The 57,671-nt window shown below is 69.0% G+C and carries 51 protein-coding genes and 1 pseudogene (2 of these 52 cut by a window edge); 23 read left to right on the forward strand and 29 right to left on the reverse strand.

The genetic code is table 11. The features are described 5' to 3' along the window. The 3 genes in view from ACFWCK_RS03820 to ACFWCK_RS03830 are tightly spaced (at most 28 nt apart) and all read left to right on the forward strand, a layout consistent with a single transcriptional unit that may run on beyond the window. A protein-coding gene (locus ACFWCK_RS03820) for an acetylxylan esterase (protein WP_378804635.1) crosses the window boundary here: on the forward strand, positions 1-606 show its 3' portion. It extends 336 nt beyond the left edge of the window; only the last 606 of its 942 coding nucleotides appear in the window; the start codon falls outside the window, past its left edge; the stop codon is at positions 604-606. 28 nt (positions 607-634) lie between these two features. Next, positions 635-1,801, forward strand: coding sequence for an ROK family protein (locus ACFWCK_RS03825; protein WP_378804636.1), 1,167 nt, complete (start codon positions 635-637; stop codon positions 1,799-1,801). Positions 1,802-1,825: 24 nt separating this feature from the next. Continuing rightward, complete coding sequence (locus ACFWCK_RS03830; RefSeq protein ID WP_378804637.1) at positions 1,826-2,914, forward strand: mandelate racemase/muconate lactonizing enzyme family protein; 1,089 nt, start codon at positions 1,826-1,828, stop codon at positions 2,912-2,914. Between the two features lie 120 nt (positions 2,915-3,034). Here ACFWCK_RS03830 and ACFWCK_RS03835 read toward each other — a convergent pair whose 3' ends face one another. From ACFWCK_RS03835 to ACFWCK_RS03845, 3 genes are all read right to left on the reverse strand, one after another. Continuing rightward, positions 3,035-4,678, reverse strand: coding sequence for an ABC transporter substrate-binding protein (locus ACFWCK_RS03835; RefSeq protein WP_378804639.1), 1,644 nt, complete (start codon positions 4,676-4,678; stop codon positions 3,035-3,037). A gap of 63 nt (positions 4,679-4,741) precedes the next feature. Beyond that, positions 4,742-5,716: a carbohydrate ABC transporter permease gene (locus tag ACFWCK_RS03840; protein ID WP_378804640.1), complete on the reverse strand. Its 975-nt coding sequence runs from the start codon at positions 5,714-5,716 to the stop codon at positions 4,742-4,744. Then, on the reverse strand, positions 5,716-6,690 hold the full coding sequence (locus ACFWCK_RS03845; RefSeq protein ID WP_378804641.1) for an ABC transporter permease: 975 nt from the start codon (positions 6,688-6,690) through the stop codon (positions 5,716-5,718). The genes ACFWCK_RS03840 and ACFWCK_RS03845 overlap by 1 nt, the downstream gene beginning before the upstream one ends. Positions 6,691-6,807: 117 nt before the next feature. Here ACFWCK_RS03845 and ACFWCK_RS03850 point away from each other — a divergent pair, with 117 nt between their 5' ends. Next, positions 6,808-8,529 carry a hypothetical protein gene (locus tag ACFWCK_RS03850; RefSeq protein WP_378804643.1) on the forward strand — a complete coding sequence of 574 codons (1,722 nt, stop codon included), beginning with the start codon at positions 6,808-6,810 and terminating at the stop codon, positions 8,527-8,529. Between the two features lie 48 nt (positions 8,530-8,577). Here ACFWCK_RS03850 and ACFWCK_RS03855 read toward each other — a convergent pair whose 3' ends face one another. The 3 genes from ACFWCK_RS03855 to ACFWCK_RS03865 form a co-directional block, all read right to left on the reverse strand. Beyond that, positions 8,578-9,498, reverse strand: a complete 921-nt coding sequence (locus ACFWCK_RS03855) for a S1C family serine protease (RefSeq protein WP_378804644.1) — start codon at positions 9,496-9,498, stop codon at positions 8,578-8,580. 78 nt (positions 9,499-9,576) lie between these two features. Then, complete coding sequence (locus ACFWCK_RS03860; RefSeq protein ID WP_378804646.1) at positions 9,577-10,155, reverse strand: TetR/AcrR family transcriptional regulator; 579 nt, start codon at positions 10,153-10,155, stop codon at positions 9,577-9,579. 3 nt (positions 10,156-10,158) lie between these two features. Next, positions 10,159-10,590, reverse strand: a complete 432-nt coding sequence (locus tag ACFWCK_RS03865; protein ID WP_378804647.1) for a hypothetical protein — start codon at positions 10,588-10,590, stop codon at positions 10,159-10,161. A gap of 269 nt (positions 10,591-10,859) precedes the next feature. On the opposite strand from ACFWCK_RS03865, the gene ACFWCK_RS03870 reads away from it, so the two are divergent. Continuing rightward, positions 10,860-12,203: a DUF222 domain-containing protein gene (locus ACFWCK_RS03870; RefSeq protein WP_378804648.1), complete on the forward strand. Its 1,344-nt coding sequence runs from the start codon at positions 10,860-10,862 to the stop codon at positions 12,201-12,203. Between the two features lie 68 nt (positions 12,204-12,271). Here the strand turns inward: ACFWCK_RS03870 and ACFWCK_RS03875 are convergent, their stop codons facing one another. Further along, positions 12,272-12,748 (reverse strand): MarR family winged helix-turn-helix transcriptional regulator, encoded by a 477-nt coding sequence (locus tag ACFWCK_RS03875; RefSeq protein ID WP_378804649.1) that lies wholly within the window; start codon positions 12,746-12,748, stop codon positions 12,272-12,274. A 91-nt stretch (positions 12,749-12,839) separates the two neighbouring features. Between ACFWCK_RS03875 and ACFWCK_RS03880 the strand changes: the two genes are divergently transcribed. The 4 genes from ACFWCK_RS03880 to ACFWCK_RS03895 all read left to right on the forward strand — a co-directional run bounded on the left by ACFWCK_RS03880 (position 12,840) and on the right by ACFWCK_RS03895 (position 16,985). Beyond that, positions 12,840-13,952: an LLM class flavin-dependent oxidoreductase gene (locus ACFWCK_RS03880; RefSeq protein WP_378804650.1), complete on the forward strand. Its 1,113-nt coding sequence runs from the start codon at positions 12,840-12,842 to the stop codon at positions 13,950-13,952. Next, entirely contained in the window at positions 13,945-14,649 is a 705-nt protein-coding gene (locus tag ACFWCK_RS03885) for an NADPH-dependent F420 reductase (RefSeq protein ID WP_378804652.1), read from the forward strand. Before ACFWCK_RS03880 ends, ACFWCK_RS03885 begins: the two co-directional genes overlap by 8 nt. A gap of 41 nt (positions 14,650-14,690) precedes the next feature. After that, positions 14,691-15,272: an NADPH-dependent FMN reductase gene (locus ACFWCK_RS03890; RefSeq protein ID WP_378804653.1), complete on the forward strand. Its 582-nt coding sequence runs from the start codon at positions 14,691-14,693 to the stop codon at positions 15,270-15,272. A 90-nt stretch (positions 15,273-15,362) separates the two neighbouring features. Continuing rightward, on the forward strand, positions 15,363-16,985 hold the full coding sequence (locus ACFWCK_RS03895) for an MFS transporter (RefSeq protein WP_378804654.1): 1,623 nt from the start codon (positions 15,363-15,365) through the stop codon (positions 16,983-16,985). A gap of 113 nt (positions 16,986-17,098) precedes the next feature. On the opposite strand, the gene ACFWCK_RS03900 is transcribed toward ACFWCK_RS03895, so the two are convergent. Next, on the reverse strand, positions 17,099-18,025 hold the full coding sequence (locus ACFWCK_RS03900; protein WP_378804655.1) for a DUF5996 family protein: 927 nt from the start codon (positions 18,023-18,025) through the stop codon (positions 17,099-17,101). Positions 18,026-18,214: 189 nt separating this feature from the next. Between ACFWCK_RS03900 and ACFWCK_RS03905 the strand changes: the two genes are divergently transcribed. The 4 genes from ACFWCK_RS03905 (at position 18,215) to ACFWCK_RS03920 (ending at position 22,339) form a co-directional block, all read left to right on the forward strand. Further along, positions 18,215-18,784 carry a dihydrofolate reductase family protein gene (locus tag ACFWCK_RS03905; RefSeq protein WP_378804656.1) on the forward strand — a complete coding sequence of 190 codons (570 nt, stop codon included), beginning with the start codon at positions 18,215-18,217 and terminating at the stop codon, positions 18,782-18,784. 12 nt (positions 18,785-18,796) lie between these two features. After that, positions 18,797-19,153, forward strand: a complete 357-nt coding sequence (locus tag ACFWCK_RS03910) for a YciI family protein (protein WP_378804657.1) — start codon at positions 18,797-18,799, stop codon at positions 19,151-19,153. Further along, positions 19,153-20,427, forward strand: coding sequence for an RNA polymerase sigma factor (locus ACFWCK_RS03915; RefSeq protein ID WP_378804659.1), 1,275 nt, complete (start codon positions 19,153-19,155; stop codon positions 20,425-20,427). The genes ACFWCK_RS03910 and ACFWCK_RS03915 overlap by 1 nt, the downstream gene beginning before the upstream one ends. Before the next feature lie 340 nt (positions 20,428-20,767). Beyond that, positions 20,768-22,339 (forward strand): Na+/H+ antiporter, encoded by a 1,572-nt coding sequence (locus tag ACFWCK_RS03920; RefSeq protein ID WP_378804660.1) that lies wholly within the window; start codon positions 20,768-20,770, stop codon positions 22,337-22,339. A gap of 101 nt (positions 22,340-22,440) precedes the next feature. On the opposite strand, the gene ACFWCK_RS03925 is transcribed toward ACFWCK_RS03920, so the two are convergent. Then, positions 22,441-22,815: a YybH family protein gene (locus ACFWCK_RS03925; RefSeq protein ID WP_378804661.1), complete on the reverse strand. Its 375-nt coding sequence runs from the start codon at positions 22,813-22,815 to the stop codon at positions 22,441-22,443. 103 nt (positions 22,816-22,918) lie between these two features. Beyond that, positions 22,919-23,470 carry an RNA polymerase sigma factor gene (locus ACFWCK_RS03930; RefSeq protein WP_378804662.1) on the reverse strand — a complete coding sequence of 184 codons (552 nt, stop codon included), beginning with the start codon at positions 23,468-23,470 and terminating at the stop codon, positions 22,919-22,921. A gap of 129 nt (positions 23,471-23,599) precedes the next feature. Between ACFWCK_RS03930 and ACFWCK_RS03935 the strand changes: the two genes are divergently transcribed. Beyond that, positions 23,600-24,352: a class I SAM-dependent methyltransferase gene (locus ACFWCK_RS03935; protein WP_378804663.1), complete on the forward strand. Its 753-nt coding sequence runs from the start codon at positions 23,600-23,602 to the stop codon at positions 24,350-24,352. Positions 24,353-24,498: 146 nt separating this feature from the next. Here the strand turns inward: ACFWCK_RS03935 and ACFWCK_RS03940 are convergent, their stop codons facing one another. From ACFWCK_RS03940 to ACFWCK_RS04000, 13 genes are all read right to left on the reverse strand, one after another. Continuing rightward, positions 24,499-24,927: an agmatine deiminase family protein gene (locus ACFWCK_RS03940; protein ID WP_378804664.1), complete on the reverse strand. Its 429-nt coding sequence runs from the start codon at positions 24,925-24,927 to the stop codon at positions 24,499-24,501. Continuing rightward, on the reverse strand, positions 24,927-25,637 hold the full coding sequence (locus ACFWCK_RS03945) for a FadR/GntR family transcriptional regulator (protein ID WP_378804665.1): 711 nt from the start codon (positions 25,635-25,637) through the stop codon (positions 24,927-24,929). Before ACFWCK_RS03945 ends, ACFWCK_RS03940 begins: the two co-directional genes overlap by 1 nt. Before the next feature lie 70 nt (positions 25,638-25,707). Next, positions 25,708-27,828: an alpha-galactosidase gene (locus ACFWCK_RS03950; protein WP_378804666.1), complete on the reverse strand. Its 2,121-nt coding sequence runs from the start codon at positions 27,826-27,828 to the stop codon at positions 25,708-25,710. A gap of 73 nt (positions 27,829-27,901) precedes the next feature. Next, positions 27,902-28,537: a bifunctional 4-hydroxy-2-oxoglutarate aldolase/2-dehydro-3-deoxy-phosphogluconate aldolase gene (locus ACFWCK_RS03955; protein ID WP_378804668.1), complete on the reverse strand. Its 636-nt coding sequence runs from the start codon at positions 28,535-28,537 to the stop codon at positions 27,902-27,904. A gap of 58 nt (positions 28,538-28,595) precedes the next feature. Beyond that, entirely contained in the window at positions 28,596-30,377 is a 1,782-nt protein-coding gene (locus ACFWCK_RS03960; protein WP_378804669.1) for an exo-alpha-sialidase, read from the reverse strand. Beyond that, positions 30,371-31,516 (reverse strand): galactonate dehydratase, encoded by a 1,146-nt coding sequence (gene dgoD / locus ACFWCK_RS03965; protein WP_233312144.1) that lies wholly within the window; start codon positions 31,514-31,516, stop codon positions 30,371-30,373. The genes ACFWCK_RS03960 and dgoD overlap by 7 nt, the downstream gene beginning before the upstream one ends. Positions 31,517-31,538: 22 nt before the next feature. Further along, positions 31,539-34,217, reverse strand: a complete 2,679-nt coding sequence (locus tag ACFWCK_RS03970) for a right-handed parallel beta-helix repeat-containing protein (protein ID WP_378804670.1) — start codon at positions 34,215-34,217, stop codon at positions 31,539-31,541. Next, positions 34,207-35,124, reverse strand: coding sequence for an NAD-dependent epimerase/dehydratase family protein (locus ACFWCK_RS03975; protein WP_378804672.1), 918 nt, complete (start codon positions 35,122-35,124; stop codon positions 34,207-34,209). The genes ACFWCK_RS03970 and ACFWCK_RS03975 overlap by 11 nt, the downstream gene beginning before the upstream one ends. Further along, positions 35,094-37,100 carry a TIM-barrel domain-containing protein gene (locus ACFWCK_RS03980; protein ID WP_233312149.1) on the reverse strand — a complete coding sequence of 669 codons (2,007 nt, stop codon included), beginning with the start codon at positions 37,098-37,100 and terminating at the stop codon, positions 35,094-35,096. The genes ACFWCK_RS03975 and ACFWCK_RS03980 overlap by 31 nt, the downstream gene beginning before the upstream one ends. A gap of 2 nt (positions 37,101-37,102) precedes the next feature. Continuing rightward, the gene (locus ACFWCK_RS03985) at positions 37,103-37,912 is read right to left on the reverse strand and encodes a carbohydrate ABC transporter permease (RefSeq protein WP_233312151.1); all 810 of its coding nucleotides are present in this window, start codon (positions 37,910-37,912) and stop codon (positions 37,103-37,105) included. Positions 37,913-38,046: 134 nt separating this feature from the next. Next, on the reverse strand, positions 38,047-38,925 hold the full coding sequence (locus ACFWCK_RS03990) for a carbohydrate ABC transporter permease (RefSeq protein ID WP_378804673.1): 879 nt from the start codon (positions 38,923-38,925) through the stop codon (positions 38,047-38,049). Positions 38,926-39,011: 86 nt separating this feature from the next. Next, entirely contained in the window at positions 39,012-40,391 is a 1,380-nt protein-coding gene (locus ACFWCK_RS03995) for an ABC transporter substrate-binding protein (RefSeq protein ID WP_378804674.1), read from the reverse strand. Between the two features lie 44 nt (positions 40,392-40,435). Then, positions 40,436-41,602 (reverse strand): 2-hydroxyacid dehydrogenase, encoded by a 1,167-nt coding sequence (locus ACFWCK_RS04000; protein WP_378804675.1) that lies wholly within the window; start codon positions 41,600-41,602, stop codon positions 40,436-40,438. Here ACFWCK_RS04000 and ACFWCK_RS04005 point away from each other — a divergent pair. From ACFWCK_RS04005 to hrpB, 9 genes and pseudogenes are all read left to right on the forward strand, one after another. Further along, positions 41,528-41,686: pseudogene (locus tag ACFWCK_RS04005) on the forward strand (hypothetical protein); the annotation flags it as partial. The gene ACFWCK_RS04000 and the pseudogene ACFWCK_RS04005 sit on opposite strands and share 75 nt — an antisense overlap. 27 nt (positions 41,687-41,713) lie before the next feature. Then, positions 41,714-42,262: a FadR/GntR family transcriptional regulator gene (locus ACFWCK_RS04010; RefSeq protein ID WP_378805036.1), complete on the forward strand. Its 549-nt coding sequence runs from the start codon at positions 41,714-41,716 to the stop codon at positions 42,260-42,262. Between the two features lie 41 nt (positions 42,263-42,303). Beyond that, complete coding sequence (locus ACFWCK_RS04015; RefSeq protein WP_378804676.1) at positions 42,304-42,930, forward strand: SGNH/GDSL hydrolase family protein; 627 nt, start codon at positions 42,304-42,306, stop codon at positions 42,928-42,930. Positions 42,931-43,224: 294 nt separating this feature from the next. Further along, on the forward strand, positions 43,225-44,169 hold the full coding sequence (locus tag ACFWCK_RS04020) for a GlxA family transcriptional regulator (protein ID WP_378804677.1): 945 nt from the start codon (positions 43,225-43,227) through the stop codon (positions 44,167-44,169). Between the two features lie 59 nt (positions 44,170-44,228). Next, positions 44,229-45,617 carry a DJ-1/PfpI family protein gene (locus tag ACFWCK_RS04025; RefSeq protein ID WP_378804678.1) on the forward strand — a complete coding sequence of 463 codons (1,389 nt, stop codon included), beginning with the start codon at positions 44,229-44,231 and terminating at the stop codon, positions 45,615-45,617. A 184-nt stretch (positions 45,618-45,801) separates the two neighbouring features. After that, on the forward strand, positions 45,802-46,230 hold the full coding sequence (locus ACFWCK_RS04030) for a MarR family winged helix-turn-helix transcriptional regulator (RefSeq protein ID WP_233312169.1): 429 nt from the start codon (positions 45,802-45,804) through the stop codon (positions 46,228-46,230). Positions 46,231-46,356: 126 nt separating this feature from the next. Then, positions 46,357-47,703, forward strand: coding sequence for a DUF222 domain-containing protein (locus tag ACFWCK_RS04035; RefSeq protein ID WP_378804680.1), 1,347 nt, complete (start codon positions 46,357-46,359; stop codon positions 47,701-47,703). 126 nt (positions 47,704-47,829) lie between these two features. Then, positions 47,830-49,434 carry an SPFH domain-containing protein gene (locus tag ACFWCK_RS04040; RefSeq protein ID WP_378804681.1) on the forward strand — a complete coding sequence of 535 codons (1,605 nt, stop codon included), beginning with the start codon at positions 47,830-47,832 and terminating at the stop codon, positions 49,432-49,434. A gap of 72 nt (positions 49,435-49,506) precedes the next feature. Continuing rightward, a complete protein-coding gene (hrpB, locus tag ACFWCK_RS04045) occupies positions 49,507-52,098 on the forward strand; it encodes an ATP-dependent helicase HrpB (protein WP_378804682.1) in 2,592 nt (863 codons plus the stop codon). On the opposite strand, the gene ACFWCK_RS04050 is transcribed toward hrpB, so the two are convergent. From ACFWCK_RS04050 to ACFWCK_RS04075, 6 genes are all read right to left on the reverse strand, one after another. Next, a complete protein-coding gene (locus ACFWCK_RS04050) occupies positions 52,095-52,829 on the reverse strand; it encodes an ABC transporter permease (RefSeq protein WP_378804683.1) in 735 nt (244 codons plus the stop codon). The genes hrpB and ACFWCK_RS04050 overlap by 4 nt on opposite strands. After that, entirely contained in the window at positions 52,826-53,599 is a 774-nt protein-coding gene (locus ACFWCK_RS04055; RefSeq protein WP_378804684.1) for an ABC transporter ATP-binding protein, read from the reverse strand. The genes ACFWCK_RS04050 and ACFWCK_RS04055 overlap by 4 nt, the downstream gene beginning before the upstream one ends. A gap of 213 nt (positions 53,600-53,812) precedes the next feature. Further along, a complete protein-coding gene (locus tag ACFWCK_RS04060) occupies positions 53,813-54,400 on the reverse strand; it encodes a TetR family transcriptional regulator (RefSeq protein WP_378804686.1) in 588 nt (195 codons plus the stop codon). Positions 54,401-54,456: 56 nt separating this feature from the next. Then, the gene (locus tag ACFWCK_RS04065) at positions 54,457-55,959 is read right to left on the reverse strand and encodes an L-serine ammonia-lyase, iron-sulfur-dependent, subunit alpha (protein ID WP_378804687.1); all 1,503 of its coding nucleotides are present in this window, start codon (positions 55,957-55,959) and stop codon (positions 54,457-54,459) included. Positions 55,960-56,018: 59 nt separating this feature from the next. Continuing rightward, on the reverse strand, positions 56,019-57,542 hold the full coding sequence (locus tag ACFWCK_RS04070; protein ID WP_378804688.1) for a sensor histidine kinase: 1,524 nt from the start codon (positions 57,540-57,542) through the stop codon (positions 56,019-56,021). Beyond that, positions 57,539-57,671, reverse strand: partial view of a response regulator transcription factor gene (locus ACFWCK_RS04075; protein ID WP_378804689.1) — the final stretch only. The gene runs 707 nt beyond the window's last position; 133 of the gene's 840 nt are visible here — the last part of the coding sequence; its start codon lies off the right edge, out of view — the gene reads right to left on this strand; it ends in the stop codon at positions 57,539-57,541. The genes ACFWCK_RS04070 and ACFWCK_RS04075 overlap by 4 nt, the downstream gene beginning before the upstream one ends.

Below are 57,671 nucleotides of genomic sequence, written 5' to 3' on the forward strand. Positions count from 1 at the left end.
GCCCGCGGCCAAGGGCACGGGACCACCGAGGACGACCGCCCGGGCGGCGGACCCTCGGCCGGAGGGTTCCTCACCCGCGGCCTCCGCTCACCCCAGGAGTACTACTACCGCGGCGTCTACGCCGACGCGGTGCGCGCCGTCGAGGCACTGCGCGCCCTGGAAGTCGTGGACGCGGGTCGCGTCGGCGTCGTCGGCGCGAGCCAGGGCGGTGGGATCGCCCTCGCGATGGCCGGCCTCGTGCCCGACCTGCGCGCGGCGATCATCCAGGCCCCGTTCCTCTGCGAGCTCGACCGCGCTGCCCTGCTCAGCCGCGAGCATCCTTACGCGCTGCTCACGCAGCACTTCGCGGATCGACGCCTCGAGGTCGCCACCGCTCTGGATACCCTGCGCTACTTCGACGGGGTCAACCTCGCCCGTCGCGCGACCGCGCCGGCGCTGCTGAGCACCGGTCTGCTCGACGGCATCGCACCGCCCGAGACCGTGCTGCCCGCGTTCACCGCCTACAGCGGCCCGAAGCAGGTCGTGCTCTGGCCCTACAACGGACACGAGGCCGGAGGTGATCTCGACGAGGAGAACGCGATCGAGTTCGCCGCCGCGCACCTGTGACCCCGTGCCCGCAGATGGAGAAGATCAGATGAACGACGAGACCGCGACCCGCACCACCCTCATCCGCACCGCATCGGAGGCGGGTTCGCGTGTGTTCGCGACGATCCTCACGCACAGCCCGATCAGCCGCATCGACATCGCACGGCAGACGGGGCTCTCGCAGGCCGCCGTCACCAAGGCCGTGTCTCCGCTGGTGGCCGCGGGCCTCGTCGACGCACCGCCGGCGTCGCAGCGCGACGGCAACCCCGGCCGGCCGGCCGCGCCGGTCTCGATTGTGCCGGATGCCATGGTGATGCTCGGGATCAAGGTCAACGTCGACGAGATCATCGGCGTGGCCACCGACCTCGCCACGCGCGTGCTGCACGACGAGCACCGCACTCTGTCGGCGCACGACCCGCAGACCGTCGTCATGGCGATCGCCGACGTCGTGTCCACGCTGGAGGCGGCGCTCGGCGAGAAGGCCGCGTCGATCGCCGGCGTCGGCGTGTCCGTCTCCGGCGATGTCGATACGGCGACCGGCGTCGTCCGCGAATCGGCGATCATGGGCTGGAGCGACGAGGATCTGGGTGGTGCCCTGCGGCAGCGCCTGGGACGCGTGGTGACGCTCGAGAACGACGTGCACGCGCTGACCGTCGGCGAGCACTGGTTCGGCGTCGGGCTCGGCACCGAGTCCTTCGCGATCGTCACGATCGGCCGCGGCATCGGCAGCGGCCTGCACCTCAACGGCCAGGTCGTGACCGGGGCCTACGGCGTCTCCGGAGAGATCGGGCACCTGCCGCTCGCAGACCCGTCGCGGATCTGCCCGTGCGGACGCCACGGGTGCGTCGAGGCCGTCGCGTCCACCCCCGCACTCGAGGCGTCGCTCTCGGCAGCGCTCGGCAGGGAGATCGACATCGCCGAGGCGGTCCGGCTGGCGCGCGCCGGAGACCCGGTCGCCGACGCGGCGTTCCGCGAAGCCGCGGCGCTGGTCGGCACGGCCATCGCCACCCTGGTGAACCTCACCGGCCCGGAGCTCGTGATCCTCGGCGGCGAGGCCGCGGCCGACTTCGATCCTTACGACCAGGTGCTGCGCGAGGCCTTCCGGGAGCACGCTTTCGGTGCCGCCTCGCGTTGCCGCATCGTCACCCGACCGCACACCTTCCAGGACTGGGCTCGCGGCGCCGCCGCGGCGGCGATCCAGTCCCTCGTCCGCTGATCACCCGCGCATCCGGAGCTCGTCATGACCCGTATCACCGCCGCGCGCGCCGCGCTGGTCGACATCCCCGTCGAGACCGTCCGGACCGACGCCGTGCAATCCTTCCTGAAGCAGGAGACGATCATCGTCGACCTCGACACCGACGGCGGCGTGTCAGGGCGGGGGTACTCGTACACGATCGGCACAGGCGGCCGCGCGGTGCTGTCGATGCTGCGCGATCATCTGCTCCCGGCCGTGATCGGCCAGGATGTGCGCCGCCCTGAGGCAGTGTGGCATCACGCTTTCTCGCAGACGCGCGCGACGACCACAGGGGCGATCACCTCGCTCGCGCTCGCAGCGATCGACACCGCCGTGTGGGACGCCCGCTGCCGCTCGCACGGGGAACCGCTGTGGCGCGCGGCAGGCGGCACGAACCCGGAGGTTCCGCTGTACGACACCGAGGGCGGTTGGCTGCACATCGACACCGACACCCTCGTGGCGAACACGGTCGCCGCCCGCGACGGCGGCTGGCAGGGCTCGAAGCTCAAAGTCGGCTCCCCCGACCCGGCGCGGGACGTGGAACGCCTCACCGCCGTCCGCGATGCCGTGGGCCCCGGATATCGACTCATGGTGGACGCGAACCAGGGCCAGACCCTGGCCGACGCCCGCGCCCGCGCTCGCGCGCTCGAACCGGTCGGCATCTCGTGGTTCGAGGAGCCGTTGCCCGCCGACGACGTCTCGGCGCACGCCCGGCTCGTCGACTCGACGTCGATCCCCATCGCGGTCGGCGAGTCGCTGTACTCGGTCGCGCAGTTCAAGGAGTACCTGGCGCGGGATGCTGCGACGGTCGTGCAACCGGATGTCGCGCGGGTGGGCGGGATCACGCCCTGGCTGAAGATCGCGCATCTGGCGGAGGCGTTCAACGTACCGGTCTGCCCGCACTTCCTCATGGAGCTGCACCTCAGCCTCGTCGCGGCCGTGCCGAACGGTCGCATCGTGGAGTACATCCCGCAGCTGCGCGCCGTGACCACCGCCGACATCGTGGTCGTCGACGGCCGGGCCACCGCCCCCGAGACACCGGGCATCGGCATCGCCTGGGACGACGACGCGCTGGACGACCTGCGCGTGCTCTGATGCGGGCGGGATCGACACGATCCCGCCCGGCGAGGTCGCACGGATCCACGAGACCGCACCGACGGATGAGGGCCGGGTGGAGATCCTCCACCCGGCCCTCATCGTCGGTCGACCCCGCGATCACTTGATCGCGTCGTACGCCTTCTGCTCCATCTTCAGGTAGTCGGAGAGACCGAGTCCGTCGATGTCCTTCTTGTACGCCGCCCACGCCGCGTCGTCGTTGATGTCGCGCTGGCCCGAGATGAACTCCGCCTCAGCCTGCGTGATGTATGTCGCGATGTTGGTCTGCAGGTCCGCGAGCTGGGAGGCCGTGGCCAGGTCGGGCCACAGCTTCTCCGCCGGGAACAGCACGTCCTTCGACGGGAAGTACGGCGAGTACTCCGCTGTGGCGTTCCAGAGCCGGCGCTCGTAGCCCGCCGGGGTGTAGATGTCCTCCGGGACGACCTGCGAGTTGCGGAACTCGAGCGAGTCCCAGTACTGCCCGAGCGACCGCCAGGCCGAGTTCGAGGTCTCGTCGTACACCAGCGGTTTGAACGTCGGCTTCATGCTCGGGTCGAGCGCGACGTCACCGGCAGCGGCCGGCACCCAGGCCTTCCCCTCGATGCCCATCGCGGCGCGCTTGGTGCCGTCGTCGGTCACGATGTAGTCGAGCAGCTTGATCGCCTTGATCCGCTCGTCCTCCGTCGACTTGTTCGTCAGCGCGAACATGCCCAGCGGGTTCACGGGCGACTTGTAGGTGGCGAGCTGGGTGCCGTCGGGTCCCTTGAGCGGCGCGACCGCGTCGTAGTTCTTATCCCGGCCATCGGGAGAGTCGGCGGTCACGAACACGTAGGGGTGCAGCGTGACGGCGGATCCGAGGATCTCGGTGCCGGCATTGTCTCCGATCGCCTTGAGCGCGTCGCCGTTCTGCGTGAAGGCCGCCTTGTCCAGCAACCCCTCCTTCGCCAGCGAGGCCATGAAGGCGAGCCCCTCGCGCCACTTGTCGGTCGTCGCCGCCAGCTTCACCTTGCCGTGGTCCATCACCATCGGTGCCGGCGTCGTCGGGCTGCTGTACGGCGCGTAGGTGAACGCGTTCATGAAGTAGTTGATGATCGGCTCGGAGACGGATCCGCTGAGCGGGATCTCGTCCTGCTTGCCGTTGCCGTTCGGGTCGTCGTTCTTGAACGCCCGGAGCACTGTCACCAGCTCATCCGTGGTGGTGGGCTGCTTCAACCCCAGCTTCTTCAGCCACGCGGAGTTCATCCAGAGCTTGGACGGCGCGCTGCAGTGCGTGCATTCGCTCCACTGCGTGATCGCGTAGATGTGCCCGTCCGGCGCGACGACCGACTGCTTCCAGTCCGGCTTCTCCTCGAACCGCTTCTTCAGGTTCGGCGCGTACTTGTCGATGAGGTCCTCGAGCGGCAGCAGCACACCCTGCTGACCGTACTTGATGATCTCGCCGCGCGAGAACGCGTCCACCCACGGCACCAGGAAGTAGGCGTCCGGGTAGTCGCCGCTCGCCAGGGACACCTGGCGCTTCTCGCCGGCGACGCTGCCGTCATAGGTCGTGGTCTGCCAGTCGAACTTGATGTCGAACTTCTTCGCCATCTCCTTCGTGAAGGCGTTGTCGTTGAGCGACCCGTTGTCGCCCTGCGGGCCGAAGGCGACGAACTTGCCGTTGCCGACGCTGCCGCCGCTGTTCGACGGCGAGCACGCCGCCATCGACAGGCTCACCGCCGCGACGGCGACAAGGGCGGCGGCGCCGCGGATGATGCTGTGTTTCATGGCCGGATTCTCCTTTGACCGGATGGGGCTTTCGGGTGGTGGTGGGTTCTGGGGAGCATCTGGTCAGCCCTTCACGGCGCCGACCATGATGCCCTTGCTGAAGTACTTGGAGACGAACGGGTAGGCGATGAGCATTGGCACCGTCGCGATCACGACCGTCGAGTACTTCAGCAGGTCTGCGAGCTCGCGCCGTTGCAACTGCGCGGCGACGTCTCCGCCACTGCCGCTCTGCGGCACGATCAGCAGGCCGCGCAGCACGAGCTGCAGAGGCTGCAGGTCGGCGCTGCGCAGATACAGCAGGGCGTCGAAGTAGGAATTCCACTGCATGATCGCGTACATCAGGGCGATCACCGCGAGCAGCGGCTTGGCGAGCGGTAGGACGATCGTCCACAGGATCCGCAGCTCACTCGCGCCGTCCAGCTGCGCCGCCTCGTACAGCTCCTCGGGGATGGAGCTGCGGAAGAACACCATCGCGATGATGACCTGCCACACGCCGATCGCGTTCGGCAGCAGCATCGACCAGCGCGTGTCCAGCAGTCCGAGCGACTGCACGACCAGGTACATCGGGATGAGACCGCCGCTGAACAGCATGGTGAACACCACGAAGCCCGTGAGCACCTTGGTGCCGTAGAGGCGCCCCCGCGAGAGGGGGTAGGCGATCGCAACGGTGCCGGCGACGCTGATCACGGTGCCCGCGACCGTGTAGAAGATCGAGTTCGCGAAACCGCGCAGGATCGCCGGGTTGCCGAGGGCCACTTCGTAGCCACGGAGCGTGAAGTCGACGGGCCAGAACAGCACGCGTCCCGATGAGACGGCCTGCGGGCTGGAGAACGAGCTGGCGAGCACGTTCAGCAGGGGCAGCAGCACCACCAGCAGGAAGATCGTGAGCAGGACGTAGGCCGAGATCACGAACACGCGATCCGCCCTGGTCTCCTTGACCTTGACGCCTCGTGCAGCCGACCGCGGGCGACGGCGTCCGGTGGGAGCGGTGGTGAGAAGTTCTGTGGAGGTCAGCGCATCGCTGTCGAGCAGGGCCATCACCAGAGTCCGTTTCCCGAGATGCGCTTCGACACCTTGTTGACCACGAGCAGAAGGATCAGTCCGATCACGGCGTTGAAGAGCCCGATCGTGGCGCCGAGGCTGAAGTTGGCGTTGAGGATGCCTGTCTTGTACACGTAGGTCGGGATGATCTCCGACGTCGACAGGTTGAGCGGATTCTGCAGCAGGAACGCCTTCTCGAAGCCGATCGCCATGATGTTGCCGACACCGAGGATCAGGATGATCGACGCGGTCGGCATGATCGACGGGATGTCCACGTTCCAGATCTTCTGCAGCCGGTTGGCGCCGTCGATCTTGGCCGCCTCGTAGAGCGAGACGTCGACCGCGGACAGCGCGGCGAGATAGATGACAGCGGAGTAGCCCGTCGTGGTCCACAGGTCGGTCGCGACGTAGATGTGCCGGAAGAAATCCGCGCTCGCGAGCAGGTCGACCTGGCCGGATCCGAAGAAGCTGAGGGTGCGCCCGAGCAAGCCGACCCGCGGTGACAGCAGCAGGATGGTCATGGAGACGATCACGACGGTCGAGATGAAGTAGGGCGCGTACGTGACCAGCTGCACCGTGCGCTTGAAGAAGCGGAGCCGCACTTCGTTGAGCGCCAGCGCCAGGATGATCGGAAGAGGGAAGCTCGCGATCAGCGTGTATCCGGCCAGCACCAGCGTGTTCACCAGGAGCCTGGGGAAGACCGGATTGCGGAACAGGTTCGCGAAGTTGTCGAACCCGACCCAGGGACTGCCCCACACGCCCTGCACAGGGTTGTAGTTCTTGAACGCGATCACGGCGTTCACCATGGGCACGTAGCGGAACACGATGAACCACACGACGGGCAGCAGCAGGAGCAGGTAAAGCTGCCAGTAGCGGCGGAGGCTGCGCGCGAACCTGGCGCGATGCGACATCTTCCGCGGCGGCGCTTTCACCGCCTCTGCGGATGCGTTCTGCTCGGCACTGAGCGTCATCTGAGTCCTCCAGGGGATTTACTTTACGTCGTAATATTATGTGCCCGAGCCCGTTTCCGCTAGTGATTCATCGGATGTATCTGGGCACAGACCCTTCCGGAGCAGCAAGAGGTCCTGATGACGCAAGAGATCGACATCCGCGAGTTCATGGATGCACCGGAGATGCTCGACGCCGGCCCCGCGCTGCGCGCGGCCATCGCAGCGGCACGGGCATTGGAGGGGCCGAGCCGACTGACGCTGGCGCCCGGCGACTACCACCTGTGGCCGGAGACCGCCTCGAAGCGCGAGCTGTACGTGTCGAACACGGTCGGCACGGACCCGGCCTACGCCATGAAGTCGATCGGGCTGCTCCTGGAGCAGGTGCACGACCTCGAGGTCGTCGGCCAGGGCGCCCGCCTCGCCCTGCACGGACACCAGACCGCGCTCGCGATCGTCGACAGCACGCGCGTCCGCCTCGACGGCCTGACGGTCGACTGGGCGGTACCGACCGTGATCGACGTGACCGTGGCCGATGCCGGCGTCGACGCGGAGGGCGCCTGGCGACTGCTCACCGTGCCAGCCGCGACGCTGTTCGAGGTCGAGGGCGCCGACGTCGTGTGGCTCTCGGAGCGCTCTCCGTTCACGGGCGAGCGATATTGGTCCGGCCGCAACGCCCTTGCCTACGCCCAGCGCCTCGACCCGTCCACCGGACGGGTCGAGCGCGGGCCCTGCCCGCTCTTCGACGACGTGACGGAGGTGACGCGGATAGACGAGCACACGATCCGGATCCGGCACTCCTCCACCGGGCCTCCGGACGACCGCGACACCGTCTACCAGCTGCGCGAGATCGTGCGCGACCATCCCGGCATGCTCGTGCTGGACTCCTCCGACGTCGAGCTGCGGCGGATGTGCATCCACTATCTGCACGGGTTCGGCCTCGTGGCGCAGACCGGCGAGAACCTGCTGCTCGACACGGTGGCGTTCCGCGCGCCGGAGGACTCAGGGCGCGTGACGGCGGGCTTCGCCGACTTCGTGCAGTGCTCCGGCATGAGAGGGCGGATCGAGATCCGCGGCTGCACGTTCGACGGCCCCCACGACGATCCGATCAACGTGCACGGCACCTACCTCGCGGTGGCCGCGGTGGAGGGCTCCCACCGGCTGACCCTCGAGTACCGCCACGATCAGACGGCCGGCTTCGCGCCGTTCTCCGTCGGCGACGGCATCGAACTCGTCGACCGCGGCACCTTGCAGCCCGTGCACCTCGGTACGATCGCCGGGATCGTCTCAGGCCCGAGCGGCCGCGACACCGTCTCCGCGTGCGCACCCATCGTCGTCGACGTCGCGAACGCTCTGCCCGACGATGTCGTCGCCGCGGCGGCCCGCGGCGAACTCGCCGTGGAGAACACCACCCGGACGCCTGAGGTCACGATCAGCGACTGCGCCTTCGTGCGCTCTCCGACGCGTGCGATTCTGGTAACCACACGCCGGCAGGTGCGGATCGAACGATGCCGCTTCGAGACGATCACCATGGCGTGCATCCAGATCGCCGCCGATGCCAGGGACTGGTGGGAGTCCGGGCCCGTCCGCGACGTCACGATCGCGGACAACCGGTTCCTGGGCGTGACCGCGGGCGTGCTCGAGGTCGCGCCTGGCACGTACGAAGGCGCCCCGCCGGCGCACGGCACGATCCGCCTCGAGCGCAACGAGATCGAGGCGGACGGGCCGCTGCTGGGCGAGATCCGCGGAGTCGAGTCGCTCGTGCTGCGCGGGAACCGCGTGCACCGTCTTCGCCCCCGCAGACGGGAGCATCCGGCGCTCGACGCTCCCGAAGACGGTTTCCGCCAGGATCCGCGCAGTTGAGCCGGGGGCGGCTGAGACGGGATCACCAGCGGTTTTCGCGGTGGGGACTCAGCCGAGTCGCAGTTCCTCGGGCTCCAGGACGAGGTCGATCAGGGCACCGCCGCGCAGCACGGTCATCTCCATCCGACGCCCGATCGCACCTTCGACCATGACGCGCTGCAGCCCCGTCGGGTCGAACACGGGCGTGCCGTCGATCGACAGCACGATGTCGCCGGGGCGGGCGCCCGCGAGAGCGGCAGGGCTCCCCGGAACCGTCGACATGACCTGCATCCCGGTCGCGGAGCCCACCTTCGCGGCGGCCTCGGGGGTGAGTGGAACCCTGGACCCTGCCACGCCGAGCCAGGCCCGGCGCACACGGCCGGCAGTGGAGAGCGTGTCGATGATCTCGAGCGTCGTGGCGTTGATCGGGACGGCGAGGCCGAGCCCGACGCCCGCGACGGCCGTGTTCACGCCGACGAGCCTGCCCGCACTGTCGGCCAGTGCGCCCCCGCTGTTGCCCGGGTTCAAGGCCGCATCCGTCTGGATCACCTCGTCGATCACGCGGCCCGACGCGGTCGGCAGAGAACGGCCGAGCGCCGACACGATGCCCGCAGTGACGCTGCCCGCGAGCCCTCGGGGGTTGCCGAGGGCGACGACGAGCTGCCCCACGCGCAGCCGTGCGGCGTCGCCCAGCGGCACCGGATCCGGCGTCCGCCCGCGGGCGCGCAGCACGGCGAGGTCACTCAGCACATCGGATCCGACGACGTCCGCGTCGGCCGTGGTGCCGTCGCCGAACGCGAGCCCCACCTCGCGCGCGCCCGTGACGACGTGCGCACTCGTGAGCAGCAGCCCGGCGCGGATCACCGTGGCGCTGCCGGCGCCCGCGCCTTCGGCCGTGCGCACGTTCACGGCCGCGACCGCAGGCAGCACCGTCTCGGCGACGCGCACCACGATGGTCGAGTACGCGTCGAGCGCTTCATCGTCGTCCATGATCAGCAGTCTCCGCCCGGACCGAGCGGGGTCGGCGGTCGTTCGCCGAGGGCTGACGCCTCCGCGCCGCCCTCGGCCTCACGCCTCGTTCGACGGCCCGGCGTTCAGTTCCGACGCGGCGCGCTGCAGCTGCCCCGCCGCGAGATCGAAAGGCTCGAACGAACGCTCCGCGCGAGCGATCGCGACCGCTCCCTCGGTCGCCGCGAGTACCTGAGCGGCGAAAGCCGGCGCGATCGACGGATCCGCCCCGCCTGCGACGAAGAGGCCTGCGAGCACACCGCGCCAGTCGCGGAACAGTCCTCCCGCCTTCTCACGCAGCGCGCCCGCACCCGTCGACGTGGTCACCGCGAGCAGCGAGCAGCCGACCGCGAAGTCGGTGAGTTCGAGCCCGCGCCGCCATCCGTCGGTGAATGTGCGCACGACCGTGCCCGGGTCCTTTCCGGCGAGCCCCTCGAGGCGATCGAAGGTGCGGGTGCTCTGTGCGTCGAGCGCTGCGGCGACCAGCTCGTCCTTGCCGCCGGGGAAGTGGTGATAGATCGACCCGCGGGGCGCACCCGAGCGCGCGATCACCTCGGTGAACGATGCGGCCTGGTAACCGTCCTCCGCGAGGATCCGGATCGCGGCCTCGATCATCGCGGTCCGGGCGTCCGACGTCACCTGTCAGGACCCCTGCAGCTTCGCGATCTCGGCCCTGGCCGCCTGCACGAGGTCCGCGTTCGTGTGCGCGGTGCCCCACAGGCCCCAGCCTCCCTCGACCGCCTCGGTCAGCAAGACCCACGTGCGCGCGGAGAGCGACGGATCCGCTGCCGCCTCCGCCACGGCATCGGTCAGCTGGGCGACCACGGCGAGCTGCTTGTCGCGGTCCAGCGCACCGGCGTTGGTGAGCACCTGGACCCGGACGTAATCGCTGTCACCGTCGACGTTGCGGATCGCGCCGGCCGGCAGCTCGTGCACGAACGCGGCCGTGTTCTTGCGGAACATCGGGATGTCGGGCACCTGCTCGACACGCATGACGATCTCGGCAAGACGCTGCGCGAGCACCTGCGGATCCGGGAACGTGCCCTCGGTCGCGTACAGATCGATCATCGGCATGACGAACTCCTTCGCTTTATGATGTTCGTCATATTATGTCGGCCATCATAGAGCGTCAAGGGGCGACTCGAAGGGTCGGCGTCGCGATCCAAGTCCGTCGAGCCATTGCAGGGCGCGATTGGATCCGACCGCGCTCGCCTGCCGACGTTCGCGTCGCGGTGCTCCACACATCGCTGCGGGGGGCGATCGCAGAATATTCCCAGGTCTGGAGATGAATCGGGATGTGGATAGCTCTGGAACATATCTTCGAAACAAGGTAAAATCGGGGTATGACCAGCACCCTCGACCCGCTTGTGGAAGCCACTCGGCTTCTGGAGCAGGCATGGGGTGAGGTCGAGTCCGGTGCGAGGCTCTCCCGCGCCGGTCTGGTCGCTGTCAACGACGCGATCGGGCAGCTCAAGCGCACCGCCGACGCCGTGCACGCGGAGGTCGCGGCCGGCATCGCCCGCGAGTCGCGGCGGGAGTTGGGTCCGGAGTCTTTGGCGAAGCAGCACGGGTACCGGAACGCGGCGCAGCTGATCGCGACCACGGCAGGATCGTCGACCGGTGACGCGGCCCGGCTGGTGAAACTGGGGGAGGCGACCGCGCCACGGTCGAACCTGATCGGCGAGGAGCTGCCGGCGAAGTTCCCCGCAGTGCGGGCGGCACTCGCGGCGGGCCGCGTCGGTGCCGCGGCGGCCGGGATGATCGTGTCGTTCCTGGACCGGATGATCGTGAACGTGGGGCGCGAGCGGGCAGGGGAGGCCGAACGTCTCCTGGTCGGGTTGGCACCGAGGTTGTCGCTGGATGAGGTGCGTCGGATGATCACCCGGATGGAGGCGCACCTGGACCCGGACGGGGTGCCGCCCCGGGAAGATGACCTGCGGGGGCAGGCGAAACTGTCTATGTTCGAACGCGACGGGATGCTGCACCTGAACGCGATCCTGGACCCTGAGCGGGCCGCCGCGGTGAAGACCGCGATCGAAGGATTCGTGTCCGCCCAGTTCGCCGCGAAACGTGACGGCCGCGACCCGAACGCCCCCGACGTCGACCGGCGCACTCTGGGGCAGATCCAGGCCGACGCCCTGGTGCATTTCGCCGAGCACGCCCTCACCTGCGTGAAGAGCAAGACGTTGAACGGGGCGACCGTGGTCGTCCGGGTCAATGCGCTGGATCTGGAATCCGGGACCGGATTCGGGTTGATCGACGGGATCACCCAGCCGGTCAGCATCGACACGGTCCGCCGAATGGCTGCCGCTGGCGGACTGATCGGGTGGGTGTGCGGGCAGGACGGGGAGATCCTGAACTGGGGACGCGAGAAAAGACTCTTCACCGATGCGCAGAAGCTCGCCCTCCGCGAACGTGACGGCGGGTGTGCGTTCTGCGGGCTCCCACCCGGAATGACCAAAGCCCACCACATCGACTGGTGGAAACGTGACCACGGCAAGACGGATCTATCCAACGGGGTCCTGTTGTGCGAAACATGCCACCACCTCGTCCACGACAACGGCTGGGAGATCCACATCGACGGCACGGGGATCCGCGCTAAAGTCTGGTTCCTGCCCCCACCGTCGACGGATCCCCTCCGCACTCCGCGCCTGGGCGGACGAGCCCGCACCGAGCACCTCACCTGACGTGCGGGGAGGGTGCGACGTTTCGTCTCGGTCGCCTGCGGCGCCCTCGCTCAACGACCCCGGGCGCGTCAGTCCTGCGGGGCGAGCCCGAGATGCCGGCGCAGCGCGACCGAGATGTCGTCGACGTACGCGAGCTGTTCAGGAGTGAGCGCGTCGAGGAAGAGCTCGCGCACGGCGCGCAGATGCGGGACCGAACCGGCGCGGAACTGCTCGCGCCCTTCATCCGTGGCCACCACGTCGACGCCGTGCGCACCGTCGACGCAGGGCTGCCGACGGATCAGCCCACGCTTCTCCATACGCCCGAGGTGATGCGAGAGGCGGCTGCGCTCCCAGCCGATGAGTGCCGCCAGCTCGGATGAGCGCAGCATGTGCTCCGGCGCCTCGGTGAGCGCGAGCAGCACCTGGTAGTCGCCGGATGAGAGCGCCGACTCGCTCAGCAGGCGGGCGGTCAGCCGCGCGCGGAGCGCCTCGGCCGTCTCGATGTGGTCCCGCCAGATACGCAGCTGCTCCCGCGTGGGCATCGACCGGGGGTGGGACCCGTTCATCTCGCCTCCTCGGGAATTGATACGTCAATCTTATCGTTGCATCGGCTATTGACACGTCAATCGGACGGTCGGATCCCTGAGAGGACGCACGATGAGCACCCAGAGCACCCGTCTGGAGTTCGGACTGAACTCGTTCGGCGACGTGGCCACGGACGGCGACCGCGTGATGAGCGACGCCGAGTCACTGCGCCTGCTGGTCGACGAGGCCCAGCTGGCGGAATCCGTGGGGCTCGACGTGTTCAGCGTCGGCGAGCACTACAAGGAGAACTCGGTCGACTCGGCGACTCCGGTGCTGCTCGCGGCCGCCGCACAGGCGACCTCGGCGATCGGGCTCGGCACATCGGTGACCGTGCTCTCGACCCAGGATCCGGTACGGCTCTACCAGGAGTTCGCGACGGTGGACGGGATCTCGAACGGCCGCACCCAGCTGGTGCTCGGTCGTGCCTCCGCAATCGAGTCGTTCCCGCTGTTCGGCTACGACATCGCCGAGTACGAGGAGCTCTTCGAGGAGAAGCTCGACCTCTTCGTGCGGCTGATGCGCGAGGACCGGGTCACCTGGTCGGGCAAGTACCGCACGCCACTGGACGACGTGCAGCTGCACCCGCGGATGCCGGAGGGCGGGATCCCCGCCTGGATCGGCATCGGCGGCAGCCCGGACTCCGTGATCCGCGCCGCCCGCTACGGCCTGCCGCTGATGATGGCGATCATCGGGGGCCGCCCTGAGCGCTTCGCCGGCCATGCCGAGCTCTACCTCCGGGCGCTGGCGCAGCTCGGGCATGACGAACTCCCGATCGGACAGCACTCACTGGGACTCATCGCCGAGACCGACGACGAGGCCAAGAACCTGCACTGGCGGTACTGGGAGCCGGTGGTCACGCAGGTGAGCAAGGAGCGCGGGTTCTACCCGCCGACCGCCGAGCGTTACGCGGAGGAGGTCGACACCGGCGCACTGTACGTCGGCTCCCCCGAGACGGTCGCCCGCAAGATCGCCGCCATCGTGCGGGCGAACCATCTCTCCCGCTTCGACCTGAAATACGACCTGACGCACCTGCCGCGCGACGTGCGCGAGAACAGCATCCGGCTCTTCGGCGAGCGCGTGGCCCCACGGGTGCGGGAGCTGCTGGACGAGGATCCGGGCGACTGGCACACCACCGGACGCGGGACCGCGCAGATCGTCAAGGGCGGCAAGGCCGTCCATGCCTGAGACCACAGAGGAGAACATCATGATCGATCACCAGAGCCCCACCATCGGCATCCTCGGCGCCGGGAAGGTCGGCATGACACTCGCCCGCCTCGCCATCGCCGCCGGCTTCCGCGTGCTGATCGCGGGATCCGGTGATCCGCAGCGCATCGCGCTGACCGTGGACGTCATGGCACCGGGAGCGATCGCGGTGCGACCGGAGTATGCGGCGGGCACACCGGACATCGTCATCCTGGCCCTGCCGCTCGGCAAGTACCGGAGTGTGCCGGCGGAACAACTCGACGGCAAGCTCGTGATCGACGCCATGAACTACTGGTGGGAGACCGACGGCATCCGCGACGATCTGAGCGACCCGCGCACCTCCACCAGTGAGGTCGTGCAGGAGTTCCTGACCGGATCCCGTGTCGTGAAGGCCCTGAACCACATGGGCTATCACGATCTCGAGGACGAGGCCGCACCCACCGGATCCGCAGGCCGCAAGGCGATCGCGATCGCCGGCGACCGAGAGGACGACGTCGCACGCGTCGCCGAGGTCGTGGACGCCTTCGGTTTCGATCCGGTTCTCATCGGATCCCTCGCCGACGGCGTCGTGCTTCAGCCCGGATACCCCACCTTCGGCGCGGACCTGCCCGCCGACGAACTGCGGGCGGTCATCCGCGCCGCCGAGGCGGATCGCATTCCGACCGCTCTCGCCTGGTGACCTCCACCGACAACGGCACCTACGAAAGGAACGTGACAGAAATGACCAAGATCGCCATCATCCTCGGCAGCACCCGCCCCGGCCGCAACGGCAAGCAGGTCGCCGACTGGGTTCTCGAACAGGCGAGCAAACGAGACGACGCCGAATTCGAGCTCGTCGATCTCCTCGACTACCCCCTGCCTCACCTCGACGAGCCGATGCCGCCGGCGATGGGCCAGTACCAGAACGACCACACCTGGGCGTGGTCCGAGAAGATCGCCGAGTTCGACGGGTACATCTTCGTCACCCCCGAGTACAACCACTCCACCTCGGGTGTGCTGAAGAACGCGATCGACTACCTGCACACCGAGTGGAACAACAAGGCCGCGGCATTCGTCGGTTACGGCGGGGTCGGCGGGGCACGCGCGATCGAGCACCTGCGGCTCGTCCTCGCCGAACTCCAGGTCGCCACCGTCCGGCAGACGTTGACGCTCTCGATGCTCACCGAGTTCGAGAACTTCCGCACCTTCGCGCCCGGCGAGTATCAGCTCGGCTTCCTGAACACCCTGTTCGACCAGCTGATCGCGTGGTCGAACGCCCTCGCACCACTGCGCGAGCCGGAGCTTGCGGACCTGACCGCCTGAAGTCCGACGCGGAGCCGATGGCCGACCCTGGCCGTGTCTTCGTCCGATCCGGACGGTCGGAAAGGGGATCCGGAGCACCAGAATGGTGCCATGAACGCGCGGAACGCCGACACGACCCCAGCGGGCACCACGACAGCCGGGTCGGCGTGGGCGCCGTTGCGGCATCCCGTGTTCCGCGCGCTCTGGCTGGCGCAGACCGGATCGAACCTGGGCGGCTGGATGCAGACCGTCGCCGCGCAGTGGTTCCTCATCCAGGCCGGCTCCGGATCGGCGATCGTCGCCTGGGTGCAGGCCGCGAGCCTGCTGCCGGTGCTGTTCCTCTCCCTGTTCGCCGGGGTGCTCGCCGACCGGTTCGACCGGCGCCGGTGGCTCTTCACCATGAACATCGTGTCGGCGGCACTCGCTCTCGTGCTCACGGTGCTCTCCGCCGTCGGGGTGCTGGGGGCGCCCTCGCTGCTGCTCATGACGTTCCTGCTCGGGATGTCGGCCGCGCTCACCGCCCCCGCGTGGCAGGCGATCCAGCCCGACCTCGTCCCGCGCGAGGAGATCCCCGCGGCCGCGGCGCTCGGCGGGATCACGGTCAACGCCGCACGGGCGGTGGGACCCGCCATCGCCGGCATACTCGTCGCCTGGACCGGCCCGACGTTCGTCTTCGCGCTCAACGCGGTGTCGTTCTTGGGGGTGGTGGTCGCGCTGATGCGGTGGCCGCGACCGGAGCGGGTTCCGCAGACGTGGGCCGAGCCGTTCGGGCAGGCGATCCTCGCCGGCGTCCGCTATCTCGCAGCCGGACACGTGGTGCGGCGTCTGCTGCTGCGCAGCCTGCTCTTCGCGATCCCCGCGAGCGCGCTGTGGTCGCTGCTGCCCTCGGCATCGGGCGGTCTGCTCGGCCTGGACGCGACCGGCTACGGGCTGCTGCTGGGCTTGCTCGGGGTCGGATCCATTCTCGGCGCGGTGCTGATGCCGTTCATCACGCGACGGCTGTCGTCATCGGCCGCCCTCGGCATCTCGGCGGCGGTGTTCGGCGTGGGCACCCTGGGCATCGCGTGGTGGCCACTGCCGGTGGTCGTGCCGCTGCTGCTGGTCTCGGGGATCGCGTGGACGGTCACCCTCACCACCCTGAACGCCGCCATGCAGCTCAGCGCCGCACCCTGGGTGCGCGCCCGGGCGATCTCCGTCTACCTGCTCGTGCTGCTCGGCGGCCAGGGCCTCGGCGCGTTCGTGTGGGGCGCGGTGAGCGCGATGATCGGCGTGGCCGCGACGCTTGCGCTGTCCGCGGGCCTGCTGCTGCTCGTCGGTGCGAGCGTGCTCGTGCTGCCGCTGCACGCCAACACCGGGCGGCTGGACCGCTCCATCCAGCCCTATGCGGCGCCCGAACCACGACTCGTGTTCGACCCGGAGCCGGAGGACGGCCCGGTCATCGTCACCGTCGTCTACCACGTCCTACCCGAGAACGAGCAGGCGTTCCTCAGCGCCATGGTGCACCTGCGCGGCAGCCGTCGCCGGACGGGTGCCGCCGGGTGGCTCCTGGAGCGCTCCGGCGAGACATCGGGATCGTTCCGGGAGGAGTTCCGGGTGCGATCCTGGGGCGAGTACACCGCCTCGCGCACCACACGGTGGACCGGAAGCGACGCGGCGGCGCTGGCGCGCGTGCTGGAGGCCTCGGAGATCACATCGGAATCGCACGCGTTCGCCGTCCGGCTCCCCCGGCATTGAGGTGTGCCCGGGTCAGCGCTCCATCAGGCGCCGCTGCCAGTCGCCCGGCACACGCCCGATCGGCCCGGGAACGCCCTGCTCCTGCGGCGCCGGCGGCGCCGGCTGCCGTCACCCTAGCGCGGTGTCCCCTCGACCGGAACCACCGACGGCTGCGGCGCGGGCGGCCAGTGCGCAAGTCGTGCGGCCGCCTCGCTCGTCGCCCGCAGGAACGCGAGCACCAGCGCATCCGGATCCGGCGCCTGGCGCACCACCTCGTAGGGCAGCAGGAACTCGCCCAGCTCCGCGTCGAAGTACGCCCCATCGGGCACGTCCGCGGTCGGATAGCCCTGCGGCGCGGGGTACGCGTAGGCGTAGAACGCCCCCTCCGCACCGCCGCCCGGCCAGAACCCTGCGCTGCCGAGCTCATCGGAGTAACCCTCGACCATGACACTGTCCGGGCAGTTCGGGGCGCCCCCGGGATGCGCCGGCGCCGGCCGCCCGGAGAACCGGGTGACGGCGAGGTCGAGCGCACCCCAGAACAGGTGCACCGGGCTGACCTTGCCGCGGAACTCCGCCCTCGAGTGCCGCAGAACGCGGTCCGCCTGCACCAGCTGCTGCCAGAAGAGGCGGGCGTGCTCCGGATCATAGGTCGCGTGCACCGTGTCGTCGGGGAACGGTATCGCCTCGGCCACCTCGTTCGGCACCGGGTGGATCCGCACGTGCACATCGAGTCGCGGGAGCAGCGCCATGACGGTCGCGTAGAAGCTCGCGACCGAGTGCCCGGCGAGCGCAAACGACACCTCCCGCCCATCGCTCATGCGCGCGAGGAGCACGTGCTCGACGAAGTCGAAGGACAGCTCCAGGATCCTGTCACCCACCGGGATCGCACCGGTGGTCAGCCCGCGGGAGTCGACGAACAGGGTGACGTGCCACCAGTGGTTCACTGGGGCCGCGAGAGCCATCTTGACCTTGCCGACGATCTGGGTCCACATGTGCACCGTCTCGCGGGTCGGCGTCCAGTCCTCGACGGCGAGCGCGGGCCAGCCGGGTTTCGTGGGCACGGGATCCTCCTCGATCGAAGACACTCTACCGACGGGAGCCGCGCGGTCTTCTTCCCCGGAGCCGGATCCTCGACGATGCGTCCGGATCCGCGCAGAGATGTCCGGATCCGCGTGTCCGGATCTGCCGGCCTCGTTCGACGGAACAGGTGAAGGGGCCGGAGAGCGGCCCCGCACCGAAAGGAAACGCACATGCGCAAGATCGTGGCCTTCGAGCACATGACGCTCGACGGGTATGTGTCCAGCGGCAAGGGGATGGGGTTCGAGTGGACCCACCGCGCGTACGACGAGGAGCTCGCCGCCTACGCACAGCACATCCAGGAGGACTTCGACCTCCCCGTCTACGGACGCGAGACCTACCTCGGGATGTCCGGGTACTGGAGCACGCAGCCCACCGCCGAGAGCACTCCCACCGAGCGCGAGCACGCGGAGTGGGTCAACGCCGTCGACAAGATCGTGGTGTCGACGACCCTGGAGTCCGCCGACTGGAACAACACGCGACTCGTCCGCGGGAACCTCGCGGAGGAGTTCGGGCGGCTGAAGGAGCAGCAGGGCGGAACGATCGCGATCTACGCGAGCCCGAAGCTCGTGCACTCCTTCCTCGACCTCGGTCTGATCGACGAGTTCCGCATCGTCGTGCATCCCGCGGTCATCGGCGGCGGCACGCCGCTGTTCCCGGCCGGCACCGACCTCGCGCTGACCCTCGAGGAGTCCCGCTCCTTCGCGGCCGGTGCGACCTACCTGCGCTACGGCGTCGCCTGAGAGGATCGGACCATGCGATACCTGCTGCTGATCCGGCCCGACATCGAGGATCTTCCCGCCGACTGGAGTCCCGACCCCCGGCTCGAGGAGGAGATGGGTCACCTGCTCGAGGAGATGACGAAGGCCGGCGTACTGCTGGACACGGCCGGGCTCCGCCCGCCCGAGGAGGGCGCCGTGCTCCGGCTCGCCGCGGGCGACGTGACCGTCGTCGACGGCCCGTTCACCGAGTCGAAGGAGATGGTCGGCGGCTACTGCCTGCTGCAGACCCGCACGCGTGACGAGGCCCTCGAATGGGGCACGCGGTTCCTGCGCATCCACGGCCCCGAGTGGACGATGGCCCTCGAGCTGCGAGAGCTCGACGGCGAATAGTGGCGGCCGACCCGCCCATCGACCGCGCAGTGCAGCGCGCGGTCGATGCGGCGTGGCGGATCGAGTGGCCGCAGCTGGTCGCCGTGCTGACCCGGCTCGTCGGCGACATCACGCTGGCCGAGGATCTGGCCCAGGACGCGCACGTGGCCGCTCTGGAGCAGTGGCCCCGGGACGGTGTCCCGAACAACCCGGGCGCGTGGCTGACCGTCGCGGCGAAGCGCCGGGCGATCGACCGGATCCGCCGAGACACGACCCTGGCCCGCAAGCTGCCACTGCTGGAGGGCGAGCTCCTCGCCGACGCCTCCTCGGCACCGGATCCGGCATCGGTCGTGGACGGCGAGATCTCCGACGACCTGCTGCGGATGCTCTTCACCGCCTGCCATCCGGTGCTCTCGCGCACCTCCCAGGTCGCGCTGACGCTGCGCATGGTGGGCGGCCTCACGACCGAGGAGATCGCACGGGCCTACGTGACCGCAACCCCGACGATCGTGCGCCGCATCTCGCGCGCGAAGAAGACCATCCGCGACGAACGGATCCCCTACGAGGTGCCGTCCGGCGCCGAGCTCGCCGAGCGGCTCGACGCCGTGCTCGAGGTGATCTACCTCGTCTTCAACGAGGGCTACGCTGCGACCGCCGGGGACGACTGGATGCGGATCGACCTCTGCACGGAGGCGCTGCGCCTCGCCCGGATCCTGTCCGCGCTGATGCCCGCCGAGCCGGAGGCGCACGGGCTCGCGGCGCTGCTCGAACTGCAGGCGTCCCGGCTGCGCTCCCGGCACGACGTCGCGGGGCGCCTCGTGCTGCTGCGCGACCAGGACCGCACCCGGTGGGACCGGCTGCTGATCCGTCGCGGCTACGCGGCCCTCGCCCGCTCGCACGCCCTCGCCCGGGATCGCGGGCGAGCGCCCGGCCGCTACGCGCTGCAGGCCGCGATCGCCGCCGCGCACGCGATGGCCGCGACGCAGGCCGACACGGACTGGCGCCGGATCGCGGGCCTCTACGCCGTGCTCGCCGCGCGGTTCCCCTCACCGATCGTCGAGCTCAACCGCGCCGTGGCCGTCGCCGAACTGCACGGCCCGGCCGCGGGACTCGAGCTGGTCGACGCGGTCGTCGCCGCTGGCGCCATCGACGACTACCACCTGCTGCACGCCGTGCGCGGCGATCTCCTGGAGCGCCTCGGGCGCACGGCCGCGGCTCGGGCGGAGTTCCGGCGGGCGGCGGAACTCACCGCGAACGCCGCCGAGCGGGCGATGCTGCTCGGCCGCGCGGACTGAGGCTCAGTCGTCGAGTTCGATCTCGATGAAGCCGCCGACGATGCGCGTGCGCCAACGGCAGGAGCCTCGGAGCGAACTGCAGGAGCCATCCCGGAGAAGCACGCGCTGAGACGGCGATCCGGCCCGGAATCGCGCCGGGCGTCGCGGCGCGTGCCCGGGAGGCTCCTGCAACTCGCCTGCATTTTGCTGGGGCGACGCGCGAAACGGATCCCTCCCCTGCACGCAACGGCCTCGAAACACCGGTGTGCGACGCTCAGGGGAACGGAGCCTCTTCGAGCCGACGTCGCGATGGCGGGATCCCCGGTTCCCGGCTCCATCCGTCTGCCGGAGAGGACTGCTCATGGATCCGCTCATCACCTTCGTCCTGGTCGGCTCCCTCGTGGTGGGGGCGTCCTGGCTCGCCCCGCGACTGCGCGTTCCCGCCCCGCTGCTGCAGCTGCTCCTCGGACTTCTCGTCGGGTTCATCCCGGCCGTGCGCGACATCCACCTCCCGTCCGATGCGGTGCTCGTGCTGTTCCTGCCGGCGCTGCTGTTCTGGGAGGCGCTGATGACGCCGCTGCGCGAGGTCCGCCGCGATCTGCGGGTGATCCTGCTGCTGAGCACCCTGCTGGTGGTCGCGACGACGTTCGGCACGGCGGGCATCGGTGTCGCCTTCGGATGGGGGTGGCTGCCCGCTCTCGTCCTCGGCGCCGCGCTCGCGCCCACCGACGCCACCGCCGTGGGAGCCCTCGCCCGCGCGCTCCCGCACCGCAACGTCGTCCAGCTGCGGGCCGAGAGCCTGGTCAACGACGGCACCGCCCTGGTCGTCTACACGATCGTGATCGGGCTGGCGGCGAGAGGCGCGCACTACTCCGGCTGGGACGTCACGGGCCTCGTCGCTCTCGCCTACGGCGGTGGCGCCGCCATCGGCCTGCTCGCCGGTCTTCTGGGAACAGTGGTGCTCCGCCGCCTCCAGGATCCGCTCCTGCACAACGCCGCGCTGGTGCTCGTGCCCTTCGCCGCGTTCCTCGCCGCCGAGCAGATCCACGCCTCGGGCGTCATCGCCGTGGTCATCGCGGGGCTGTACCTGAGCCGCACGGGACCACGCTCCGGCACCCCGCAGTCCCGGCAGCAGCGGGACGGCTTCTGGACGCTCGCGACCACGACGCTGAACGGAGCCCTGTTCGTGCTGATCGGGATCGAGGCGCAGTCGGCGATGCGCGCGGTGTCGCTGCAGAGCATCCCGATGCTGCTCGGGCTGTGCGTGCTGATCTGGATCGCGATCCTGCTCATCCGCTTCGCGTTCCAGATGGTCACGACCTGGACGATCCGGCTCGTGGACCGGAGCGCCGCCCAGCGGAGCAAGCGGATGACGCATCGTGCCAGAGTCGTTTCGACCGTCGCGGGGTTCCGCGGCGCGATCTCCCTGGCCGTCGCGCTGGCCGTGCCCGCGGCGATGCCCGGTCGCGCCGAGATCATCTTCGTCGCGACGGGGGTCGTCGTCCTCACGATCCTCGCCCAGGGGATGCTCCTGCCCGTCGCGATCCGCTGGGCGCGCCTTGAGCCCGACTCGATGGTGTCCGCCGAGTTCACCCACGCGCATCGCGCCGCCCTGCGCTCGGCGATCCGGGCGACCCCGTCTCTCGCCGAGGGGATCGATGCCCCGGACCACGTGCGGGAGCGGGTCGTGAACGAGTACCGCGAACGGCTCGAGCGGATCGACGCCTCACCGCAGCCGGGACGACGCACCCGCCGCGACCTGGATCACGACTACGCCGCGCTGAGCCTCGCCCTCGTGGACCACACCCGCGATGTCGTGATCCGCCTCCGCAACGACGGCGCGATCAGCGACGCCACCCTGCACCGGCTGCAGACGCGGCTCGACCGCGACGCCCTGCACCTCACGCCGGCGTCGGCGGAGCGGCACGAGTGACGCGGCCGGACCGGCGCCGGATGCCCCGACGCGTCTCGGCAGCCAGGGCGGACGGCCATGATCCCGTCGGATCCCGGCCGTCCCCGGCCGACGCCCGGGGTTCAGGCGGTGCCGAAGGGGTTGTCGATGACGTAGCGCCATCCGTGCCGCTCGTCGTGAACGGCCACGTCCGCCGTCGTGCCGGCGAGGTGGATCTCGGACCCGTCGGGGCCGGTGCCGCTGATCGTCCAGTCGGCGATCGCCAGACCGGTGCTCCCCGTCTGGAACACGTGGCGCACGGTCATGGTGATGGGCAGGTTCAGCCCGAGGAACTGCTCCAGCGCGCCGCGCACGGCGTCCGGGCCGGTGACGGGGGTGCCCGGCGCGGGCACGAACACGACGCCCTCGGTGTTGAGCGCCATCAGTCCCTCGAGATCACGCGCATTGAAGCGCTCCGCGAAGGCGAGGTTGAGCTGGTCGAGAGAGGTCACGGTCATGGGATTTCCCTTCTTCCGAGACCCGCACGGCGCGGGCCTTCAGAGAGGAAGACGCCCCCGACGCAGAAGTGTGACAAAGCCGACGAGGAGGCAGCAGCCCGGGTCAGGCCCCGACCCGCGAGGCGTGTTCGGACATGCCGGAACGCCGACAGCTGTTCAGCGCCTTGCGCGCACGGGCGATCCGCTGCCGCGCCGTCACCGGGGTGATGTCCAGCCGTTCGGCGATCTCCGCGGCCGAGAGCTGATCCACGACGTTCAGCAGTAAGGGCTCGCGCAGCGCCTCGGGCAACCCGCGCAGCGCCTCGAGCGCCCCGCCGAGGACCACCCGCATCTCGACCTCGCCGCTCACATCCTGCTCGTCGCGCACGTCCTCCGGAAGCATCGACTCCGGCCGACGGTGCCGCAGACGTGCGAGGTCGATCGCGGCGTTCCGCGCGATCGCGTCGAGCCAGGAGCACATCTGCCCCGGTTCCGGCGCGTGCAGCTGTTCGATCGATCGCCACGCCCGAAGCAGCGCGTTCTGCGCGACATCGTCCGCGTCGTCGACCGGGACGCCCAGCGAGATGCTGCGGCGGCGCAGCCGCTGCGGATCCGCTTCGATCATCGCCGTCAATGACGCCCGACGCGCGTCATCCGCCTCGCGCTCCCCCGCCATAGAACTCCCGTGATCCGACTGCCGTGATGCGCTGCCGTACGGCTCCTGCACGTCTGAGGAGACCGTAGCGCACGGTGGCGCGCGAAACCCGGCGACTCCCGTCGGGGACGCGGGAGATAGCGTGTTCGGGTGAAGCCTTTCGACGAGCTGGTGTCAGAAGCGGAAGCAGCGGACGTGAGCGGCTGGGGATTCGGCTGGCTCGACGGACGCGCCACCGAGGAGCGGCCCCCGTGGGGATACGCGAGGCTCCTCGCGGAGCGCCTCCGACACGCAGATGCCGCGCTCGACATCGACACGGGCGGCGGCGAGGTCCTCGCCACGGCGGCGGAGCTTCCGCGGCGCATGGTCGTGACGGAGGGATGGGCGCCGAACGCGGAGCGCGCACGGGGACTGCTGGGCCCGCGGGGCGTCGAGGTCGTCGAGAGCGCGGACGGCCCCCTCCCCTTCCCCGACGCCTCGTTCGATCTCGTCACCGCACGCCATCCGGTCCGACCCGACTGGGTGGAGATCCACCGCGTGATGGCGCCAGGGGGCCGCTACCTCGCGCAGCACGTCGGCGCCGCATCCGCCTTCGAACTCATCGAACACTTCCTCGGGCCGCTCCCCGAACAGCGCAAGGGCCGGGAGGCTCATGCCGAGGCCGCCGCCGCCGAAGCCACCGGACTGGTGATCGAGGATCTGCGCATCGCGCGTTGCCGCATGGAGTTCTTCGACGTCGGCGCGGTCGTCTGGATCCTCCGGAAATGCGTCTGGTGGGTACCAGGCTTCTCGGTGGCCGACTACGAGCCTCAGCTGCGCGAGCTCGATCGGATGATGCGCGCCGGAGAACCGTTCGTCGCGACCTCATCACGGCACCTCATCCAGGCGGCGAAGCCGCGATGAGCGGCGCAGCGGCGTAGGAGGATCCGGTCGCCGCCATCTTCCCGGCGTGATCGCCGTCGGAGCCGGCTGCTCCGCTCGGCGCTGCCGGGGCAGAGCAGAGCAGCCGGGCCGTTCGGGCCGCCGACGGCTCTGACGGGGCGATCCCGTCAGAGGGAGAGGCCGGCGGGGATCTGCTGGGTGATGCAGTGCGGCCCGCCCCCGCCCGTGGCGATGGTGTCGGCGCGGACGCCGACCACGTCCCGGCCGGGGTAGATCTCCCGCAACCGGTCGAGGGAGGCTTCGACTCCGTCGCCGCCGTCGATCGGCACGATGACGCCGCCGTTGACGATGTAGTGGTTCGCGTAGGAGACCTCCGCGTTCAACGGCGGGTCGAGCTGCTCGATCTCGATCGTCCGTCCCTGCGCGTCCAGGGATGCTCGGAGCGCGGCGAGGTTCGCACGGGCGCGGACGAACTCGGTCGATTCCTCCGACTCGGGCACCTCGAGCAGGACACGGCCTGGGGCGACATACTGAGCGACGCCGTCGATGTGTCCATCCGTTCCGGTCGCCCCCGTATCGAGACTGTGCCAGATCACTAACGGAGCGCCGTCTCGATCTCGTGGCGCGCGTCGAGGATCAACGCACGGGAGATCATTTCGATCTCCGGCCCGTTCGCTCGAATCTCGGCCACAAGCCTCCGATGCAGATCCAGCCCTCGAAGAATCACATCTTCCAGGGGGAACTGCAACGTCTCCCTCGTGCTCACTGCTGAAGCGACCGGTCCGGCAAGCGAACGGAACATGTTGCTCCCGCAGGATTCGAGGATGTGGGCGTGAAACCCCACGTCCGCAGTCGCGAACGCATGCAGATCCCGGCGTTCGTACGCGGTCAGCATCGCTGAGATCTGTTCGTCCAGCTTGTCCATCGTTGCCGGCTCTGCCTTAGAGGCCATCAGCCGACAGGCGACCGGCTCCACCCCGAGCCGAAGGGAGAAGAGCTCCTTGACCTGATCCGCGCGATCAGGACTACGCAGTCGCCATCGGATCACATCCGGATCCATGAAATCCCAATGTTCGGGCGCGGCCACGAGCGTCCCCTGACGCGGCCTCGCGGTGATGAGGCCCTTTGCCTGCAGCACGCGGAACACTTCCCGGAGCACCGCACGCGACACCTGGCGCTCAGCGCCCAGTTCCTCCGGGCTCAGTTTCTGTCCAGTGCTGAGTGCGTGCGTCACGATCCGCGCCCCCAGCCATTCCAGGACATCGCGATGCAAGCCTGCAGGGCCTTGAACGTTTGATGGTGACAATTTCCCGCCTCAGGTCACCAACACGATACAAGACCCCGGACGAGGGTGGCAGACCACCTGGATCCTTGCGTCAGACCATCACATTGCTCACGAGCTCCGCAGAGAAGGTCACGGCCGATTGGGGATGGAGGAGAGGCATGTGGAGCCCCACCTCCCGGAGAAAGCGACCGCTTGCCTCGATGCCGTCCAGCATCCAGCTGGGCGGTGCCTGCTCAGGACGATCGCGCGCGTCGCTGAGCAGCATCCGGATTCGGTACACGGCATCGCCCTGCAAGGCGGGCAGACCCACCGGAGAGGGTGTGTCCGTCGTCGACGGCTGCAGCGCAACGTACTGGAAGATCGCTTGGTCCTTGGAGGGAGACACGACGCCGTGCAGCAGATGGGCGCCGTCAGGCCCCTCGCCCCGGACGACCTCCCCCGAATGAAGCAGTTCCCGGTACGTCTTGTGCAACCGGATGGCGTTCGCGAGGACTCCCACGTCTTCGGCGCTGAGGCTTCGGATGTCCCACTCGACACCCAGATGGTGCATCCAGCTCGCGCTGACCCGGAAGGCGAGATCGGTGACCCTGCCCGTGGTGTGCGAGCGGGGAGCGCCGATGTGGCATCCGAGGCGCTCCGGAGGGATCAGCTGCATCGCCCAGCGTTGGATCGGATAGCGCTCGACGGGGTCGTTCGTGTCGGAGATCCAGACCCGATCGGTGCGGGCGCCGATCCCCAGGTCGACCCGTCCGCCGCCTGAGGAACAATTCTCGATCTCGACATCGGGGTGCCGGGCGCGGATGGTGTCGAGGAGCCGGTAAGCGGCCTCCACCTGCGCGTGGGCCCGCGGCGTGTGGCCGTCGCCGATCTCCGTGCTGTCCCTGTTGTAGTCCCACTTCAGGTAGTCGATCCGGTACTCGTTCAGAAGCCGATCGAGTTGGGCGTACGTGTTGTCCCACGCAGCCGCATCCGTGAGGTCGAGCAGTTGCTGGTTCCGCCACGTCAGGGGCCGCGTCTTTCCGAGGCGACTGATCCAGTCCGGATGCTCACGGGCGAGGTCGGAGTCCGGGCTGATCATCTCCGGTTCGACCCAGAGGCCGAACTCCATCCCCAGATCGTGGACCCGGTCGACGATCTGACCGAGTCCTCGAGGCCAGACGGCGGGATCGACCGACCAGTCCCCGAGGCCCGCAGCGTCGCTTCGCCTTCCGAGGAACCATCCGTCATCGAGCACGAATCGCTCCGCTCCGATACGGGCTGCAGCCTCGATGAGCTCGAGCAAGGTCGCCGACTCGTGCTCGAAGTAGACAGCCTCCCAGCTGTTGACGGTCACGGGCCGGGGTCTGACGCCGACGCGGCTGGCGCGGTCCCACCGGTGGAACTGCGCCGCTGCTGCGTCCAGGCCGTTGCGCGAGTATGAAGCGAAGACCCACGGCGTGCTGTACGCCTCGTTCCGAGCAAGCACGACATCGCCCTGCTCCAGGATCTCCCCCGCGCCGATCGCGTAGCCGGCTGACGGCGACTTCTCGACGTAGTGCTGGGCGTTTCCGCTCCAGGCGAGGTGCACAGACCATACTTCGCCGTGCCGGAAGCCGAACCCGGGGGTTCCCGCCGCGAACACGAGGGGCGCGTCGTGTCCGGTCCGCCCGTGGCGCGTCGGCCGCATCCAGGTACCGAATCCCATCACGTGCCGCTGGGGTTGTACCTCGCGGCACCAGCGGCCCGTGGTGTCCAGAAGCTCGCTGGCACGATCCGGCAGCGGAAACGTCAGGAGCAGGTGGTGGACGTCGAGCGGCACCGAGGAAGTGTTCGCCAGGGTGTGACGCATGCGGACGAGTCCTGCATCCTCCAGACGGAGTTCGGTGATGAGCTCGATCTCGTTCTCGTCGTCGCGCTGCGTGATGACAGTGGCGTGGGCGGCCTCCCGTGACACGTCGCGAATGGTGAACGTGCCGTGGAGCTCGTTGCCCTCCCTCCCGATGCGGAGCCCCGGGGTCACCAGCCACCCCGAACCGGCCTCCGGCACCAGGTGCTGCGGGACGCGAGCATTGAAGAACGACTGCGGGACGGGACCCGAGATCCGATCGCCCTGCGGCAGATCGCTTCCGAGGGAAGCACCCCAATGCACGAACTCGGGCTTGCCGTCCGTCGTCCTGAGGAGCAGGCTGACATCGTCCTTCGCGAGGTGAATGTACTCGGACGGCAGACGCATCAGCAAGGCCCACCCGCACCGATGACGATGAGGCGGTGCGATCCGTCGAGGCGGGCGCACACGGGTCGTCCTCTCACTGGACTTCTCGCCGCGACGCAAGGTGCTCCTCGACGACGTCGAAGAGATCGGCGGCCGCGGATGCCGACTGGAGGACGGATCCGATTCCGAGCGCGATCGCCCCGGCGGAGAGGAAGTCAACGGCGTTGCTCGCGTCGACGCCTCCCGTGGCGACGAAACCCGCCTCGGGGAACGGGCCTCGCATCTCCCTCACCCAACGCGGAGAGAGACTGGACGCGGGGAACGCCTTCGAGATGGCGAATCCGGCGCGCGCCGCCGTCTGCACCTCGGTCGCCGTCGCGACGCCGGGCAGGTGCGGCACTCCCGCCCGCATGCTCGCCCGCGCGATGCCGAGATCGAGCCCGGGCGCGACGGTGAACGAGGCACCGGCATCGATCACGCGCAGGAGCGATCCCTGGTCGACGACCGTGCCTGCCCCGACGGGCTCCCCGTGCTCGGCGCCGCGCCTGACGACCGCCTGGAACGTCTCGAACGAGGCGAGGTCCTGGACAGGCACCTCCACGATCCCGATTCCGCGTTCCCACACCCGCTCGGCGACCGAGATCGCACGGGAGATGCCCAGCCCTCTCAGGATGGCGACGAGCGGCCGACCGCGCAGGACAGCGGCGAACCCCGTCACGCCGGTCGGCATGGAAGGCCCTCGTTCGCGTTCGTGCTCGGCACGCTGATGACCGGCCCCGGGGTCCGCGTCAGCCGCCACGGTTCCCCCGTCCCTGGAGTTCGACGACCTCCGCAACGCGCAGAGCCCGATCGTAGATCCGGAGGGCTCGGACTTCGCGATGCGCCAGCCCATGCACGGACAAGGGCGCTGCGCTGTTGACGTCACGCAGGTCATCACTGAATCGTCCCCATCCATAGGGGCGGGCCTCGGCGCCGTCTTGCAGCCTGCCATCCGCGACGAACATGATGATCTTCGGCCCGCCGTCGACGATGATCCCGATGTGCGTCTCGATGCCGACGGTGAAGGTGCCGGCCTCGGACGTCCACGAGCACTGCCTTCGACCGTCGGACATCGTGAACCGGATCCGGCCCTGGTCGCCGATCTCCACGCAGACCCCGCGGTCCGAGGCGTCTCGGTTGTCGAGGAGTATCCGCCCCGGAGTCGGATCCTGGATCTTCACGGCGGCCGAGAGCGTGAATCCGGCCCTCGCCTCCTCGATCTTCCAGTTGCCCCGACGCAGCTGGAACGGAGTGACTGTGAACGGCACCATCGCCGCGCCGTCGACGTAGTCGAGGATGATGTCCTCCTCGAGCCGCGTCGATGGTTCGCCCCAGAGTCCCTGCACCAGCGCATCGTCGACCTCGTGGACTCGCGCGGTGTGCTTCTCAGTCTCGGTGAGGTAGAACCGTCCGTCGAACCGCACGAGGTCCGGGTAGCTCATGCTCACTTGCGGGTCGTCGGCGTAGACCGCGATCTCGGGCTCCGACCATCGGATGACGCCGTCGACCTCGATCCCGCCGCTCAGCCAGGCCGGGTTCCGATACGTTCCGAACCAGGTGTTGCTGTTGTTGTGGAACCAGAGCAGGTGTCGCCCGTCGCCGCACGACCAGGCGAACGTCGCCGCCCGCGGGTTCTTGATCGGTCGCCCGGAAGCGTAGGTCGCCCATTCCGGTGTCGACCAGGTGTGCCCGCCGTCTCGACTGGTCGCGCTGGCGACGTACCCCTTCTCGCTGCGGTAGACGCAGAAGAGATCGCCGCCACCGAGTCCGACGACCTTGTGTTCCTCGGCGACTTCCCCGTCAGGCGCCTGCAGCCCGAAGTCGCCATCGGGAAGAGTCTCCCAGCGGATCTCGGCGGCGTTCTGCACCTCCAGGATGTTGTCGCTGCGCAGCAGGAACCCCTCGCTGGTCTTCTGGAATCCCTGGGACTCCTCTCGGAACTCCCCGACCTTGGAGGCCGCGATGAACACGCTCGTTCCGACGATCTCGGGCTTGCCGACCGACCACCAGAACAGGACGTCGCCGCCGAACGGGTTGCGGCGGTCGATGTCGAAGGTGCGGATCGGGACCTGAAACCGATCGGCGGACCAGGACCGGCCCTCGTCGTCTGAGTATCGGAAGACCATGTCGCCGAGCGTGTCGACGCGAGGGCTACGTCCGGTGTCGGTTGGCACCTCTCGGATGTTCTGCGTGTTGTACGTGTAGAACACGTAGACACGGCCGGAAGGCGTGACCAGGGGGACCGCCCAGGACGCCTCGGGGCCGTCCGCCGGTTCGATGTCGATCGGCTGGGACCACGTGCGGCCGCGATCCGCGCTCGTCCGCGCGATGATGCGCTGCGAGGAATCGCCCTCGTGGGCGTCCGAGCTGGTCACGACACACAGCCACGACCCCGATCGGTTGACCACCACGTACGGCTGATCGCTGTAGCCGTTCGCCTGGATCACAGGCCCGTTCTCCAGCAGCCGAGGGTCACGGCGTGCAATCTGCGGGTCGTCGGGCAGCTGCGGCCCGGATGCGATGATCACCATTCTGCAAAACTCCCATCCAAGTGCCGCCAGACCGCGTTGTGCCAGTTGTGCGGGGACTGGGCTGCGCGACGCACCTCCTTCTCGTCGATCTCAATGCCCAGTCCTGGCCCGAGCGGCCTTTCGATGTACCCGTCCGCCGTGGAGAACACGGAGCGATCGAGCAGATAGTCGAGCAGGTCGGTCTGCACGTTGTAGTGAATGCCGAGGCTCTGCTCCTGGATGAGGAAGTTCGGCGTAGCCACGTCGACCTGGATGCACGCGGCGAGCGCGATCGGTCCCAACGGGCAGTGCGGTGCGAGCGACACCCCATACGTCTCGGCAGCCGCGGCGATGCGCCGCACCTCGGAGATCCCCCCGGCGTGCGACAGGTCCGGCTGCGCGACGGCGATCCCATCCGCGAGGACATCACGGAAGTCCCATCGCGAATAGAGCCGCTCGCCTGTCGCGATCGGGATGGGAGTCTCGTGCGCGATCTGACCGATCAAGGAGGAGAGCTCGGGGACGACCGGCTCCTCGACGAAGAGAGGCAGGTACGGCTCCAGCAGTGGAAGCGCGCGCCGAGCCATGGCAGGGGAGTACCGGCCGTGGAAGTCGATCGCTATGTCCCGGGAGTCGCCGAGGACCGCACGGACCTCGGCGACTCTGTCGACGAGACGGCTGAGGGACTCCGGGACATCGATGGCCGAGAGCTCCTCGGATCCGTTCATCTTGACGGCGGTCAGACCTGCCTCGACCTGACGTTCGGCATCGGCGGCGAGGTCGCTGGGGCGGTCTCCGCCGATCCACCCGTAGATGCGGACTCGATCGCGGACTGCGCCGCCGAGCAGTTCATAGGTCGGCACGCCCAGGCGCTTCCCCGCGATGTCCCACAGGGCCTGATCTATGCCGGCGACAGCGCTGGCGAAGACCGGGCCACCCCGATAAAAGCCACCCTTCGTCAGCACCTGCCAGGTGTCCTCGATCCGCGTCGGATCCGACCCGACGAGATATTCGCTCAGTTCGGCCACCGCCGTCGCGACGGTCGCCGCCCGGCCTTCGACGATGGGTTCTCCCCAGCCGGTCAGGCCGTCGTCCGTGGTGATGGCCACGAACAGCCATCGAGGCGCGACCTGGAAGGTCTCTACTCGTTCGATTCTCACTGTCTGATTCCTGCTGATCCTTCTAGACGATGGTCAAGTTGGCGATCTTCGCCTGCTGGTCGGCGGCGATGAGGACGTTGCTGCCGCCGACCCCGGTGAACGTGTTCCCGGAGATCGTCAGCGTGTTGATCTGGCATAGAACGGTGCCGATCGGTGACTTACCGCCCACCCAGACTCCGGAGAACGGGGCACTCGATATCGTGTTTCCGGAGACGGTGAACGTGCCAGCCGTCATCCCCGCCGTTTCGCGAATGGAGTGGATCGAGATGGCGCCCGGACAGTACGTGTAATCACCGGTGCAGGCGTTCGTGACAGTGTTGTTCGTGATCTCGGCGCTGAACAGCGGGAAGCCCGGAGCGCGTCCCCAGAGGTAGATTCCCGCCTGGCAGGTGTTGCTCACCGTGTTGTGATCGATGACCAGGTCGGCGCCGCTGCTTGCCAGAATGCCCCCGCCTTCGACGGAGCCATCGATCGTGTTGTCGTCGACGTGCACGAACTGGGCTTCCCTGTACACGGTTCCTACCCAACCGACCTGAATGCCCCCATCGCGGTTGTCATCGGCGGTGCAGCCAGTCACTCGCACCTGACGTGAACCTTCGACGTCGATGCCGTACATGTTGGCGCCAGAGCTCGTGACAGCTCCTACATAGACACCGGTGCAGGTGTCTATCACGAGGTTTGAGCCGCTCGCACCCGACAGCGACACGTCCGTCACGGAGACGTTCTTCGCACCTGTGACATCCAGCAGCGCGCGGTTTCGACGGAGGTCCGGCCGGTCCGGAAGGGAGAACGCGACGTTGGAGACCGAGCATCCCTCACCGCCGATGATGCGGATGCCCTGGGCGTCTGGGCTTGTGCATACGATCACGGACGTGCTTCCCACACCTACGATGTGTACGTTGTCGCGTTCGGCGATGGCGAAGTGATGTGTGATCTTCGTGTCGCGGAACGTCGATGACGACGGGTCTACAACGAGGCGGAACTGTCCCGCGGGGACAACGATGATGCCTCCGGTGAGCGGCAGCGCAGCCAGAGCTGCTCGGAACGCCGGGGTGTCATCGTGAACGCCGTCTCCCACCGCCCCGTAACTGGTCACGCTCGCGCTCGGCAGGCCTGCCGTGCTCTGTGGCTGGGGGTCCGCCCATGCCGTCTCGCTCGGTTCAGCACGACGGGATGCATATGGGTCGCTATAGGGGGCGGATGTCGTCGTTGTGAATCCCGTCATGTCACCGCCAACAGATCCGGTCACAGAGGGGAGAGCCGTGACGTGGTTGCCGCTCGAGGTGACGCCGGTCGCTGTGCCTTTGACAATGACGGAGGGACCGGTGTTCTCGATGATCCTGTTCTGGCTGATGTCCAGGCCGGAGATGGTGCTGTTGACCGGGAGGTTGATCCCGGTTCCATCAGCGGCGTAGAGATGGTTGCCGAAGATCTCGATGTTGCTCCCGGTCACCCCGAGCCAGTTCGTGATCCCGACGGCGATGTCATTGTCCTCGGACGCTCGGACGCAGTTGTTCTTGACGGTGAGCGTGTCGACTTTGTTCAGGAAGGCGATGGCGCCGTGATAGCCGCCCCCACTCGCCAGAGCACGATTGTCCGGTCGCATCTCCATGCTGGAGCGGACCATCGTGTTGGCGAGTACGGTGGCGTCGATCAACGTTGCAGGCGACGCTGTGTTGCTGATGTCGCTGAGGACCGCGGCACCCATGGTGTTCTCGATCCAGTTGTTGTCGATCGACTGGTGCGATCCGCCAAGGGTCATTCCGCGACCCCAGCACGCGCTGACAACCGTGTTTCGTGTGAAGCGGACGTTCGGGATGGTAGTGCTGTCTGGGAACAGGTTGCTGTCTTGGTAGTTGGCGAATCCGTCATCCCCGATGGCCTCCGCCCAGTTGTACGCTGCAACGCTGTTCTTGGCGCCGCCGTAGTTGAAGGCATCTGAGCCGCTGTTGCGGAGGACGTTGTCCACCATCCAGCTGTTATTCGCGTGCGGGAGGATGATGCCCGGCTGGCAATGATCGACTGTCATCCGGAGGATCTGCATCGATTCCGGAACCCGGACGAGCAGAGCGGTCGCGGTGGTCGTATGCCGGATCAGGTTGAGCGGAATCCACTGCATCGCAAAGTCTCGCAGCGAGACGTTGGTCGCGTTGACGAACGTCCAGCCCGCACCCGCTGGGTACAGAGGTGCTTCCTGGCCATTGGTCGTCATCTTCGGTCGCCGGAAGACCACAACGCTCCCCTCCCCCTCCCCCACGAAATGGACGTTCGCGATGGTCTGCTGGTTCCACCAGTTGACGTTTCCCGCAGCGTTGGGCGGGAAGAGATATCGGCCGACGGGAAGGTAGACGATTCCACCGCCGAGGGCGTTCACCGCAGCGACGGCGCTGTCGAAGGCAGCGCGATCAGACGTTGTTCCGTTGCCGGTGGCGCCGTGATCCATGACGTTCACCACGGGCATGCTCGCATAGTCGATGATGGGCATGCCCTCCAGACCGGGCCGCCCGTAGAACGACGCCGGGAGGTTGGCGATTGTGCCGCTCGGTGTGAGGTTGCCGATGGCACCTGGCGTCGTAAGGCGGGGCCGGGAGGGAAGTCCGAATGCGGCGCCTGCCCCGCTGACCAGAGCGGCCGTGGCACCTGCTGCGCCTGCCACGGCTGCCGCACCTATGAACGAGCGGCGGGTGAGTTCAGGTGACATCGTTGTACTCCGTTCTCCGTTGCACTGCATGGTCGAATGGCGCGGTAGATGCTGCGCGCCAGCTTGTGGTGGGCCACCAGCTAAGAGCGGCAGCGGTCGGGGTGAAATCGAGGAGCGATCGGTGCTCGTTGCTGTCCAGCGAGGCATCGAAGTCCTCTCGCACGGCACCCGTCCAGCAGTCGAGCAACCGGCGAGTCGGTTCCTCCGAGCAGGTGTCCTCCGCAGAGAGGAAGTAGGGACCGGGACCGGCGCCACTTCCGACGGCCGCGAGGACGAACGCGCGTGCGCAGTCGTCGAGGTCTACATAGGCGAAGAGTTCGCTCGCCGAGCGAGGCAGCCCGATGAAGTCCGGTGCGTGCCACGTCGTGTAGTCGCCGGCATCCGCGATGTACGGCGGGCGGAGGATGACGACCTCCAGCGGCGTGGCACGGTGGAGATAGAGCAAGTACTCCTCAGCCAGGCGCTTCGAGATCTGATAGGGGGTGACCGGATGCGCCCGCTGCCGAGCGTCGATAGGCAAGTCATCGGGCCTGCCCGGTCCGGTCACTCCGAGCGCGTTGATGCTGGATGCGTAGACGAACCTCTCACAGCCGGCCTTGAGTGCCCGGTCGGCGAGCGCGATGGTCCCGAGCGCATTCGTTCTCAGGATCTCGGCGGGTGTACCCGCACTGTCGCTCGGGAGCGCCGCAAGGTGGATCACACCCTCGACGCCGGAGAGCGCTTCCGAGGCGTCGTGCGGATCCGCGACGTCCCCCGTCCGGTGATCCGGGCGCTCACCGGGCGAACGATCGAAGGTCCTGCAGGGGATGCCTGCGGCGTCCAGGTGCCGCACGAGCACCCGCCCGAGCTTTCCTTCACTTCCCGTGACAAGCCAGGTCATGATTCGGTCTCCGCCCGGGGGATCCACGTGGCGAGTTCAGCCGCGACCTCCGTGCCCGCACGCACCAGTGCCGGCAGACCATCGAGCGGCACAGCGATCTTCGTCGTCACAGGCCCGCAGATGACCGTCCCGCTCTGAAGGGGAATCCATTCGCCGGCGGGCACGAACACCTCGCGCGTTTCGGCTCCCCGCTCGGTGAGAGGGGCGACGAGGACGTCCGAGCCCAGCAGGAACTGGTCCTCGACTTCCCAGGCGCGTTCCTCTTCCGGGTACTGGAGGAACAGTGCGCGCATCGCGGGGAGGCCGGTGTCGCGTGCTTCCTCCATCACACGGTGCAGATAGGGGCGCAACGTCTCACGGACGTCCAGAAGCTTGGTCGCGATGGCGAGCACGTCATCGCCGAAGCTCCAGACCTCGTTCGGCGCCCCATGCTTCAGCTCGCCGGGGACATCGGGGATGCGGTGACCATGCAGGCGCATGATCGGGCTGAACACACCGAACTGCAGCCAGCGCGCCATGAGCTCGCGCATCGCTTCGGAGTCGTTGGTCTCCTCACCGTGAAATCCTCCGATGTCGCTGCACCACCACGCCATGCCGCTGAGTCCCGCGTTGATGCCTGCCGGGATCTGGGCGCGAAGGGAGGCGAAAGTGGAAGGGACATCTCCGGACCACAGTGCGACGCCGTAGCGTTGCGTCCCGTGCCAGGCCGACCGCGTCAGGTTGAGCGCGTTGCGAGGGTTGTCGCCGGTCATCCCCTCGCTGAAGGCGCGTGCGTTCCAGTGCGGGTAGAGGTTGCCGACGGCGTCCGCGCGGCCGGCGGCATAGTCCCACTGCGACGGCTCCTGAGGCACGATCTCGGGTTCGCACGCGTCGAGCCAGAAGCTCTCGATGCCGTGACGGCGGTATCCCTGTGTCACGGCGTCCCACACGAAGGCGCGCGCGTCGGGATTGCTCGGATCGTAGAAGTGCAGGAACGCAGGTCCGTCCTGGCCCGTGTCCAGGAACCGTGCGGCGACGCCCAGCCCCTCGGACCGCGTCATGAGGAAACCGGAGCGCTCCATGGCGCGGAAGTTGCGACTGCTCTCGTTCACGGCGGGCCACACCGAGACGAGCGGCTCGACGCCGAGGTCGCGCAGTTCTGCGACCATCGCCGCGGGGTCGGGCCAGAGGGCCTCGTCGAAGGACCAATCGCCGAAGAAGTTCCAGTGGAAGTAGTCGATGACGATGGAGGCGAGCGGCAGGCCCCGGCCGACGTGCTCCCGAGCGACCGCGAGCACCTCCTCCTGTGAGGCGTAGCGCAGACGCGACTGGACGAATCCGGACGCCCAGTCCGGGAAGCGGGGAGCGCGCCCGACGAGGCCGGTGTAGCGCCCGAGGATGTCGGCCGGTGTCTCCCCCGCGATCACGATGTAGTCGACCTGCTCGGAGTTCTGCGCCGACCACTGCGTACGGTTGCGGCCGAGCTCCACCCGGCCGGGGCTCGGGTCGTTCCAGAGGAGGCCGTAGCCGCGGTTCGACAGCAGGAACGGAATGGACACGTTCGAGTTGTGCTGGATCAGGTCGATGACCGCACCCTTCTGATCCAGAAGACCGTGCTGCTGCTGCCCCAACCCGAAGAGCCGCTCTTCCGCGCGTGCGGCGAAGCGCACGTCCAGTCGCGTGGATCCGCCCTCGCGGCGGCTGTAGCGCGGAGGCGTCGACGCGAGCGTCTGGGGATCCTCGGCCAGGAGGATCCGACCGACGGGATCCGTGAACGTGAGATTCCCTCGAGGATCGACGGTGACGCGAATCCGCCCGTTCTCGAGAGCGGCTCCACCGTCGTCGGAGCGGGTGAGGGTTCCCGTCGACGATGGGGATCCGTGCTCGAGCCCGCCGAGGCGTGTCTCGTCGATACGAGCGCGTCTCGTCGCCCGCACCCGGATGGCGTCCGGCCCCCAGGGTTCGACCCGGAGCGTCTCGCCCCGATGACGGCGCTCGATGATCGCAGTGTCGTCGTGTGTCACGGTTAGCCCTTCAGCCCGCTGAAGCCGACGCCCTGCACGACCTGGCGCTGGAAGATGATGAAGACGATCAGCGGCGGGATGGTCGAGATCAGCATCCCGGCGAGCACCAGGGCCTGATCGGCGTTCTGAGCGAGCCGGGGAAGAGCCACGGACAAGGGTTGCCTGGTGGGGTCGCTCATCGCGATGAGGGGCCAGATGAAGTCCTTCCATGCGCCGATCAGCGACAGCAGGCCGATGGCGAACATCATCGGGCGCGAGAGCGGCATGGCGATCTGCCACAACATGCGGAGCGAGCTCGCACCGTCCACCGAAGCGGCCTCGAAGAGCTCACGCGGAAGCGTGTCGAAGAACTGCTTCGCGATCAGAACGTTGAACGCGTGCGCGCCGGCGGGCAGCCAGATCGCCCACGGCGTGTTCGCGATGCTCACATGAAGGCCGGGGAGATCGATGATCGTGAGGTAGAGCGCGACGAGCGAGACGGTACCGGGGACGAAGAGCGTCGCGAGGATCGCGCCGTAGACGACGGGGCCGAATCGGGGTCGCAGTACCGAAAGCGCGAATCCCGCTGTGACGGCGACCAGGACCTGGGTGAGGGCGGCACCGACGGCGTAGACCACCGTGTTGAGCAGGTAGTGCCCGATGTCGAGCTGAGTCCAGGCGTCGCCGAGGTTGGACCATTGAGTGATCCCGGGCCACAGCGATGCGGGATTCCTCAGGAGTTCCTGGGTGCCCGACAGAGCAGCTTTCACAAGCCACCACAGGGGTCCGACGCCGGCGAGCGCGACGAGGACCAGGAGCACGGCCTGGGTCAAGCGGACTCCGGCGCGCACGCCCGGCCGACGAAGATCTGCGGGCGAGATGACGCTGCGGACGGCGGTTTCAGGCGCTTTCCGTCTGCGGCGGGGATGCTGGTCGTTCAGCATTGGCGATTGCATTTCTGCTGACATCAGTTCTTGCTCCAAGACCGCGTGAGGCGGAGGTAGACGGCCGAGACGATTCCGAGGGCGATGGCCAGGAGCACGCTCAGTGCGGTCGCATAGCCGAAGTCGCCGTTGAGGAATGCCGCGCGGTAGATGAGCATCAGGATCGTCACGGTCGAGTTCTCCGGGCCTCCATCGGTCATCACGTACGGCTCGGTGAAGATCTGGAGGGTCCCGATGATCTGCAGGAGCAGGAGGATCAGCATGATCCCCCTGAGCTGAGGAAGAGTGACGTGCCAGACACGACGCCAGATCGACGCGCCGTCGACCTCTGCCGCTTCGTACAGCTCGGGTGCCACTCCGGACAGAGCAGCGAGGAACAGCAGGACGGTGCTACCTGCCCCCGCCCACACGATCAGAACGACCAGGCTCGGAAGTGCGGTCGCTTGCGTCTGCAGCCAGAGAATCGGGCCGAGCCCGAACGCGCCGAGGACAGTGTTGAAGAGCCCGTTGTCGGGGTCGTAGAAGAACTTCCAGAGCAGCACCGACACGACCGGCGGAATGATGACGGGGATGTAGACGAGCACCCGGAAGACCCCACCCAGTCTTCGAAGCTCGAACATGATGATCGCCAGCAGCAGAGGGAGAGGGAAGCCGATGAGGACGGAGAGCGCCCCGAACTTCATGGTGTTCGCGACGGCAGTGAGCAGCATCGGGTCCGCGAAGACGTGCACGAAGTTCTCGAGCCCCACCCACTTCGGCGGATCCACCAGGTTGTTGTATTGGACACTCAGGAGCAGGCTCCGCAGGATCGGCCACCACGAGAAGACGCCGAAGAGCACGAGCGCCGGCAGCAGGAAGAGGAGTGCCGCCAGGTCACGCCGCCAGCGGCGGGGTCGCTTCATCTGCGGAGAGGCCGGCGCCGAAGGGGTCCCTCCGGGGGAGGCTGACGGCGACGCCGCAGCCTCCCCCAGGGCGTCGATGCTCATGGTCACTGCTGCGCCTGGGCGACAGCCTGCTCCGCAGAGGACTGCGCCTTCTTCAGCTCCACCGCCGGATCGGCATCCTGCCGGGTCAGCACGGCCTGCATCACGGGGTCGAGCGCCTGGTAGACGAGTTGCGCCGCGATCGGCGGTTCAGCCTTCAGCTCGAGCTTCGCCGTCCCGGTGACGAACGGCTCGAAGTTCGCCGTCTTGATCGTGACGTATGGCTTGATCGCTGCGGCGATCTTGTCCTGAGTTGCGGTGTTGAACAACGGGACCGCGGGAATGCCGACCGGGATATTCGCGGCCGCGTTCGACTTCGCCACGCTCGCCGCGGCCGCAGCGTCGTACTGGGGTCGGAGCCAGCGATAGTCGATCCACTTGACAGCCGCGGCCGTCTGGGCCTTCGTCGCCTTGGCGTTGACCATGGCCACGCTTCCACCGGCGAGGGTGGTGTTCCCGCCCGACTGCGGATAGGCCGTGATGCCGAACGCATTCGGGTCGCCCTGATACTGCTGAATGTAGTTGGTGTAGTAGTCGGGTGCGGAGATGATCATCGCGTATTTGCCTGCCGCGAACCCGCTGTTGATGTCGTCGTAGCCGAGCAGCGCGTTGGCGCTCATCGAGCCGTCCTTCCAGCGCATCGCCTGAAGCTGCTTGAGGTACGAGACGGCGTCGGGGCTGTCCACCTGGACCGAGTACTTGCCGTTCTTGCCGAGGGTCTCCATCGTCCCGCCGTAGGAGTAGGTGCCGGCGGTCAGATGCCAGCCGCCTGCGCCCTTCGCGGTCATCTCCGCGAAGCCGGGAACGCCGGTCGCATCGGTGATTTTCTTGGCGGCGGCCTCCACCTGCGCCCAGGTCGCGGGCGGCTTGTCCGGGTCGAGGCCGGCCTTCGTGAAGAGATCGCGGTTGTAGGCCAGGCCGAGCGCATACTCGGCGGTCGGCACGCCGTAGAGCTTTCCGTTGCTCTTCAACGGCTCCAGCACCTTCGCGTTGAACTGCTTGGAGGCGGAGAGCCCGTGGAAGTCGTCGGTGAGGTCTGCCACCTGCTTCCGAGCGATGAGCCCGGGCGGATCGGTGAGCGGCACCCACAGCAGAGTGGGCGCCGTGCCGCCTGCGAGTTCGGTGACGTACGACTGGGCGTTCCACTTCTCATCCGTGGGGGTCACCGTGATGTTCGGGTTCGCCTTCTCGAAGGCGGCGATGTCATCCATGAACGCCTGACGCGCTGCGGGCTTGGTGGTCGCGGGGATGCCCATCACCGTGATGGTGACGGGCTCTGCCGATTTGCTGGGATCCGGGCTTCCCGACCCGGTGCAGGCCGACAGCGCCAGCCCGATGGCCGCGGTCGCGGCAAGCACCGCTCCCCATCTGAGGGTCATCTTCATTGATTGCTCCTGTTTGTGAGTGGTGTACGTGCTCGGGTGTGTTTCTAGCGCGCCGGGACGACGACGTTGCGCAGCGGTAGCCCGTCTCGCAACGCCGCGATGTTCGCGGCGACATCTTTCATGCGGTTGTGGAAGACGTCGGTCGTCACGCCGGAGGTGTGCGGGGTGACGAGGACGTTCCGAAGGGCTCCGAATGGCAGCTTCGATGGATCTGCACGGTTCCCCTCTGCGGGGTATCGCCACCAGACGTCGATCGCCGCCCCTCGGATTCTCTTCTCATGCAGAGCCGCATACAACGCTTCCTCGTCGACGATCGGACCACGAGCCACGTTGATCAGCACGGAGTTCCTCGGCATGAGCGCAAGCTCCTTCTCGCCGATCAGCCCCACGGTGCTCTCGGTGAGCGGCACCGTGACGATGACGAAGTCCGAGGTGCGCAGCAGGTACGGCAGTTGATCGGGAGAGCCGACCCAGTCGAGCTCGTCGGCGGCCGTCGACTGCGGATTCCGCCGGACCGACGCGACCCGCATGCCGATCGCGCGGGCGAGCCTTCCGATGTGGCTGCCGATCTCTCCGTAGCCGATGATCCCCACGGTCTTGCCGACGAGCGTGTCATGCACCAGCGCGGTCGGATCCTGGAACACGGACAGCCAGGTCCCCTCTCGAAGCGCGCCGTCCTCGACGAGGAGGTTGCGCGAGAGGGCGAGCATCGACATCAGGCAGTACTCCGCGATCGCCCGCCCGTGATGCGACGTGTTGGCCACGACCACGTCTCGGGGCACAGCGGAAAGTTCGATTCCTTCGTATCCGGCACCGGCGACCTGAATGAGCCTCAGCTTCGAGCGTTGACGGATCTGGTCCGCGTCCATCCGTGAACCCACGAAGACCTCGGCATCCATCGACGCGTGCGCGATGTGCTCCGGCCGATCAAGGAACTCCCAGCTCACGCCTTCGCCAAGCGCGGCGCGCAGCTCTTCCGCCAAGCGCACCTGCATGGGATCAGCAACGATTACGTGCAACAGTTTCTCCTCGATCGATTCTCGAATAATCAGATTATTATGTTTAAATGATCTAGCGTCAACCGTCCGAGCGAACTTTTCTGAGACGGTGGCGCAGACAGGAGTGACGTGAGAGACATGACCATCTCGCCGACATCGGGCGCACGACTGTATGACCAGGCGGTCGAACAGATCGGACGCGCGATCGTTCAAGGAGACTTCGAGATCGGTGCACCGATCGCGCCCGACCAGCTGGCACTGGATCTGGGCCTCTCACGGTCCGTGCTGCGGGAAGCGTTCCGCGCACTTGAGTCGAAGGGACTCGTGCAGGCCCGCCCGCGGATCGGCACGCGCGTCTCTCCGAGGGCTCTGTGGAACTTCCTGGATCCGCACGTGATCTCCTGGCGCCTTCACGGCGACGACAGGTCGAACCAGGTCGAGGAGCTCTACGCGACCCGACTCGCCGTCGAGCCGGTGGCGGCGCGACTCATCGCCGGGCTCGCCGACGCCGATGCGGTCGAAGAGCTTCGCGCGCTCATCACGCGCATGCGCGAGGCGATGGCCGCGCGCGATCTCCACGCCTTCACCGAGGCCGACGTCCTCTTCCACACGGAACTGCTGACGCGTTCCGGCAATGAGATGTTCGGCTGTTTCACCACCGTGATCGCGGCAGCCGTGAGAACTCGGGAGACTCTGGTGTTCCCGCTTGTCGAGGAGACGACGAAAGGACTGGACATGCACGAGCGCCTCGTCGAGGAGATCGCCACGGCCAACCCGCACGTGGAGTCGACATCGCGCACCCTCATCCGCGAGGCCCATGGCGAGGCGCGCGCCGCACTCGGGCACTGGGACCGGTCGGGGGCACTCTCGTGACCGCGACGGCCCCAGCGACTCCAGGGATGGCACACACTCTGGTGTTCTTCGGTGACAGCATCACCGAGGCGGGCCGGCGCCGTCCGGGCGGCAACGCGCTCGGCGAGGGCTACGTTCGAATGATCGCTGAGCGCACTTCGCCTGCCGGCATCGTCAACCTGGGCATCGGAGGCGATCGGGTCCGCGACCTTCGTAGCCGTTGGAACGACGTGGTCGCGGCGCAGCCGGATACGCTCACCGTTCTCATCGGCATCAACGATGTGTGGCGCCACTTCGACAGGGACGACTACACACCGCCGGATGCGTTTGCGGCGGATCTGCGCACGATTCTTGACGGAGCACACACCCGTGGCACCCGGGCGATTCTCATGGAGCCCTTCCTCCTGCCGGTCGAGCCCGGCCAGTGGGGCTGGCTCAGCGAGCTGGAGGAGAAGATCGGCATCGTCAACATGCTCGGCACGGAATACAGCACTCCCGTGGTGCCGCTCAGCCGACTCTTCATCGAGGCAGCCGCCGAGCTCGATCCTGCAGACCTCGCGCCGGACGGCATCCACCCGTCTCCGCGCGGCCATCGCCTCATCGCCGACGCATGGCTCGCCGTCGCAGGACGATGCCCGATATCCAAGAGATCGCACCCCGGGCATACCGCTCGATCCAGCACTCGCTGATCACGATCTTCGCGTGGGAGCTGTCCGCGGAGTACGCGAGCCGGTTCGATGCCACCGCCTAAGCCGCGCCCTCACTCGCTCTTGGCAACACCTACTCCAACGATCTGGAACCGTCCCCGGAGCGCACCGCTCAAGCCCGCACGGGTGCGGAACAGCTCATCACCACCCTGTCGTCGCGGCCCGGAGATCCACTCCGCTAGCTCACGACCTCGGACTCGACGCCTGCCGGATACGTCCCGCAGACCCACCAGAAGCGGCCTGGTCGACCAGCGAGGATCGTCATAGGTTGAAGTCATGCCGCCCCGCGTCCTCGTCCTGGTCCTTCCTCATGTCAATGTGCTGGATCTGTCCGGTCCGGTTCAGGTGCTTTCGGCCGCAACGCACCTGGGCGCCGACTACGAGGTGTCGGTCGTCGCCGCCGACCCCTCGGTCGTCTCGGCCCAGGGGCTGACGTTGGCGGCGCTGGGGCCCTTGCCCTCCGCGACCCACGGGGATCTGGTGCTCGTGCCGGGCGCAGACCTGACGATCTCTCAGGAAATCGATCCGCGCGCGATCACCTGGATCCGCGAAGCCGCGGAGGCGGGCGCACAGATCGCGTCGGTGTGCACAGGGGCGTTCGTGCTCGGCGAGGCCGGCCTGCTCGACGGACGCCGGTGCACCGCGCACTGGAGCGTGCTCGAGCATCTGCGCGATCGCTACCCTCGGGCGCGGGTCATCGATGACGTCCTCTTCGTGATGGACGGGCCGGTCCTCAGCAGCGCCGGCATCGCCTCGGGGATCGATCTCGCGCTGGCCATCGTCGAGCGCGATCACGGCTCGGCCCTCGCCGCCCGCGTCGCGCGCGAGCTGGTGGTGTACCTCCGGCGCAACGGAGCGGAAGTGCCGACCAGTCCCTTCGTCGAGCTGCGCGACCATGTCGTGCCCGAGGTGCAAGCGGTCCAGCAGCTTCTGTCCGACGATTTCGCCGGACGCCACACGCTCGCCGAGCTCGCCGCCGCGGTTCATGTCGCCCCTCGAACGCTGACCGACCACTTCGTGCGCACGATCGGTATGACGCCGTTGCAGTATCAGCAGACGCTCCGGATCGGTCACGCCAAGACCCTGTTGTCCTCCACCCACCTGTCCATCGAAGACATCTCGCTCGCCTGCGGATACGGCGATCCCCGTCAGCTTCGGCGCGCCTTCCGGCAGGTCAAGGGCGTCTCACCGCGGGCCTACCGCAACGCCGTGCGCCGCTGATCCCGCGCTCGCCCTCTTCCCCGTCTCTTCTCTTCTCTTCTCTTCTCCCGGAGCCCTGCATGCATACCGTCCTTCGTCGCGCCCTCCTCACGGTCAGCGGCCTCGTCCTCGGCGCCGCCACCCTCGCCGGCATCGCCGGAGCCGGCTTCGCCACGACCATGGCTCGCGACTTCTCCGCCCTCGAGCCCACGCGCCCGCCGACCGCGGCGAGCACGACCGAGCCGGCGCAGGGCGACCGGATCAAGGTGGCGGTCCTGCTGGGGCGACACGGAACCGTCGCTACCGATGCGATGGGCCCGTACGGGGTCTTCGCAGCCTCGGAACGGTTCGACGTCCGCACGGTCTCCTCGTCCCGCGCACCGGTCGCACTGTCCGGCGGGCTCACCGTCGTGCCGGATGCCGCGTACGAGGACTACGCCTCGGGGCGGCTCACCCTTCCGGATCTGGTTGTCGTCCCGGCGATCAGCGATCCTGCTGCGACCGAGGAAGCCGACCTTCGGGCCTTTATCGAGACCGCGCACGCCTCGGACCGCACGGTGATGGGGGTATGCGCCGGCGCCCGAGTGCTCGTCGAGACCGCCGTACTCGACGGACGCAGGGCCACCTCGTTCTGGTCCGACCTCGACGACATGAGGGCGACTCATCCGGAGACGACCTGGATCAGTCGCCAGCGCTGGGTCGAGGACGGAAACGTCCTCACCACCGCCGGAGTGAGCTCCGGCATCGCCGCGAGCCTGCACGTCGTACAGCGGCTCGCCGGCACCGCAGAGGCCGTGCGCATCGCCGATGACGTCCGATATCCCCACTGGCAGCCCGAGGGCGGAACCGACATTCCCGTGAACACCGTCTCACCGGCCGACTACCCGTACGTGCTCGGCGCCACGCTCCCCTGGGGGCAACCGCGCTACGGCCTCGGCCTCACTCCCGGCGTCGACGAGATCGACGTCGCCGCCGCCGCCGAGCTGTACGGCGGCGCCGCGTTCACCGCCCACGTCATCCCTGTCGCCGAGACGGGCGAGGTCACCACCCGCCACGGGATGACACTGCTCGCCACCCCGATCACCGACGCCGGTCCCATCGACCGCCTCGTCATCCCCGGCGTCACGTCGTCACAGCTCACCCAGGCCGCACCCGGAGTGCCCGTGTTCGTTCCCGCCGCGACCGCGAATGGCGGCAACACCAGCTTCGATCCGGTGCTTGCCGACATCGCCCGTACGGAAGGGCGCTCCGTCGCCACGACCGCAGCCAAGTACATCGAGTACCCGCTCCCGGCGCTGCCCGCCGGCGGCGGATTCCCGACCCGTGTCACCGTGCTCGCGATCCTCGCGGTGGTCGTGGGCGCGGCTGTCGGGCTCCTCCCAGGGGCGATCTCCCGGATGCGGCGGCGCGGCGCATCCCCGACGACACCAGACAGTCGATCCCTTCTTATGAATCCACCCAGACCGTGACCAAACCGTTGCATTCGTTACCCCGCCGTTATACAGTGATCGCACGGTGAAAGTTTGCTGTGGCTCTCACCGCATGTGATTGCAGGACACTCTTGGTGCAAGGGACAAAGGCCGGTCGGGAGCCTCTCCGACCGGCCTTTACTGCGCGCGGCCCCCTGTCCGCGCGGGCGGATATCCTGAGGCGATGAGCGACCGGAAGCTGGCCTTGGCCGCGTGGGAGACCCTCTTCCGCGCCCAGCACGAGATCTTCACCGAGATGTCGACCGACTTCGACGGCGCCGAACTCTCGGCAGCCGAGTACGACGTGCTGCTCACCGTCACCCGCTGCGCATCCCACACGGCGCGCCTGCGCGAGGTCACGGCGAACATGCTGATCAGCCAGCCGAGCGTCTCGCGACTCGTCGACCGGATGGTCGCTCGCGGACTGCTCGAGAAGTGCCCGGATCCGGAGGACGGACGCGGATCCCTCGTGCACGCGACGGAAGCGGGAAGGCGCGCCTTCCGCCAGCTCGCAACCGCGCACGGACGCTCCATCGCCGAGCGCATGTCGACCCTGGACGACGAGGAACTGCGCACACTGACGACGCTGGCGGAGAAGCTGCGCAAGCGCTGACTTCGGTCAAAGGTGCGAAAGATAGCTCCTTCAGCACTCATTCCTCACACACTCAAGAGCGGGCGACTTGTCCACAGATTCGTATATATGTTTGAATCTTGTTGTCGCCCGGCGTAGAATCGATGCATGACCGGACATCTCCATCCCCTGCACGAGGCGCTGCAGCATCTCGATGAGGTGTGGGGTGGCGCCGGTGAGGCGGGTGCGCTCTCGCGCACTCAGCTGATGGCTGTCACGGAGGCACTCGGGCTTCTGCATCGCCGATCCGGCGCGATGCTCGCCGAAGTCGCCGCCTGCGTGGCTCATGAGTCCCGCACCGAGTTGGGCGCGGAGTCGATGGCGAAGGAGCAGGGGTTCCGCAACGCCGCACAGCTGATCGCCACGACGACCGGTGCGACCACGGGCGACGCATCACGACTGGTGAAGGTCGGCGAAGCGACGGCACCGCGCACGAACCTGGTCGGGGAACCGGTGCCGGCGAAGTACCCGGCGGCGCAGCAAGCCCTCTCCTCCGGTGCGCTGAGCGCTCAGGCCGTCGCGGTGATCATCGCGCTTCTCGACAGGGTGCGCCTGAAGATCGGATCGACGCGGACGATCGAAGCCGAGCAGCTGCTGGTCGACAGGGCTGCAGGCCTGTCCCACGACGATGTACGTCGGCTGGTCACCCGCGCCGAGGCGTGGCTGGACCCGGATGGCGTCGCCCCGCGCGAACAGGATCAGCGTGACCGCCAGACGCTGTCCCTCTACGAGCGCGACGGCCGGATCCATCTCGACGGCGACTTCGACGCCGCTCACGGGGCCCCGATCGTCGCCGCTGTGAACGGATACGTGTCGGCGCTGTTCGCAGCCCAGAAGGGTCAGCTGGACCCGGACGCGTCCGATGTCGACCATCGCTCCGTCGCGGCGTTGCGCGCTGAGGCGCTCAGCGCGATCTGCGCCCACGCGCTCGGCTGCGAGAACGACGCCCCCGCTCTGGCGGGTGCGACCGTGGTGGTGCGGGTCGACCTGAACGACCTCACCGACGGCACCGGCTACGCCACGATCGACGGATCCGATCTGCCGCTCAGCATCGGCGCCGCCCGACAGCTCGCCGCGAGCGGCGGAATCATCCCCTGCGTGCTCGGAACGGACAGCGAGGTCCTCGACTACGGCCGGCGACTGCGGTTCTTCACCACCGCACAACGCCTCGCCCTCGCCGAGCGCGACGGAGGCTGCGCGATGTGCGGGCTGCCGCCGTCGATGACCCGAGCCCATCACATCCGCTGGTGGAGACGCGACGCCGGACCCACGGACCTCGAGAACGGGATCCTGCTCTGCGAGAGCTGCCACCATCGCATCCACGACAACGACTGGGAGATCCGGATCGAAGGCAAGGGCAAGCGCAGCCGGGTCTGGTTCATCCCGCCCCCTCACGTCGATCCCGGCCGCACACCACGGCTCGGGGGCAGAGCACGCTTCGACCTCGCGGCCTGAGGGGGGTCGGGAATCACTCCGCGCCCCGACGGCGCGGCCCACCACCGTTCACGGCTGCTTCATAGGCTCTGGCATAGTCGTTCGTGACGCCCTCACCCAGGGCGACCGGAGAACACAGGAGTGCATATGGACCCCGCCGCCCTCGTCGGGTTGCTCATCATCATCGGCGCCGCGATCGTCGGCGTCGTCATCGTCCTTCTCGTCGTGCTGCTGCTCGCACGCAGCTGGATCAAGGTCGCCCGCGCCGACGAGGCGCTGGTGATCTCGGGCCGCAAGCAGAAGGTGCAGCGCGCGACCCTGCTGCCTGACGGATCCACGAGCTCCGAGATGTCCGAGTCGCCGGTCACCGTCATCGTGAACGGCAAGTCGCTGGTCAACCCGATCACGCAGCGCCACGAGATCATCTCCCTGCGCTCGCGCCAGGTGCTGCTGAACGCCGAGGCGCAGTCGCTCGACAGCGTCACGCTGAACGTCGACGGCGTCGCGATCGTGAAGATCGGATCCGACCCGATCTTCGTGCGCCGCGCCGCCGAGCGCTTCGCCTCCCAGGACAAGGCCATCGAGCAGTTCACCACCGAGCAGCTCGAAGGCGCGCTGCGCGGCATCGTCGCGACCCTCTCGGTCGTGGAGCTCATGCGGGAGCGCAAGAAGTTCTCCGACCAGATCGCCGCGGACGTCTCGCAGGAGCTCGCCGAGCAGGGCCTCATCCTGGACTCGTTCCAGATCAAGGGCATCACCGACAAGGTCGGCTACATCCAGTCGCTCGGCGCGCCGGAGATCCAGGCGAAGCGTCAGGCCGCCGAGATCGCGCAGACCAACGCCGACCGTGCGATCAACCAGAAGTACATCGCCAACCAGGAGGCGAACCTCGTCGAGCAGACCGCGCTCGACACCAACACCGCGAACGCCGCAGCCGGCGTCGGGCGGGCGCGTGCAGAGGCCGAGCAGGCAGAGCAGCTCGCCCGCGCGCAGTCCGAGCAGGCGGTGCTGCAGCAGCAGGCCGAGAACAAGCAGGCCCAGCTCGACGCCGACGTCAAGCGCGTCGCCGACGCCCAGCGCTACGAGGCGGAGACCCGCGCCCAGGCCGAGCTCTACACCCGCGAGCGCGCCGCCGAGGCCGCCGCGATCGAGCAGGTCAAGCAGGCCGAGGCGTCCACCCGGATCGCCGAGCAGCAGGCGCAGTCCGACAAGGCCCGCGCCGACGGTGAGGCGGCCGCCGCGGTCGCCAAGGCCACGGGTGAGGCCACCTCGCTGCGCGCCCAGGCCGATGCGCAGGCCGAGGCCCGCCGCGTGCGTGCCACGGCCGAAGCCGACGCCATCCGCGCCGAGGGAGAAGCCCGCGCCGCCGCCGTCGAGGCCGAGGCGAAGGCCATCGCGTCGAACCAGGAGGCGTTCCTCTCGCAGCGCGTGCTCGAGGTGCTGCCATCGATCATGGCCGAGTTCGCCAAGGGATACTCCACGATCGGCAATGTGTCGATCATCGGCGGATCCGGCGACGACGGCGCCTCCAGCGTGGTCGGCGGCGACAATGCCAAGGCCCTGCGCAGCGTGTTCGACAGCGTCCACGCCGCAACCGGGCTCGACCTCGCCGGCATCATCCAGGGCCAGGCTGTCGGCCGCGGCTTCGGAGCGGGCCTCGCCCAGTCCGAGTCGCACCAGCCGACCGCACCGGCGTCCGCGCCCACCACGCGCGCTGCCGCCGCGAAGGAAGCCGCCGAGGCCGCGGAGTAGTCCCACCCGACGGACGGCGCTCGGATCCCTCGGGGTCCGGGCGCCGTTCGCGTTTCGCGGCAGACTGGACGGATGACCGCCACGCCCTTCGACCTGCGTTCGATCGGCATGGGGCTGTCCTTCGCCGCCGCGCTCGACGAGGTCGCCGCGGCGCTCGACGCCGGAACCGCGGTCGTCATCAGCGCGCCGCCCGGAACCGGCAAGACCACGCTGATCCCTCCCCTGCTCGCCACCCGCGCGCCGGGCCGCGTGATCGTCACGCAGCCGCGCCGCGTCGCGGCCCGTGCGGCCGCACGCCGGCTCGCACAGCTCGACGGATCCCCGCTCGGAACCAGGGTCGGCTTCACCGTCCGCGGCGAACGCGCCATGAGCCGCGACACCCGCGTCGAGTTCGTGACCGCGGGCGTGCTGCTGCGCCGGATGCTCGACGATCCCGGTCTGGACGGCGTGGATGCCGTGATCATCGACGAGGTGCACGAACGCGCCCTCGAGACCGACCTCCTGATCGGGCTGCTCGGCGAGGTGCGCGAGCTGCGTGACGATCTGACCCTCGTCACGATGTCGGCCACGCTCGAGGCCAAGCGGATCGCCGCCGTCATCGGCGACGACCACACGCCGGCCACGGTCGTCGAGCACACGGTCCCCGCGTATCCGCTCACCGAGCGCTGGGCGCCGAGCCCCGTGCCGCGACTGGACGAGCGCGGCGTCACCCGGGGCTTCCTCGACCACGTGGCCCGCACCGCGGCCGAGGCCGCACGGGACCTCGCCCGCGACGACCCCTCGGCCGACGTACTGGTGTTCGCACCGGGCGCGCGCGAGGTCGCCGAGATCGCGCGCCGCCTGCGCGACGATGAGCGAGGCTTCGACGTCCGGGAACTGCACGGGCAGATCCCGGCCGCGGCGCAGGACGCGGTGATCCGCGGCCGGGACGCGTCCGCAGCGCCGCGCATCATCGTCACCACCTCGCTCGCCGAGTCGTCTCTCACGGTGCCGGGGGTTCGCGTCGTGGTCGACAGCGGCCTGTCCCGGTTCCCGCAGCGCGACGCGGTCCGCGGCATGAGCGGATTGGTGACCACCGGCGCCGCCCGCTCCTCCGCCGTGCAGCGGGCCGGCCGCGCCACCCGCCAGGGGCCGGGCACGGTCATCCGCTGCCTCGACGAGCGGACGTACGCGGCAGCGCCCGCCCGGCCCGCCCCGGAGATCGCGACGGCCGACCTCGCCGATGCCGCGCTGCTCCTGGCGTGCTGGGGTGCACCGGGCGGAGCGGGGCTGCGCCTGATCGATCCGCTCCCCGCCGATGCCCTCGCCGAGGCGCAGCGCGTACTGCACGATCTCGGCGCGACGGACGCCGACGGCCGCGCCACCGACGAAGGACGCGCGCTCGCCCGGATCCCCGTCGACCCGCGCCTCGCACGGGCGCTGATCGATGGCGGCCGCCTCGTCGGCGCCCGGCTGGCCTCCGAGGTCGTCGCCCTGCTCGGCGGAGACCTGCGCGTGCCCGAAGCGGATGTGGCGGCGGCGATCATCACCCTGCGCAACGGCCGCGGACTCGAATCACGTCGCTGGTCCCGGGAGGCCGACCGACTGCGGCGCTTCATCCCGCCGCCGTCATCCACGCCGTCCTCCGCGCCGTCGCCGCGGACTCCGTCAGCGGAGACCGGGGTCGACCAGGCGGGACTCGTGATCGCTCTGGCCTTCCCCGCACGTGTGGCCCGTCGGGTCGAACGCACGGCGGACGGGGCGACGTTCCTCCTGGCCTCCGGAACCCGCGCCGGCGTGCGGCCGCCACTGGCGGAGGTGGAGTGGCTGGCCGTCGCCGACGTCGCACGCGCCTCCGGGCGCGTGGCGGGCGCATCAGGAGCGGTCATCCGGGCGGCCGCCGCGATCACCGAGGCGCAGGCCGAGCAGGCCGCCGACCACCTGGTCACGGACCGGGTCGAAGCGGAGTTCGCGAACGGCAGGGTCGTCGCCCGCCGCGAACGCCGGATCGGTGCGATCGTGCGCTCATCGGTGCCGATGCGGCCGAGCACGGAAGAGGGCCGCGACGCGGTGCGGCGCGCCCTGCGCACGCACGGCCTCGACGTCTTCACCTGGTCCGAGACGGCGGATCAGCTGCGCCGCAGGCTCGCCCTGCTGCACCACGCGATCGGATCCGGATGGCCCGACGTCTCGGACGCCGCGCTGACCGCCGCCCTCGACGACTGGCTCGGCCCGGAGATCGACGCACTCGCGACCGGAACCCCGACGGCGCGGATCGACCTCGGCCCGGCGCTGCGCCGGCTGCTGCCCTGGCCCGCCGCCGCGGAGTTCGACGCGCTCGCACCCGAGCGCCTGGAGGTGCCGAGCGGATCACGGATCCGGATCGAGTATCCACCCCACGACGACCCCGCCGCCCGCCCCGTGGTCGCGGTGAAGCTGCAGGAGTGCCTCGGCTGGGCCGAGACTCCGCGGCTCGCCGGAGGACGTGTCCCGGTGCTGTTCCACCTGCTCTCCCCCGCCGGGCGCCCGCTCGCCGTGACCGGCGACCTCGCGTCGTTCTGGTCGGGCCCCTATGCCCAGGTGCGGGCCGAGATGCGCGGGCGCTACCCGAAGCATCCCTGGCCGGAGGACCCCTGGCGGGCCGCGCCGACCCGGCACACGAAGAACCGCGCCGCGCGCGACTAGGACGTGCGTCGGCGCAGCGTGAGCGGCGCGAGCACGAGGAACGCCACGGCGAAGCCGGCCACGATCAGCACCGGACGCCACAGGTCCCAATCCCCGGTGCCCGCGGTCACGGCCTGGATCGCGTCGATCGCATGGCTGAGCGGCAGCCAGTCGGAGATCGTGTAGAGCACGTCGGGCATCTTGTCCCGCGGCATGAACAGGCCGCCGAGGATGATCTGCGGGAACACCAGCACCGGCATGAACTGCACGGCCTGGAACTCGGTCTGCGCGAACGCGCTCGCGAGCAGTCCGAGCGAGGTGCCCAGCAGCGCGTCCACGACCGCGACGAGCCCGAGCTGCCAGAGCGGCCCGTCCACAGTGAGCCCGCACACGTACACCGCGAACGCGACCGTGACGACGGCCTGCAGCACCGCCATCAGCCCGAACGCGAGTGCGTAGCCGAGCACGAAGTCGGCCTTGCCGAGCGGGGTCGTCATGAGCCGCTCGAGCGTGCCCGAACGCCGCTCGCGCAGGGTCGTGATCGAGCTCACGAGGAACATCACGATGAACGGGAAAAGGCCGAGGATCGCTCCGCCGAACGTGTCGAACACGCCCTTGGTGTCGGTGAAGAGCCAGGCGAAGAGGCCCACCAGCAGGCTCGGCGCGACCACCATGAGCGCGATCGAGCGCGGGTCGTGACGAAGCTGCGCGAGCACCCGGCCCGCCGTCGCGAACAGCCGGCGCGGGTTCATGATGCCGCCGCCTCACGCTGCTGCCGACGGGTATGCGGCTGCGCACCGCTCTCCGCGGCCTCGTCCCGGGCGATGAGCACGAGGAACGCCTGCTCGGGATCCGTCTTGCCCGTGTCCGCCAGCAGCTCGGCCGGCGTCGTGTCGGACACGATCCGCCCCTCGCGCATGAGCAGCAGCCGGTCGCAGCGCAGCGCCTCGTCCATCACGTGGCTGGAGACGATCATCGTGGTGCCGGCCTCCGCGATCCGGCGGAACAGGTCCCACAGCTCCGCGCGCAGCACCGGGTCGAGCCCGACGGTCGGTTCATCGAGCACCACGAGTTCGGGCGAGCCCAGCAGCGCGACCCCGAGCGACACCCGGTTCGCCTGTCCGCCGCTGAGTGCGGAGACCCGCTGCCCGGCGTACGGGGTCAGCCCGACCTGCTCCATGACACGGTCGGCGTCGGCATGGTCGACCCCGAGCACCGCGGCGAAGTAGCGCAGGTTCTGCCGCACCGTGAGGTCGGAGTACACGGCGGCGCCTTGCGTGCCGTAGGCGACCCTGTGGCGCAGGGCGCCGGATCCCGCGGGCAACCCCAGCACCTCGACCTTCCCGGAGCGGATCCGCTGCACGCCCAAGATCGCGCGCATGAGCGTCGTCTTGCCGCAGCCGGACGGGCCGAGCAGCCCCGTCACCTCGCCGCGGGGAATCGTCAGCGCGAGGCCGTCGAACACGTCGTGCCGGCCGCGCCGCACGTGCAGCCCGTCGATCACCACCGCGTTATTCATCATGTGATGAATTATGGATCCGAGAGGGGCGAGGGTCAAGGGTCTACGGTCGTTGCGCGCACCGACACGTGCAGCCCCCGGGGCCGTTGAGCGAGCACCGAGCGCAGCGAGGAGCGAGACGAAACGCGGCGCCCCGCACGATCGCCCCGTTTCGTCTCGGTCGCCTGCGGCGTCCTCGCTCAACGACCCCAGCCCGAGGCGGGGCGCAAGGCCGAGTCAGTCGAACAGGTAGCGCTGGATCGTCGGTCCGATGCGCGCGACGAGCTCGTCGATCGGGGCATCGGCGATGGGCTGCAGCCGCACCACGTACCGCGTCACGATCAGCCCGGCCATCTGAGAGGCGACGAGCGTGGCCCGCAGCGCGGCATCGGGCACCTCGAGAAGCGCCGTGATCCGGCCGATCAGCTCACGCGAGAGGAAGCCGACCAGCACGGGCGACATCGCCTTGGATCCGAGCGCGACGCGGATCATCGTCACTCCGCGCCGGCGCACGTCCGGGCGCTCGAACGCCTCCAGCACGTAGCGCACCACGCGCTCGCCGACCTCGTCGCGGGGCCCCTGCACGATCGCCGGCACGTCCACATCGGGGCGTAGCGGGATGCCGACGACCTCCGCGAACAGATCCGCCTTGGCGCCGAAGTAATGGTGCACCAGCGCGGAGTCCACCTCCGCGCGCGCTGCGATCGCGCGGATCGTGGCGCCGTCGTAGCCGTTCTCGCCGAACTCGTGCTCCGCGGCGACGACGATCCGCTCCCGGGATCCGGACTCCCCTCTGGGGCGCCCGCGGCGACGCGTCGTGCTCATCTGCTCACCCTACGACGGGTGCGCACAGGGCGCGCCCCCGGGGCTCAGAACTCGGCTCAGCACTCGATGACGTTCACCGCGAGGCCGCCCTCGCTCGTCTCCTTGTACTTGGTCGACATGTCCAGGCCGGTCTGCCGCATGGTCTCGACGACGGCGTCCAGCGAGACGTAATGCTGGCCGTCGCCGCGCAGCGCGAGCCGGGCCGCGGTCACGGCCGTGGAGGCGGCGATCGCGTTGCGCTCGATGCACGGGATCTGCACGAGCCCGCCGATCGGGTCGCAGGTCAGCCCGAGGTGGTGCTCCATGGCGATCTCGGCGGCGTTCTCGATCTGCCGGTTCGTGCCGCCCATCACGGCGGTCAGCCCGCCCGCGGCCATGGCGCACGCGGATCCGACCTCGGCCTGGCAGCCGCCCTCAGCGCCGGAGATCGACGCATTCGCCTTGAACAGGGATCCGAGCGCGGTCGCGGTCAGCAGGAATCGGCGGATGCCGCGACGACGGTTGGCCTCCGCGAGCTCTTCGGGATCCTCGAGCGCACCGACCGCGACGAGCGAGGCCTCCGCGCCGAAGCCGAGCAGGGCGCTGCCGACCAGCTCCCCGTACGGGGTGACCGCATTGCCCGCGCCGAGTCCGGAGTCGGCGAGGAAGCGCCACCAGTACATCGCCACGGCGGGCAGGATCCCGGCGGCGCCGTTCGTGGGGGCGGTGACCACGCGTCCGCCCGCGGCGTTCTCCTCGTTCACGGCGAGCGCGAATGCGCCCAGCCACTCGCCGGGAACGGCGGGGTGCCCGTCGGACTCGACCTCGTCCAGCTGCTCCCGGATCGCACCGGCGCGACGCTTGACCTTGAGGATGCCGGGCAGCGTGCCCTCGGCGTGCAGGCCCGCGTCGACGCAGGCGGCCATCGCGGTCCAGATCGCGTCGAGCCCGGCCGCGACCTCCTCCTCGCTGCGCAGTGCGGTCTCGTTGCGCCGCGCGAGCTCGGCGATGGTCAGCCCGTTCTCGTCGCACAGCTCGAGCAGCGAGGCGGCGTCCTTGTACGCGAAGGGGAAGGCGGCCTTGCCCAGGGAGCGTCCTGCCTCCTCGCCGTCACGGCGGATGAACCCGCCGCCGATCGAGTAGTAGGTCTCCTGCGCGAGATGGATCCCGTCGGCGTCGAGGGCGCGCAGCGTCATCGCATTGGGGTGGCCGGGCAGGCGCGTGCGCGGCTCGAAGGTGATGTCGTCCTTGGCGAACACGATGTCGTGCGTGCCGTTCAGCGCGAGTGAGGATCCGTCGGTCCAATCGGCCCAGGCGCGGCGCACGTCCGCGGGATCGCAGGTCTCGGGAGTGAGGCCGCGCAGGCCCGCGACGACCGCGTCGGGTGTGCCGTGACCGAGGCCGGTGGCGCCGAGGGATCCGTACAGCGAGCAGGTGACGCGGGCCACCTGGTCCAGCGTGCCGTCCGCGGCGAGCCGGGCGGCGAAGTCGACGCCGGCACGCATCGGGCCCACCGTGTGGGAGCTCGAAGGTCCTACACCGATGGAGAACAGATCGAAGGCCGAGACGTACGCAGTCACCCCTCCAGCGTAATCCGCGCGGAGGCTCCCGGATCCGCGTCCGGTGACGGCAACGCCGTTCACACGGCGGGCAGCGTCACCACGAACGTCGCGCCGGGGCCCGGTCCGATCGCGATGACACCGCCGTGGGCTTCGACAACGGCACGTGCGATCGCCATGCCGAGACCGGTGCCTCCGCCTTCCCGCGAGCGCGAGGTCTCGCCGCGGGCGAAGCGCTCGAACACGCTCTCCCGCGCCGCAGCGGGCAGGCCGGGTCCGTCGTCGGAGACCGTGAGGCGCACGGATCCGACCTCGTGCCCGGTCCGCACCTCATCCAGCCGCACGTGCACGGTGGTTCCGGCCGGCGTGTGCACCCAGGCGTTGTTGAGGAGGTTGTCGACCACACGGCGCAGATCCGCCGCGTCGCCGCGCACGAGCGCGGGATCCTCGCCGAGCTCCATCACCCATGCGTGGTCAGGGCCCGCGAGGCGGGCCGCGAGCACGGCCTCGGCGACGAGGAGCCGCAGATCGACCTCGTCGCGCGCCAGTTCGGGCAGCGCGTCGAGGCGCGCCAGCACGAGCAGCTGATCGATGAGCGCCCCCATCCGCACGCCCTCGACATCGATGAGCGCCGCGTTGCCGCGGACCTCCCGCTCCTCGGCGTCGGATCGGCTCGAGAGCTGAGCGTAGGCGCGGATCGTCGCGAGCGGGGTGCGCAGTTCGTGGCTGGCGTCGGCGACGAAGCGCCGCATGGTCGACTCACTCGCCTCGCGCTGCGCGAGGGCGTTCTCGACGTGGTCGAGCATGTCGTTCAGAGCGGCGCCGACCTGGCCGACCTCGGCGGTCGAGGCGATGTCGCGCGCCTCGACGCGCTCGGCGAGCCTCACCTCGCCCCGATCGAGCGGCACCGCCGTGACCGCGGCGGCCGTGTGCGCGACGCGGCGCAGCGGGCGCAGCGCCCGGCCCATCGCGACCGCCGCAGCCGCGATCGAGAGCACGATGCAGGCGATGCCCACCAGTGCCACCACGAGTGTCAACCGCCCGGTCACGGCGGTGACCGACTCCAGCGGCAGGGCCGTGACCACGCCCACGCCGGTCGGCGTCGTGCGCCCGGCGACCCGGTACGCGCCGAGGGAGCCGCCGAGGTCGAGGGTGACCGGTGCCGTGCGATCCGCGGATCCGGTGGGGAGGCGCGTAGCCAGGAGCTTCTTCTGCGCGGCGGTGAGGTCGTGCCGCACACCGTCGGATGCGATCCAGCCGCCGATCTCGAACGTGCCGTCGCGGAAGATCGCCGTGATCGTGCCGGCGGACTGGCCGGGTGCGCCGACCACGTCGTCGCGGTTGGGGCGCGTGGCCGGCGGCGTCGGCGCCGGGGTGGGTCCCGGGGTGTTCTGAGGCGTCGAGCCGGGCGTCGAACCCGGCCCCCGGCCCCCGGCGATGTCGGCCCCGCGCGCGGCCGCGCCGTTCAGGCGCGCATCGACCTGACCCAGCATGTAGTCGTGCAGCGACAGCACCGCGACCACGCCGACGACGATGCTCACCGCCGCGACCAGGGCCGAGGCGATGAGCACCACCTGAAGGCGGAGGCTGCGAGGGCGTCTCATGCGCCTCCCCCGGAACCGGATCCGGAACCGGAACCGGAACCGTCGACCGGGACCGTACCGCCGCCCGCACCGTCCGCGACGCGCAGCACGTAGCCGACCAGCCGCACGGTCTCCAGGTTCAGCGCCGTC

The organism is Microbacterium sp. NPDC060117 (assembly GCF_042729315.1).
In the GTDB taxonomy this organism is placed as follows: Bacteria; Actinomycetota; Actinomycetes; order Actinomycetales; family Microbacteriaceae; genus Microbacterium.

Bases quoted from the DNA above. Each gene is read 5' to 3' on its own strand.
- ACFWCK_RS03825 (WP_378804636.1), top strand. From the start codon at position 635: ATGAACGACGAGACCGCGACCCGCACCACCCTCATCCGCACCGCATCG.
- ACFWCK_RS03830 (WP_378804637.1), top strand. From the start codon at position 1,826: ATGACCCGTATCACCGCCGCGCGCGCCGCGCTGGTCGACATCCCCGTC.
- ACFWCK_RS03835 (WP_378804639.1), bottom strand. From the start codon at position 4,678: ATGAAACACAGCATCATCCGCGGCGCCGCCGCCCTTGTCGCCGTCGCG.
- ACFWCK_RS03840 (WP_378804640.1), bottom strand. From the start codon at position 5,716: ATGGCCCTGCTCGACAGCGATGCGCTGACCTCCACAGAACTTCTCACC.
- ACFWCK_RS03845 (WP_378804641.1), bottom strand. From the start codon at position 6,690: ATGACGCTCAGTGCCGAGCAGAACGCATCCGCAGAGGCGGTGAAAGCG.
- ACFWCK_RS03850 (WP_378804643.1), top strand. From the start codon at position 6,808: ATGACGCAAGAGATCGACATCCGCGAGTTCATGGATGCACCGGAGATG.
- ACFWCK_RS03855 (WP_378804644.1), bottom strand. From the start codon at position 9,498: ATGGACGACGATGAAGCGCTCGACGCGTACTCGACCATCGTGGTGCGC.
- ACFWCK_RS03865 (WP_378804647.1), bottom strand. From the start codon at position 10,590: ATGCCGATGATCGATCTGTACGCGACCGAGGGCACGTTCCCGGATCCG.
- ACFWCK_RS03870 (WP_378804648.1), top strand. From the start codon at position 10,860: ATGACCAGCACCCTCGACCCGCTTGTGGAAGCCACTCGGCTTCTGGAG.
- ACFWCK_RS03875 (WP_378804649.1), bottom strand. From the start codon at position 12,748: ATGAACGGGTCCCACCCCCGGTCGATGCCCACGCGGGAGCAGCTGCGT.
- ACFWCK_RS03880 (WP_378804650.1), top strand. From the start codon at position 12,840: ATGAGCACCCAGAGCACCCGTCTGGAGTTCGGACTGAACTCGTTCGGC.
- ACFWCK_RS03885 (WP_378804652.1), top strand. From the start codon at position 13,945: ATGCCTGAGACCACAGAGGAGAACATCATGATCGATCACCAGAGCCCC.
- ACFWCK_RS03890 (WP_378804653.1), top strand. From the start codon at position 14,691: ATGACCAAGATCGCCATCATCCTCGGCAGCACCCGCCCCGGCCGCAAC.
- ACFWCK_RS03895 (WP_378804654.1), top strand. From the start codon at position 15,363: ATGAACGCGCGGAACGCCGACACGACCCCAGCGGGCACCACGACAGCC.
- ACFWCK_RS03905 (WP_378804656.1), top strand. From the start codon at position 18,215: ATGCGCAAGATCGTGGCCTTCGAGCACATGACGCTCGACGGGTATGTG.
- ACFWCK_RS03910 (WP_378804657.1), top strand. From the start codon at position 18,797: ATGCGATACCTGCTGCTGATCCGGCCCGACATCGAGGATCTTCCCGCC.
- ACFWCK_RS03920 (WP_378804660.1), top strand. From the start codon at position 20,768: ATGGATCCGCTCATCACCTTCGTCCTGGTCGGCTCCCTCGTGGTGGGG.
- ACFWCK_RS03925 (WP_378804661.1), bottom strand. From the start codon at position 22,815: ATGACCGTGACCTCTCTCGACCAGCTCAACCTCGCCTTCGCGGAGCGC.
- ACFWCK_RS03930 (WP_378804662.1), bottom strand. From the start codon at position 23,470: ATGGCGGGGGAGCGCGAGGCGGATGACGCGCGTCGGGCGTCATTGACG.
- ACFWCK_RS03950 (WP_378804666.1), bottom strand. From the start codon at position 27,828: ATGCGTCTGCCGTCCGAGTACATTCACCTCGCGAAGGACGATGTCAGC.
- ACFWCK_RS03955 (WP_378804668.1), bottom strand. From the start codon at position 28,537: ATGCCGACCGGCGTGACGGGGTTCGCCGCTGTCCTGCGCGGTCGGCCG.
- ACFWCK_RS03960 (WP_378804669.1), bottom strand. From the start codon at position 30,377: ATGGTGATCATCGCATCCGGGCCGCAGCTGCCCGACGACCCGCAGATT.
- ACFWCK_RS03970 (WP_378804670.1), bottom strand. From the start codon at position 34,217: ATGTCACCTGAACTCACCCGCCGCTCGTTCATAGGTGCGGCAGCCGTG.
- ACFWCK_RS03990 (WP_378804673.1), bottom strand. From the start codon at position 38,925: ATGAAGCGACCCCGCCGCTGGCGGCGTGACCTGGCGGCACTCCTCTTC.
- ACFWCK_RS03995 (WP_378804674.1), bottom strand. From the start codon at position 40,391: ATGAAGATGACCCTCAGATGGGGAGCGGTGCTTGCCGCGACCGCGGCC.
- ACFWCK_RS04020 (WP_378804677.1), top strand. From the start codon at position 43,225: ATGCCGCCCCGCGTCCTCGTCCTGGTCCTTCCTCATGTCAATGTGCTG.
- ACFWCK_RS04025 (WP_378804678.1), top strand. From the start codon at position 44,229: ATGCATACCGTCCTTCGTCGCGCCCTCCTCACGGTCAGCGGCCTCGTC.
- ACFWCK_RS04030 (WP_233312169.1), top strand. From the start codon at position 45,802: ATGAGCGACCGGAAGCTGGCCTTGGCCGCGTGGGAGACCCTCTTCCGC.
- ACFWCK_RS04035 (WP_378804680.1), top strand. From the start codon at position 46,357: ATGACCGGACATCTCCATCCCCTGCACGAGGCGCTGCAGCATCTCGAT.
- ACFWCK_RS04040 (WP_378804681.1), top strand. From the start codon at position 47,830: ATGGACCCCGCCGCCCTCGTCGGGTTGCTCATCATCATCGGCGCCGCG.
- hrpB (WP_378804682.1), top strand. From the start codon at position 49,507: ATGACCGCCACGCCCTTCGACCTGCGTTCGATCGGCATGGGGCTGTCC.
- ACFWCK_RS04050 (WP_378804683.1), bottom strand. From the start codon at position 52,829: ATGAACCCGCGCCGGCTGTTCGCGACGGCGGGCCGGGTGCTCGCGCAG.
- ACFWCK_RS04055 (WP_378804684.1), bottom strand. From the start codon at position 53,599: ATGATGAATAACGCGGTGGTGATCGACGGGCTGCACGTGCGGCGCGGC.
- ACFWCK_RS04060 (WP_378804686.1), bottom strand. From the start codon at position 54,400: ATGAGCACGACGCGTCGCCGCGGGCGCCCCAGAGGGGAGTCCGGATCC.
- ACFWCK_RS04070 (WP_378804688.1), bottom strand. From the start codon at position 57,542: ATGAGACGCCCTCGCAGCCTCCGCCTTCAGGTGGTGCTCATCGCCTCG.